Genomic DNA, 57,671 nt, shown 5'->3' on the forward strand with positions numbered 1-57,671 from the left:
CCGGGAAGCCGCAGTCCGCGGCCAGGTCGGCGGGGCCCACCAGGACCGCGTCCACCCCGTCGGTGCCGGCGATCGCGTCGGCGTCGTCGCAGGCGCGCCGCGTCTCGATCATCGTCACGACCAGGATCTCTCGGGACGCGGCCACATGCTCGGCCGCCGTCACCGTGCCGAACCGGCCGGCTCTGCTGTACGTGGCGAAACCGCGGTTCCCCCACGGCGGGTAGTGGCTGGCGGCCACCGCCCGCCCGGCGTCCTCACGGCTGTCCACGTGCGGGTGGATCAGCCCGGCGGCGCCCAGGTCGAGGCAGCGCAGCGCGAGCGCCGGCTCGTCCGAACCCACGCGGACCAGGACGTCGATCCCGTGCGCCGCCGCGGCCGCGAGGTGCTGCTGGAGCAGCGCCGTGTCGGCCGGCCCGTGCTCGCAGTCGATGACGACGAAGTCCAGTCCCGCGACCCCCGCCATCTCCACCAGCGTCTCCGAGGGAAGCCGCAGCAGGACGCCCCGCAGGTGCTCGCCGTTCGCCAGACGCCGTTTGAGGCTGCGGTGCGCTGCGCTCCACGCGGTCACCGTGCCACCATCCCCGCGGACAGGTCGATGTCGGCCCCGCACAGTCCCCGCATGCGCAGCATCGCGCTGACGGCCTCGCCCACCTCGTCCTCGGTGACCATCCGTCCCAGGGCGGAGCGCGCCACGAACGCCTGCTCGGCCTGCTCGTAGGTGCTGCCCGTGCGTTCCGCCTCCAGACGGAAGTTGCGCTCCATGCGCGGGCCCTCGACCGGTCCGGGGGAGAGGGAGTTGACCGTGACGCCCAGCGGCCCGACCTCACCGGCCAGGGTGGCGGTGAGACCGATGACCGCCATCTTCGACGCGCAGTACGGGGTACGGCGCGGCAGCGGACGCTTGCCCGACACCGAGGCGATGTTGACGACGTCGCCCGCGCCGCGCGCGGTCATGGCGGGCAGGAAGGCCCGGCACATCAGGAACACCCCGCGCACGTTCACGTCGAAGACCTCGTCCCAGTCCCGCGGTGCGATCTCGGTCAGCGGCGCCACCGGGCCGGCGATGCCGGCGTTGTTGACCAGGATCGATATCTCCTCGCCGGTCAGGCTCCGGGCGAGTTCCCCGACGTCGTCGGGGCTGGAGACGTCGCAGACGCGGTACGAGGCCCGCGGGCCGAGCCGCGACGCGGTCTCCTCGAGCCTGCTCTCGTCGCGGCCCGTGATCACCACCCGGGCGCCGTCGGCGAGCAGGGAGCGTGCGATGGCCCGGCCGAGTCCGCTGCCTCCCCCGGTGACGAGTGCGGTGCGGCCGGCCAGGGGTGCGGTGCGGCCGCTCATGCGACGCCCTCCTCGTTCCAGGGCAGGGTGCCCTCGCCGTACTTGGCGGCGCGGACGTCACCGGAGCGGGCGTGGCCCTCGAAGAGTTCGACGCGCGCGGCCCGCCCGCACACCTCGCCGAGCAGCGCGGAGGACGCCGTGTCGGTGACCTCCTGGTACGTCACCGTCTTGAGGTACTTGCCGACCCACAGGCCCCCGGTGTAGCGGGCCGCGCCGCGGGTCGGCAGGACGTGGTTGGTGCCGATGACCTTGTCGCCGTAGGAGACGCAGGTGCCCTCGCCGAGGAAGAGCGCGCCGTAGTCCCGCATCTTCGTGAGCGCCTGGCGCGGGTCCTCGGTCAGCACCTCCACGTGCTCGCTGGCGTAGGAGTCGGCGATGGCGAAGGCCTCGTCGAGGGTGTCGGCCACCACGATCTCGCCGTGGTCGCGCCAGGCCGGCGCGGCGAAGTCCCGGGTGGGCATGCCGGGCAGCAGGCGCTCGATGTGCCGCTCGACCTCGCGGCCCAGTTCCTCGGAGGTGGTGACCAGCACGGCCGGGGAGTCCGGGCCGTGCTCCGCCTGCGACAGCAGGTCGACGGCCGCCACGAAGGGGTCCGCGTGCTCGTCGGCGATCACCAGGATCTCGGTCGGCCCGGCGAACAGGTCGATGCCGACCTCGCCGAACAACTGCCGCTTGGCCTCCGCCACGTACGCGTTGCCCGGGCCCGCGATCATCGGGACGCGCCCGATGGTCTCGGTCCCCAGGGCCAGCGCCGCGACGGCCTGGACGCCGCCCAGCAGGTAGATCTCGTCGGCGCCCGCGAGGTGCATCGCCGCGACCGTCGCCGCGGGGACCTCGCCGCGGATGGGCGGGGTGCAGGCGGCGACGCGGGGGACGTCCGCCACCTTGGCGGTCACGATCGTCATGTGGGCCGACGCGGTCAGCGGGTACCGGCCGCCGGGCACGTACGCGCCGGCGCCGGACACGGGGACGTGCCGGTGACCGAGGCGGACGCCCGGCAGCGTCTCGATCTCGACATCGCCCAGCGCGTCACGCTGGGCCCGGGCGAACGTGCGGACCTGCTGCTGGACGAAGCGGATGTCGTCCAGGACCGTGTCGGGCACGCCCGAGACGATCCGCCGGATCTCGTCCGGGGCCAGGCGGAACGATTCGGGGCTCCAGTGGTCGAACTTCTCGGAGTACCGGCGGACCGCCTCGTCGCCGTCGCGGCGGACGTCGTCGAGGATGTCGCGGACGCGCTCGGCGACGTCCGCCCGGGCCGCGGTCACGTGCGCGGCGGGCACGGGGGACTTCAGGTGTCGGGGCATGACGGCTCTCTTCCGCTACGGGTGAAGGGGGTGGGGCGTGTTCAGGGGGTGGTGGCCGCGGCGCTCGCGGGTGCCGTGCCGGCGGTGGCCGCGAGCAGGTCGCGCAGCGCGGCCGTCACCGCGTCGGGCCGCTGCCACGGCAGCAGGTGTCCCGCGTCGGGCAGCAGCGTCAGGACGGCCCCGGGGACCGAGTCCGCGATCGCCCGGTGGAAGGCGGGCGGACACAGGACGTCCCGCGCTCCGGCCAGGACGACGGCGGGGCAGCGGGCCGCCCGCAGGGCGTCGGCCGCGTCCGTGCGGGTCGCCTGCGCGGCGAGCTGGGCGCGGGCGGCGGTGGCGCCCACGGCGTGGGCCATGGCGCGGTAGCGCCGTCCGTCCCCGGGCGCCGGGCATCGGTCGGGGAACATGTCCGGCAGCGTCCGCTCGACGACGTCCGCGAACCGGCCGGCCGCGATCAGCCCGTCCATCGCCCGCCAGGCCGCGTACTGCTCGGGACGCGGCGCTCCCGCATTGGTCGCCATCACGCACAGGCCCGCGATGCGCTCGGGTGCCCGGCGCAGCGCCTCGAAACCGACGATGGCTCCCAGGCTGAGCCCGACCAGCAGGAACGGGCCCGCGACCGCGGCCAGCACGTCCTCGGCGAGCGCCCCGACGTCCGCCCGCCGCAGCGGCACGTGGTGGACGTCGTGGCCCTCGGGGAACCGGACGTCGCGCCACAGGCTCGCGTCGCAGAGCATCCCGGGCACGACGACGAACGGCAGCGGACCGGCCGTGTCCCCGTACGGGGCGCCGGTCAGGGGAGCCGTGTCCTCGTTCGGCATGCCGGTCACCGGGAGCGTGCCGAGCGGGGCAGCAGCGCGTACGGGGCGACGTAGCCGTTGTGGTCGATGCCCAGGCCCGCGTCCGCCGCGCTCTTGAGGACCTGCTCGTCCCACTCCAGACGGACCCGTCCGTCACCGGAGTTGACCACGAGGAGGTCGCCCTGCTCGTCGCCGACGTTGCGCACGGTGCGCCAGGCGTCCTGCGGGACGGAGAGCATGTCGCGGGGGCCGAGGCGCACCGAGACGGGGTCCGTGCGGTTGAGGGTGATCTCCCACAGGCCGTCCTTCACGATCAGGGTCTGGGTCTCGTGCTGGCGGTGCGTGGAGATGCCCTGCCCGGGGTCGGCGCGGAGCCAGGCGACGTTGTGCCCGTGCGGATTGAAGACGCGGGGTTCCTGGTGCGGGTCCTCGGTCATGCCGTAGCCGATGACGCAGCTCAGCCGGGCGCCGCCGCCGGGCAGGGGGCTGTCGAGGAAGGGGCGCTCGGAGAACACCAGTTCGTCCGCGGCGGCGACGCGGCGCCTCATCTCCTCGGGGGTGTAGCGCCGCAGGCGGTCGATGTGCTCCTGGGCCAGCGGGCTGACGAGCTCGGCCTCCGGCGGCAGGGTGTCGCCGGCGACGGTGTCGACGAGCCGGTTGTCGGCGGTGAGGTACAGGCCGTGCTTCTGCGCCTCCCGCAGGACGGAGGGGCCCCAGATGATGCCGCCGGTGTCGTCCATGCCCAGCACGGTGAACAGCCAGCCGTCGTCCGGGCCGGTGTTGGTGAACCCGCGGAAGATCCAGGTCGGGACGGAGACGATGTCGCCGGCCCTGAGGGTGAGTTCGCCCTCGGTGCCGTCGGCGCCCCAGCGCAGCAGGTACTCGCCCGCGGTGCAGATGAACACCTCGGCCGTGTAGTGCAGGTGCAGGCTGTTGGTGATGCCGTGCGGCATGGCGGCGGCGCCGATGTTGTAGCCGTGCGGCACGCGCAGGTTGACGTGCTGGCCGGCGGACTGCGAGACGCCCGGGCCGATCATCGCGTAGTTCTCCTTGCGGTCCGAACCGGGCGTACGGCAGTCGATGAAGGCCTGGTTGCAGGAGACGAAGTCGCTGCGGCGCACCGTGCGGCGGGCCAGCTCACTGGGGGTTACGACGGCATCGGACATGACCGCTCCTCATGTGTGAATACGTATGTATTACATGACAGGCTCCGGACCGGCGGGATGTCAAGGGGTCGGTCCGGGCCGTGGTGATCGCATTGGAGAGTGCGGAAGTTGCACGGCTGAACTCCGTGCGGTTCGGCAGCCCGGATATCGGCATACGTATACTGAGAGGGGTGCGCCGCCGGGTCGCGCCGGGGTGTGACGAGGAGGGAAAGCCGATGGGGATCACCAGTCACGACGTGGCCAGACTGGCCGGTGTCTCGCAGCCCACCGTCTCCCGCGCGCTGCGCGACGACCCCCGCGTGTCGAGCGCCACCCGCGAGAAGGTCAAGCGCGCCGCCCAAGCGCTGAACTACGTGCCCAGCGAAGCCGGGCGCACCCTCTCGACGCGTGCCACACGGCGGGTCGGCGTCATCGTCACCGACCTGACGAACCCGTTCTACCCGCACGTCATCGCCCCGCTCCACGACGAGCTGAGCAGCCTCGGCTACCGCATGATGCTGATCACCGAGCGGTCCGACGAGGCGGTCGCGGAGGAGAAGCTGCTGGACCAGTCGATGGACGGTGTCGTCCTCGCGACCGCCACCACCGACTCCCGCCTGCCCGCCCAGCTCGAGCGGCGCGGCATGCCCTACGTCTTCCTCAACCGCGACACCGGCCGGGCCGGCGACTTCGCCTCCGTCGTCGACAACGAGGGCGGCGGGCGGCTCGTCGCCCGGGAGCTCGTGGCCCTCGGGCACCGGCGCGTCGCCGGTGTCTTCGGCGCGGCCAACACCACCACGGGACGCGAACGCGAGATGGGCTTCCGGCTGGCTCTCGCCGAGGCGGGTGTGGGACTGCCGGAGGACCGGGTGGTGCGCGGGCCGTTCGAGTACGAGACCGGCTACCGGGCCCTGCCCGTCCTGCTCGATGCCGCCGAGGCGCCCACGGCGGTGTTCTGCGGCAACGACGTCGTCGCCATCGGCGTCCTGAACGCGGCCCTCGCGGCCGGCGTCAAGGTCCCCGACGACCTCACCGTCATCGGCTTCGACGACCTTCCGATGGCCGCCTGGGAGGTGTTCCGGCTCACCACCGTCCGCCACGACCTCCAGGAGCTGTCACGCCAGGCGGCGCGCCTGCTGGTCCGGCGGATCGCCAAGGAGGTCGACCCGGCCGGGGAACGCCTGGTCCTGCCCACCGAGTTCGTTCCCCGCGCCACCCACGCCCGGGCCCGCTGACCCGCCGGGGCCGGCGTCCCGGCATCCGGCCGGCCGTGTGCCGCCGCGCGCGGCGCGACGGCAACGCCGGGGCCGGACGGCGCCGCCGGGGATCAGAGCTGGTCGCGCAGGGCGGCCGGGATGCCGTCGAACGCGCCGGAGGCCCGCCCGATCCGGTCGATGCGCAGGGTCGCCGTGGCGCCGTGGGCGGCCAGCCCCTCGAACGCCGAGACGCGTTCGACGGCGGGCGCCAAGGCGGCGGTCCCCTCCTGCGCGGCACGCTGGTACGTGAGCGGCTTCAGGAACCGGGAGACGGAGAGCCCGGCGTTGTAGCGGGCCGTCTTGCCCGTGGGCAGCACGTGGTTGGTGCCGGCGATGCCCTTGTCGGAGTAGGCGACCGTGGACCACGGCCCGATGAACAGCGAACCGTAGTTGGACAGGTTCGCCAGGTAGTAGTCGTCGTCCTCGGTCTGGATCTCCAGGTGTTCCGGAGCGATCACGTCGGCCACGGCGACGGCGCCGGCCCGGTCGCCCACCACGACGACGGAACCGAAGTCACGCCACGCCGGGCCCGCGATGTCCCGGGTGGTCAGGGAGGCGAGCTGCCGCTCGATCTCCGCGATCACGGCGTGCCCCAGCCGCTCGGACGTGGTGATCAGGGCGGCGGGGGAGTTGGGGCCGTGCTCGGCCTGACCGAGCAGGTCGGCCGCGACCCACACCGGGTCGGCGCTGTCGTCGGCGATGACGGCGACCTCGGACGGGCCGGCCAGCAGGTCGATGCCGACCCGGCCGAACAACTGCCGCTTCGCCTCCGTGACGAACGCGTTGCCCGCGCCGACCAGCATGTCGACCGGGGCCTCACCGAGCAGACCGAACGCCATCGCGCCGAGCGCCTGGACACCACCGAGCGCGAACACCCGGTCGGCCTGCGAGAGATGGGCGCCGTACAGCACGGCGGGGTGCGCGCCGTGCTCGCCCGACGGGGGAGTGCAGGCCAGTACGGTCGGGACGCCGGCCGTCTTCGCCACGTTCACCGTCATGAAGGCGCTGGCGAGCAGCGGGAACCGGCCGGCGGGCAGGTAGGCGCCGACGCGGGAGACGGGGACGTAGCGCTGGCCCGCGGCGACACCGGGAGCGACCTCGATCTCGAAGTCCGTCAGGTGCTCGCGCTGCGCGGCGGCGAAGCGGTGGGTGCGCTCGCGGCCCATCTCCAGCGCGGTGCGGACGTCCGGCGGGAGGGCGTCGCCCGACTTCCTCAGTTCGGCGGCGTCGATCTCCAGCGGGCCGGACCAGCCGTCCAGCTCCCGGGCGTAGGCGCGCACCGCGTCCATGCCCTTGCGTTCGATCTCCTTCAGCATCTGCGAGACCCGCTCGACCACGGCCGGGTCGCGCTGGGCGGGGGGGCCGTCCACGGACGGCTTCTTGAGCCACTGGAACGGGGGCAGGGCCTGTGCTTCGGCGTGCGTGATCTGCATGGCGAGGACGCTAGACGTCGTACAGCCACAGGACTAGAGGGGCACTTCCTGTCCGAACCGCAGGGTTTCCCTGTGGTTGGCCGCGTGGCTGCGAGCCGCCCGCACTCCTGCCGCCGTGGAGCCGCCCGCCGTGCTGCCGTGCGAGCCGAGCCCCCGTACCCGTGCGCCGTGCGGGTCGCCCGCGCCCCTGCCGCCCGGGCACGGTCAGACGCCGGAGCCGCCCGGGCACGGTCAGACGCCGAGGTCTCCCCGGCCGAGGCCGGTACGGAGCTCCCGCAAGGTGTCCTCGGCGATCCGGGCGAGCTCCCTCGTGGCCCGCGACAGCGGATGCCCGCGCCGTTTGACCAGCGCGATCGTGTCGTAGAGCGGGTCGGCGAACGGGACGGTGCGCAGCCCTGCGGGGAAGGCCGGCCCGGCGACGACCGCCCGGCTGGCGATCGTGTCGCCCACCCCGGCGGCCACGAGGCCCAGCGCGGCCTCGACGTGTTCCAGCTCGATCAGCGGATCGATGGTGACCCCGGCGAACTGGGCCCGCTCCGCGAGCTGCCGCCGGGTGGGGTCCTGCCACCCGTAATGGGCGTCGTAGAGGACCAGGGGCGCGCGGGCGAACTGCTCCATGGTGACCGGTGCGCGGGTGCGTTCCTCGCTCGCGCTGACGTAGAGCACCTCGTCCCGCAGCAACGGGGTCACCGCCAGACCCTCGTCGTCGATCGGCAGCACGACCAGGCCGGCCTCGATCCGTCCCGCCGCCACGGCCGCCGCGGTCTCGGCCGAGTTCTGCCCCACGAGCCGGACCCGGACGGACGGGTACCGGGCGTGGAACATCTGCACGAGGTTGGACAGCAGGTAGTAGTCCGCGTTGCGGAGCACCCCGAAGGTGGCGGTCCCGCCGCCCAGCGAGCCCAGCGAGCGCACCGCCCGGGTCCCGCCGTCGGCGGCCTCCACGGCCTGCCGGGCGTACGGGAGCAGTTCCTGGCCGGCCGGGGTCAGGGTCAGCGTGCGGCTGCCGCGCGCGAACAGCTCGGCGTCCAGCTCCGACTCCAGACGGCGAACCAGTTCGGAGGCCGACGCCTGGGCGATGTCCATGGCCCGCGCCGCCGCGGTGAACGACCCGAGCCGCTCCGCCTCGACGAAGGCCCTCAGCTGATTGAGGGTCATGCGTTGTCCGTGTCCTGTCGTCGGCGCGTCCGCGTCGCGGACGCGCTGGTTCCTGGTTCTACCACGGTGGTCCGGGGCCGCACCGGGGGCCGCCGTGCGATCCGCAGGTTCTTCCTGCGGCTGCCGCTGGACGAAGGGATCTTGTCCCCGGGACGGCACGATGATTGGCTCGGCCGCACCCCCCGGCACGCCACCGAGCGCGGAAGGCCACCAGCGATGACGACCCCCTTGTCGATCGGCCTCGTCCAGACGGCCGCACGGCACCACGCCGCCGACGATCCGGACGCGTTCGCCGCGGACGTACGACGCGTCACCGCGGCGCACCCCGGTGTCCGGCTGCTCGCGTACCCGGAACTGCACCTGTGCGGCCACCGGCCCGAGGAGGACCCCGTGACGGTGATGACCGCGGCGGCCCAGCCGCTGGACGGACCGCGCGGCACCCGGCTGGCCGCCCTCGCCCGCGAACTCGGCATCTGGCTCGTCCCCGGCAGCGTCTACGAGCGGGGCGCGGACGGCCGGATCTACAACACCGCCCCCGTCTACTCGCCCGCCGGCGAGCGGGTCGCGGAGTACCGCAAGATCTTCCCGTGGCGGCCCCACGAGACCACCGCGTCCGGGGACAGCTTCGTGGTCTTCGACATGGCGGGCCACGGCCGCGTGGGGCTCACGATCTGCTACGACGCCTGGTTCCCCGAGACCACCCGCCACCTGGCGTGGCAGGGCGCCGACCTGGTGCTGAACCTGGTGCGCACGCCGACCGTCGACCGTGCCCAGGAAGTCGTGCTGGCGCAGGCCAACGCGATCGTGAACCAGGTGTTCATGGCCAGCGTCAACGCCGCGGCGCCGGACGGCGTCGGGCGCAGCGTCGTCGTGGACCCCGAGGGCCACGTGCGCGCCGAGGCCGGGCCGGGCCCGCGGGAGGTCCTCACGGACGTGATCGACCTCGCCGGGGCCCGCCGGGTGCGCACGCGCGGAACCGCGGGCCTCACCCGGGTGTGGGACCCCTTCGAGGACGGTCAGCGGCCGCTCGAACTCCCCTTGTACGCGGGCCGGATCGACCCCGAGCGCTGGCGCCGCGGAGCCCGGCCGTGAACCGGCGGGCCGCACGGTGACGGCCTGAGCGGCGACCGCCGCCCGGCCGTTCGTCCCGTGGACGCGCGGGGCCGGGCGGCGGCGTCGCTCAGCGGTCGGACGCGGTCCGCAGCCAGGCGGTGGTCCACGGGGGCAGCTCGTCACCGTTCAGCGGCCCCGACGCGAGCAGCACCTCACCCCGCGGCAGCGCAACGGGCTTGTCGGAGAGGTTGCTGACGGTGTGCCAGCCGCCGGCGCGGGTGAAGTGCAGCAGCCCGTGACGCGTCCGCTCCGGCGGGCCGGCCCACTCGAGCTCCTCGTCCGCGACCAGCGTGCGGCGCAGCCGCAGGGCCTGGCGGTACAGCTCCAGGAAGGACCCCTTGTCACCGCTCTGCATCTCGGCCGCGTACCGGCCCCAGCCGGCCGGCTGCGGCAGCCACGACCCACCCGGGCCGAACCCGAAACTGCTCCCCTCCCGGGTCCACGGCAGCGGCACCCGGCAGCCGTCGCGGCCCTTGACGCGTCCGCCGCTGCGCACCCACATCGGGTCCCGCAGGTCCGCACGGTCCAGGTCGGCGACCTCGGGCAGGCCCAGCTCCTCGCCCTGGTAGAGGTAGGCGGACCCGGGCAGCGCCAGCATCAGCAGCGCCGCGGCGCGCGCCTTGCGCGCACCCGCCGCCAGGTCCGGGACCGGTTCCCGGCCGTCGGTGAGCAGCCACGCCTCGATGTCCTGCTTGGTGCAGTCGGCGGGCAGGGCGTAGCGCGAGACGTGACGCACCACGTCGTGGTTGGAGAGCACCCAGGTGCTGGTCGCGCCCGCGCGGCGGGCGTCGGCGAGCGAGCCGTCGATGACGGTGTGCAGCTCGGCGGCGTCGAGCCGCGCGCCGAGGAAGTCGAAGTTGAACGCCTGCCCCAGTCCGGTCGCGCAGGCGTAGGCCGTGCGCCGCGAGGGACGTACCCAGGCTTCGGCGACGGCGAAGCGCGGCGGGTCGTAGGAGTCGAAGACCTGCCGCCAGCCGCGGTAGATCTCGTGCACCGCGTCGCGGTCCCACAGCGGGTGGCTGCCGTCGTCCGGCAGGGCGTCGGGCTGGTAGCTCCGCTGCTCGCCGAGGTCGCGCAGCGGTGCGCGCAGGTCCTTGGCGAGGCCGTGGGCGACGTCGACGCGGAAACCGGCGACGCCCCGGTCGGACCAGAAGCGCAGGGTGGTGTGGAAGTCCTCGCGGACCTCGGGGTTGTCCCAGTTGAAGTCGGGCTGCTGCGGGGCGTACAGGTGCAGGTACCACTGGCCGTCCGGCACCCGGGTCCAGGCGGGGCCGCCGAAACTGGACGGCCAGTCGGTGGGCGGCAGTTCACCGTCCCTGCCCCGGCCGTCGCGGAAGACGTAGCGGTCGCGGGCGACCGAGCCGGGCCCGGCCGCGAGCGCCTCCTGGAACCAGACGTGCTGGTCGGAGGAGTGGTTGGGGACGATGTCGACCATGATCTTCAAGCCGAGGCGGTGGGCCGTGGCGACCATCTCGTCGAAGTCGTCGAGGGTGCCGAGCCGGGGGTCGACATCGCGGTAGTCGGCGACGTCGTAGCCGCCGTCGGCGAGTTGCGAGGGGTAGAACGGGCTCAGCCAGACGGCGTCCACGCCGAGTTCGGCGAGGTAGGGCAGACGGGAGGTGACGCCGGGGATGTCACCGATGCCGTCGCCGTCAGAGTCGGCGAAACTGCGGGGGTAGACCTGGTAGACGACGGCCTGCCGCCACCAGTCCGCGTCGTGGGCGGAGGGGGTGGGGGAGTCGTGGTGGGGCATCTGTGAACCTCTCGGGCGCGTGCCCAGGCTGGAGTGCGGGTGTGCGGACGGGCGGAAGGGACGGCCGCGGGGCGGCCGTCACCCGGGAACAGGGCTGCGAGCGGAGCCGCTCAGCCCTTCACGGCGCCGGTGGTCATGCCGGAGACGACCGACCGGCGGAAGATCAGCACCAGGACCGCGATCGGCACGGTGGCCACCATCGCACCGGCGAAGATCACTCCGTACGGGACCTGGTACTGGCTGGTGAACAGCGCGATGCCGACGGAGACGGTGCGGCGGTCGTCGGAGCCGTTGAAGGTGAGCGCGAGCAGGAACTCCGACCAGGTCGCGGTGAAGGAGAACACGCCGGCCGTGAACAGACCGGGCCTGGCCAGCGGCAGGATCACCGTCAGGGCGGTGCGCAGGGGGCCGGCGCCGTCGACGACGGCGGCCTCCTCCAACTCGCCCGGAATGCCGCTGAGGTAGTTCCGCATGATCCAGATCGCGAACGGCAGGTTCAGCGCCACGTACGGGACGACCAGGCCCGGATAGCTGTTGAGCAGGCCCGCCTGACGCTCCATCAGGAACAGCGGTACGAGCAGGGCGATCGGCGGGAACACCGACAGCACCAGCAGCGCCGTCATGACCGGTCCGCGCCCGCGCAGCGGCATCCGGGCCAGGGCGTATCCGGCGAAGAACGCCAGCGACAGGATCAGCGCGGTGGACAGACAGGCCACGACGACGCTGTTGAGGAAGTAGTGGCCGATCCCGTTGCGGGTGAACGCGGTCTCGTAGTTGCCGAGCGTGATGTCCTTCGGCAGCAGGGTCGGCGGCGTCGCGCTGATCTCGCCGGGCCCCTTCAGGGAGGCGGACGCCATCCAGACCAGGGGCAGTGCGGCGCACCCGGCGATCAGCAGTCCGCCGAGGTTGACGACATTGACGTAACGGCGCACGCCCGTGCGCGGGACGCTGCGGCTCATGCCCGGCCCCCTTCGTCGGCTTGGGCGCGGAAGACGCGCAGGAACGACAGACAGCAGCCCAGGACGATGGCGGCGGTGGTGACCGCGACCGCGGCGCCGCCCCCGAAGTCGAGGTTCTGGAAGAGGATCCGGTACCCGAGGATCGCCACCGACTGGGTGGCCGTGCCCGGGCCGCCCTGGGTCAGCACGAACGGCAGGTCGAAGATCCCGAAGGCCTGGAGGATGCGGAAGAGGACCGCGATGGCGATGATGGGCCGCAACTGCGGCAGCGTGACCTTCCAGAACGTGGTCCACGCCGAGGCGCCGTCGATCTCGGCAGCCTCGTAGACGTCACCCGGGATCAGCATCAGACCGGCGAGGACGACGATGGCGACGAACGGCGTCGTCTTCCACACGTCGACCGCGACCATCGCCGCCATCGCGGGCAGCGGCTCACCGAGGATGTCGGGCCGGGTGCCGAGCACCTGCTCGCACAGCCAGCCCACCGCGCCGTACGTCCCGTTGAACAGGTACGACCACAACTGGGCGGCGATCACGTTGATCAGGGCCCACGGCAGCAGGAGCAGGGCGAGGATCCAGCCGCGGGCGGCGCCGAGCCGTTCCAGGACGAGCGCGACGAGCGTGCCGAGGACCAGCTCGACGAAGACCGAGACGACGGTGAAGCCCAGGGTGAACGCGAGGGCCCGGTACCACTCGGAGTGCGTCAGCAGCGCCTCGTAGTGGGCGAGGGTGGGCGAGCCGAGCCGCAGGCCGCCGTATTCGAGCCGGACCTCGCTGAACGACAGCACCAGCGAGAAGAGGACGGGGAAGACCGTCACCGCGGCGACGATCAGGAGAGCGGGCGAGGCGAACAGCCAGCCGGCGCGGGCGCGACGGCGGGCCACGGAGTCCGGCGGCGTGCTCCGCCCGGCGGTCGCGGGGCCGCCGCCTTCGCCTGTCGACGGCGTCCTCGCCGTTTCTCTGTGCGGTACGGAACTCACAGCGCTTTTCCTTCCAGGGCCGTGCGCAGCCCCTCGCGCGCGGCGCGCACGCCGGCCGCGGGGGAGAGGCTGCCGCGCACGACCGCGTTCGCCGGCGTGTACAGCGCCTTGCTGACCTGGGGGTAGTACGGGGTCTGCACGGGCCGGGAGACCAGCCTCAGGTCGGCGGCGCGCAGGACGGTCGGGTCACCGGCGGCGCGTGCCTCCGGGCCGTCGAGCACGGAGGTCATCGCGGGGACGACACCGGCTTCCCGGGCCAGCAGGCGCTGCACCTCGCCCGAGGCGCAGAACCGGGCGAACTCCATGGCGGCGCCCAGCTCCCGGGAACTGGGGTTGACGAAGTTGCTCCAGCCCCCGGCGCAGGAGACGCCGGAGCGGCCGGTGCCCTCGAAGCCCGGACGCGGCACCGCCCCGATCCTGCCCGCCACCCGGGAGACCTGAGGAGTGCCGGCGTTGACCCAGGCGTACGACCAGTTGCGCAGGAACAGCCCGCGCCCGTTGACGAAGGCGTCCTGCGAGTCCGACTCCTGGTACGTGGCGACGGTGCGGGGCGTGACGCCGCGGGAGGTCAACTCGGCCATCAGCGAGAACGCCCGCTCCGCCTCCGCTCCGCCCAGCGCCGGCCCGCCCCGCTCGTCCAGGACGGCGGCGCCCGCGTCGGCGAGGAACTCGGTGACGTTGGCCGTCAGCGACTCGGTCACCGCCGCCTGCCACAGGAACCCGGCCTCCGTGTCACCGGCCCGCTGCACCGTGCGGGCGGTGTGCAGCAGCTCCTCCCAGCTGCGGGGGACGCGCAGCCCGTGCTTGGCGAGGAGGTCCTTGCGGTAGAAGAGGTAGGTGCTGTCGGTGAAGAACGGCACCGCGTAGACGCTGCCCCGGTACGTCGAACCGCTGCGCAGGGCCTGCGGGTAGGAGTCCCAGAAGCCGTCCGGCAGCAGCTTCTCCACCGGCAGCGCGAGCGCGGAGTGGCCGAACTGCGCGGGCCACGTGGTGTCGCCCAGGTACACGTCGGGCTGGGGGGAGCCGCCGGCGAGCTGGGTGGCGATGGCGCTGCGGTTGCCGTCCGAGGTGGACAGCGCGTTGATCTTCGAGACGCGGATGCGGGGATACCGCCGCTCGAAGGCGCGGATGACCAGGTCCGCGACGACGGCGCCCCGCCGTGAGGGGATCTCGGAGACCCACCAGGTCAGCCGGGCCGGTTTGCGGGGGACGGTCGAGGCCTGCGCGAGCAGGTCGTCGAGGTCCTTCCCTCCGCAGCCGGACAGCAGACCTGCCGCGGCGGCGCCCAGGGCGCCCGTCAGCAGGGCTCTGCGGTGCAGGGACACGGCGTACTCCTCCCCTCTCGGACTGCCTGATGACAGCGCTGTCACCGTAGGGAGGCTCCTGATGATGTGTCAACGGTCACGACAGGTTTGTTGCTGAGGGAGATTGGTATGACAGCGCTGTCACCATGTTGATCTGGTGCGGTGGCCGCTGTGTTAGCGTCCCGCACATGGCCGGTGAACCCGTTGAGAAGGGGGCCACGCTGGCGGATGTCGCCCAGCGGGCCGGAGTGTCTCCCTCGACCGTCTCGCGCACCCTGCGCGGCCTGTCGACGGTGTCACCCGAGACCAGGGCGCGCGTGGAGAAGGCGGCGCGCGAGCTGTCGTTCGCGATCTCACGCAGCGCGTCGAGCCTGGTCACCGGGCGCACGGGCCGGGTCGCCGTGCTCGTGCCCAACCTCGACTCGTGGTTCCTGGGCGCGGCGCTCGCCGGACTGGGCCCCGCGCTCAACGCGGCCGGCCTGGACATGCTGGTCTACAGCGTTACCACCGCCGAGCAGCGCGCCCGGTTCTTCGACCGGCTGCCGGCCCGCCGCAACGCCGACGCGCTGCTGGTCGTCAGCTTCGCGCTCTCCCCCGGGGAACGCGCCCGCCTGGACGACCTGGGCATGCCGCTGGTCTTCGTCAGCCAGCACGAACAGGGCAGGGCCGGCGTCTACGTGGACGACGCGGAGGCCGCCGAGCGCGGCACCCGCTACCTGCTCAACCTCGGCCACCGGCGCATCGCCTACCTGGAGCCCGCGGACGCCTCGGGCTTCGCCTGGAGCAGCAGGGCCCGCCTCGACGGGTACCGCACGGCCCTGGCCAAGGCGGGCATCGACCGGGACGACGACCTCGTCTGCCAGGTCGCGCACTGGCAGGGGCCGAGCCTGGAGGCGGCGATGGGGCGGCTGCTGAGCCTCGCCGAGCCGCCCACGGCGATCTTCGCCGAGACGGACGACATCGCCTTCAGGCTCCTCACGGTGCTGCGCGGCGGCAACATCCCGGTGCCGCAACGGATGTCGATCCTCGGTTTCGACGGCCACGCGATGGCCGGACCGTGGGACCTGTCCACGATGGCCCAGCCGGCCCGCCGGCTGGGCGAGGTGGCGGCGGAGCTGGCCCACGGCGTGATCAACGACCCCGAGGCGTACCGGGAACGGCACGTGGTCCTGCCGGTGGAACTCGTCCCGCGGGGCAGCACCGGCCCGGCACCGTCCCCGGCCCCCCGGGAGCGGTGACCGGGAGCACCGCACGGCTGGTCCTCAAGGCCGGTCCGCTGCTCCGGGCGGCTGCCGCGGGGCACGGGGACGGACATGTGTCGCTCGGGCGGGGAATCCCGCCACGACGTCGGGGTGCCGCGGGGCCTGGCCCGCCCGTCCCACGGAGGCAAGGGCATCGTCGCTTTCCTCGGCCCGCGCCGCCCCGCCCGCGGACTCGTTCCGCTGCCGCTTCGAGCCGTGGCGGTCCGCGTCGCTCAGGGGGCCGTACGGCGGCCGGACGGGCTGAAGGCGTACAGGTCGAGGATCTCCGGCCGGGGTGCGACGCCGGGGCCGCCCGCCCTGGCCCAGGCGGCGATGTCCTCCGTCGCGTCCGGGTCGTTCACCAGGCCGAACCACACCGGTCGCGCTCCTGCCGCGCGCCCGGCGGACGAGGGCTGCACGACGACCACGTTGGCCTGCTCGCACACGTCCAGGCAGGCGGAGACGCGTACGGGCACCTCGGCGCGCAGGCGTGCGGTCTGGGCCGCGTGGTCCACGCCGGTCACCTTCGAGGTGCCGCAGCAGCAGTCCCGGCACACGACGACCCGGCACGGCACACCACCGGCCGGCCGCGCGGTCACCTCGGCGCCGAACGCCCCGCCGTCCGTTGTCTCGGGCACGCCGAAACACCCCTCTCCCCGGGGAGATCCGCCCCGGTGTCCTTCGAGGAGGCGACGACGTGAGTCTCCTGGCTCCCGGGTCACAGCTCGTCCCGGCCTTCCCGCCCCCCGCGGGGCAGTGGCCTGTTCGGGATCCGCTCACCGATCACAGTGGCGGGACCGCACCGGTCTCGTACCGGCTTCCTCGGACCGTCGTCGCCCTGTCGCCGGTCATCATCCCACCAGCCGGCGGCCGGGGATCACTCGGGCTCGTGCGCGTGCGGACTCGTCGCGGGCGGTTCGGCCGGACGTTCCCGGCCACCGTCATGGCCGGACGCCACCACGACGACGAGGCCCACCACGGCGGCCCCGGCGGCCACCCGGCCGGCGGCCCGCGTCACCCAGCCCGCCATCGCCCGGCCCGGCAGCGGCACACCCTCGCGCCGCGTCGGTGCGCCCAGCCGCTCGGCCCGCCGGGCAGGCCGCAGCAGCCGGGCCAGCAGCAGCGCCGCGACCGGGAGTTGCAGCAGCCACAGGACGGTGCGCGGCCACTCGCCGTACCAGACGTTGGTGCCGTACAGCAGGGTGTGCCACACGCTCAGCACGTACACGACGATGACGAAGCGGTGCAGCCGGCGCCAGGTGTTGGCGCCGATGCGGTGGCGGACGTAGAACAACAAGCTCAGGGGGATGGCCAGATACAGAGCGCCCTGCCCCAGCGGAATGGCGATCCGGCCGGTGCCCGAGTCGTACCAGCCGGGCACGAACGTGTCGGCGAACCCCGCCCACAACCGCTCGATCCACGCCAACCGCGCCTCGTAGCGCACGAGTTCCGCCGCGAACATCAGCGCGTGCGCGAACATCAGGGCCATCGTGGTCAGGCTCGTGGTGCGGTGCCAGCGTTCCAGCGCCTGCCGGGGCACCGGCAGGCGGGCGGGGCGCGGCCCCGACAGCAGCAGACCGAGCATGACCGTGCCCCAGGCCCACAGCAGGCCCGACCAGCCGAACGCCTGGCTGAGCAGATACATCCAGTACGTGCCGGCGTCATCCATGAACGGCATGACAGCGACCGTCGCCGAGTCACCCGACTCCATGCGGGCGTACAGGAACGCGAAGACGCCCGCCGTGACCAGGACGGCGGCACTCGCGTCGGGGAGCGCGGCGCGCAGGTCGGCGCGCAGGACGACGCGCTCGGGCGGACGCTTGTCACGGGCGGGCGGCGGATCCGTCGTGCCGCCGTCCTCCGGCGTCGTCTCTGGCAGCATCCTGAGCCTTCCGGACGCGGTCCTCCGAGGGGAGGCGCGGGTGATGTGGACGCACCAGTGTGACGGGCACGGCCGAGATTGCGGAGGGCACATCCGGCCAGAGTCGTTGTCCGGGCCGGCCGAGCCGTCCCGGGGCCCCGGCGCCCGACCGACCGCATCCGGAACCCGCCGGCCCGCCGACCCTCCGTCCGTGTCGCGGGAGCCCTGAGGCGAGACGGGACAGGGCCGGGTTCGGGCAGGGGACGGGCGCCGGCGCGTTGGGACAGCGCCCGGTGACGGTGCGGGTGTCAGCCCCTGCCGGTGCGGGACCGTGGATGTACCGCGCCGGAGGACGGATCGTCCCGCGCGGCACCCGGGCCGGTGGCCTGGGCGAGAAGGGCGAGAGCGGCCTGCGACGGCGAGCCCGCCTCCGCGGTGGCGACCACGACGACGGGGCCCCGCCCGCTGCTCATGGCCTGCTGGATGACGGTCAGGGGTCCGACCAGCGGATGGCGCATCTCGTAGTCGGCGGCGGTGCAGGCCTTCACCCGGTGGTCGGCCCACATCGAGGCGAACTCGGGGCTCTTCGCCGATAGTTCACCCAGAAGCGCGTGCAGTGCCGCGTCCTCCGGGTGCTGGGCCGCCACCAGACGCAGATTGCCGACCATGGCCCTGGCCTTGCTCGGCCAGTCCGCGTACAGGTCACGGGCATGGTCGTCGAGGAACACCAGCCGGGCCATGTTGGGACGCCGCGCCGGCAGGTCGGGGGCGCCGAAGTCCAGATGCCCGGCGAACAGCGCATGGCCCAGCCGGTTCCAGGCCAGTACGTCGCTGCGCCGGCCGAGCACGATCGCGGGAATGGTGCCGAGCGCGTCCAGGAACTGGCGTGTCGCCTCCGGCACCCGTTCCGGCGCCGGACGCCGACCCCGGGTGCGCTGCCTGCCCGCCCGGGCCAGGTCGTGCAGGTACCGCCGCTCGGACTCGTCCAGCCGCAGCGCCCCGGCGATCGCGTCCAGCACCTCAGGCGATGCCCGCAGCGACTGTCCCTGCTCCAGCCGCGTGTAGTAGGAGGTGCTCACCCCCGCCAGCAGCGCCAGTTCCTCGCGCCGAAGCCCCGGCACACGCCGGCGTTCCCCGTAGGTGGGCATTCCGATGTCCTGCGGTCGCAGCTGGGAGCGCCGCGTCTGCAGGAAGTCCCCGAGTTGCGTCCTGCCGTCCATGGCTTCGAGTATGGGCCGCCTCACGGCACCGAGCCTGACCCGGCTGTGGATAGGAAAGGGCGGGTCTGGTCCCGCGCCCGCGTCCCGGGTGAAGTCGAAGGCGCCCCACCGATTTCCCCGCACTCGCTCAGGAGGCCGCCTTGCCCACCGCCACCGCCGGAGACGGCGTCAGGACACTGTCCCTACGGGCGGGTGAGCGCCGCGTGCTCCGCGGCCGGCCGTCGCCGAGCGACGCCCGCTGCCGCACATCGATCGTCTCGACACGACCCTGACCGCGCCCGTACGGCCCCGGCCCCGCCCACCTCGGGCCGCCGCCCCACCGCTTCGGTCCTCCCCGGGAGCGTGGGCGTCCCGGCGCCGCGCCTTTTGGGTCCGGCCACCGCGGTGCGCCGCACCGGTCCGGCCGACCGGTGCGGACGCGCCCAGGCCGGTCGGCACGGCCGTGATGTGAAAACCGGGACGGCCCTCGCCTGCCGCACGACCGACGAGCGGCCGATACGCGTTCGGCTCCGGCCCGTCGACCGCGGCCGGGCCGTCATGTGTTCGCCGACGAGGCATCCAGGAACGGAACTCGGACAGGAACGGAACTCGGAACGGCAGCGGCCTCGCCCTCTCACCGGCCGCAGGAGAAAACACCCCGTGCTCAAAGCCGCGCACACAGGTCGAGCCACCCGGCGGACACCGGGCCCGCCAGGGCCGCTCGCACGGCTGAGCAGATCCTCCGGACTCCAAGGACACCCCCATGGAACAGATCATCCTCGGCAACGTCTCCATCACCCGGGTGCGGGAGTACTTCGGTCCTGTCGGCATGACACCCGACACCTTCCTCCCGGAGAGCTCGAAGGAGGTCTGGGAGAGCGGCGCCGACTGGCTGGCCCCGCATTTCCTGGATCCCGGGACCGGCATCGTGAATGCGGCGGTCCAGACCTGGCTGCTGCGCAGCGAGGGCAGGACGATCCTGGTCGACACCGGTGTCGGCAACCACAAGGAGCGTCCCTACGCCCCGGTCTGGAGCCACCTCGACACGGATTTCCTGGCCGACCTCGCCCGGGCCGGTGTCCGGCCGGAGGACGTGGACATCGTGGTCAACACGCATCTCCACATCGATCACGTCGGCTGGAACACCTACCTGGACGGCCGGCACTGGGTGCCCACCTTCCCCAACGCCACCTACCTGATGCCGAAGGAAGACTTCGACTTCTGGAACCCAGGGAACGGCCACCAGTCGCTGCTCGGTCGCGGCAACCAGAACGTCTTCGAGGACAGTGTCGCCCCCGTGCACCGGGCCGGCCTGACCCTGTTGTGGGAGAACAGCCACCGGATCGATGCGAACCTGCGCCTGGAGACCGCCCCCGGGCACACGCCGGGCAACTCCGTGCTGACCCTCGCCTCCGGCACGGACCGCGCGGTGTTCGTCGGCGACATGCTGCACAGCCCGGTGCAGATCCTGGAGCCGGACGTCAACAGCTGCTTCTGCGAGGACCCGGCCGAAGCCCGCGCCACCCGCCGCAGGGTGCTGGGCTGGGCGGCCGACAACAACGCCCTGCTGATCCCGGCCCACCTGGGCGGCCACGGCGCCGCCGAAGTCGTACGCGAGGGGGGCGCCTTCGCCGTCAAGGGCTGGGCGCCCTTCACCCCGTACACCGAGCAGGGCTGAAGCCCGCGGAAAGGCACCGGAGATGAGCCACCACCCCGGCCCCGTCGTGACCACCGCGCAGGGAGCCGTCCGCGGCCTGCGCCGGGACGACGGCACCGCCGCCTTCCTGGACATCCCCTACGCCGCCCCTCCCCTGGGCGCCGGCCGGTTCGCGCCGCCGCGGCCGCCGAGGACGTGGACGACACGGCGGCCCGCGCGCACGGCACCTGGATCCGGTTCGCCGCCACCGGCGACCCCGGCTGGGACCCGTACGACACCGAACGCAGGGCCACGATGCACATCGACGCCGAGTGGTCCCAGGTCGACGACCCCCGCAGCGAGGAACGGCGGGTCTGGAGCTGACGCCCGCACGAGTTCTGTCCGCTCACCCCCTCCAGGTGCGTGTCCGTGCTGTTCGGCGGGTTCGTCCGGGAGGCGGGCGCGTCCGTCTTCGGCGACCCCGCTTCGGTGAGCGCCTTGCCGAATGCTTCGATGCCTTCGGCCAGGTGCTCACCGGCGGCGTTCGCGCCGGAAGGCCGGAGGGGCAGGGCCGGGGCGGCCCGCTCGCGGCCGAACGCGAGCGGGCACGTCGACGACGAGAAGCGGCGGGGCACCGTGTCCGCCCGCCGGCCGGCCGGGAGGGCCTGTCGCCACGCGCGTTCGTGTTCGGGCAGACCACGGCCGCGAGAGCCGCCGACGCGGTCGTCGTGCCGGGAGACGGCAGCCGGCGGCCCGCTTCGCGACGGCCACCGTGCCGGGGCCCGAGGGAACCGGGCGGGACCCGCCGCCATCTTCACCTACGAGTCCACGGGAGGGTCGAGCGAGTGAGCGCAGACGCGGACGTCATCAGGCCGCTGCCCAGGACGCTTCGGGCGCACGCCCGGTCGCTCGGGGAGAAGGTCGCCTTCGAGGACCGCCGTACGCGGCTGACCTACCGGGACCTGGAGCGCGGGACCGGGCGGTTGGCCGGCCACTTGGCCAGGGCCGGTCTGGCGCGGGGCGAGCGGGTGGCCGTCCTGCTCGGCAACCGCGTCGAGGCGGTCGAGAGCCTGCTCGCCGTCACCCGGGCGAGCGGGGTGGGCGTACCGCTGGATCCCGGGAGCCCGGAGGCGGAACTGGCCCGCCTGCTGGACGACTGCGGCGCGCGCGTGCTCATCACCGACGAGGCGCGGCTGGCGCGCCGGCCGGGACTGCTGTCCCGCCCCGGGCTGATCGTGGTGGTGGCCGAGGGCGGTGAGGAGGACGACGGCGCCCCGCCGTCCGGGGACTTCGGAACGCCGGCGGGCGGGGCCGGCGCGGCGGGCGGCGTCCTGCGGTACGAGGAACTGGTGTCCACGGAGCCGGGGACGCCCGCCCGGGACGATCTCGGGCTGGACGAGACGGCGTGGCTGCTCTACACCTCCGGGTCCTCCGGCACGCCCAAGGGAGTGCTGTCCACCCAGCGCAACCGCCTCGCGCCGGTCGCGGCGGGCCTCGTCGGCGTCCTCGGTCTGTCGGCCCGGGACCGGGTGCTGTGGCCGCTGCCCCTCCACCACGCCATGAGCCAGGTGGTCTGCGTCCTCGGGGTGACCGCGACCGGGGCGAGCGCCGTGCTCCGGCCCCGGTTCTCGGTGGCGGAGGTGCTCGGCGAACTGCGCCGCAGGGACGCCCCTTACACCCTCCTCGGCGGGGTGCCGACGACGTACTCGGCCCTGCTCGACGCGGTCCGGGGCGAGGAGGTCGACGGGAACGGCGGCGGACTCGGGGCGCCCGCGCTGCGGGGATGCGTCAGCGGGGGCGCCCCGGCGGGGCCCGGGTTCCGCGACTCCTTCGAGGCGACCTGCCGGGTCCCCTACCTGGAGCACTACGGCAGTACCGAGGCGGGCCCGGTCACCATGGCGGCACCGGGCGGCACATCGGCGGCCGGTTCGTGCGGCCGGGTGCTGCCCGGCACCCGGGTCCGGGTCGGCGGCGGCGCGGACGGACAGGACACCGGCGAGGGCGAGTTGTGGGTGAGCGGGCCCGGAGTCATGGTCGGCTACCACGGCAGGCCGGAGGCCACCGCCGAGGTGCTGCGCGACGGCTGGTTCCGCACCGGCGACCTGGCCAGGATCGAGGCGTCCGGCGAACTCGCGATCACCGGCCGGGCGAGTGAGCTGATCATCCGGGGCGGGGAGAACATCCACCCCTCGGAGGTGGAGGCGGTGCTGCGGCGGCTGCCCGGGGTGGCGGACGCCGCCGTGGCCGGACGCCCGCACCCCGTCCTCGGGGAGGTGCCGGTCGGCTATCTGGTCCCCGCGCCGGGCAGCGGCGCACCGGACAGGGGAGCGGTCCTCGCCGCCTGCCGCGCGGAACTGTCCCCTTCCAAGGTGCCCGCCGAACTGTACGAGGTGGCGGACATCCCCCGTACCGCCTCCGGGAAGGTCCGGCGCCACGCCCTCGCCGGCCGGCCCGCGCGCACGCTGGGCGCGAGGGCGGCCGGGGAGCCGGCGGTGGACCTGCTGGCCCTGGTGCGCGGCGAGGCGGCGGCCGTGCTCGGCCGTACGGCGGAGGCGGTGGAGCCCGAAACGGCGCTCCGGGACCTGGGCATGGACTCGCTGACGGCGACGGTGCTGCGGGAGCGGCTGGCGGCGGCGACCGGCCTGCCGCTCTCCGCGGCCGTCGCCTTCGACTTCCCCACGGCCGCCGCGCTCGCCGCCCACCTCCGTTCGCGCGGCGCCGCCGCACCGCCGGGCGCCGGGACCGCGCATCGGGGCGAGGTCCGGCCGGACGGCGATCCCGTGGTGATCGTGGGGATGGCCTGCCGCTATCCAGGGGGCGTGACCTCCCCCGAGGAGCTGTGGCGGCTGGTGGCCGACGGGAGGGACGCCATCGGTCCGTTCCCCACCGACCGGGGCTGGGACACGCAGACGCTGTACGACCCGGACCCCGGCCGGCCCGGCCGGACGTATGTGCGTGAGGGCGGCTTCCTGGCCGGCGTGGACCGCTTCGACCCCGGCTTCTTCGGCATCTCCCCCCGCGAGGCCCTGGCCATGGACCCGCAGCACCGGCTGCTGCTCGAAGTGGCGTGGGAGGCCTTCGAGCGCGCCGGTCTCGTCCCCCGCACCCTGCGCGGCTCGTCGACCGGGGTGTACGTCGGGCTGATGTACAGCGACTACGCCGGCCGCGTCACGGAGGTGCCCGAGCACGTCGAGGGCTACCTCGGCCTCGGCAGCGCCGGAAGCGTCGCCTCGGGCCGCATCGCCTACACCTTCGGCCTTCAGGGCCCGGCCCTCACGGTGGACACGGCGTGCTCGTCGTCCCTGGTGGCCCTGCACCTGGCGGCCCAGGCGCTGCGCCGGGGCGAGTGTTCCTTCGCGCTGGCCGGCGGGGTGACGGTGATGTCGGGGCCCTCGTCGTTCGTGGAGTTCAGCCGGCAGCGGGCGCTGGCCCCGGACGGCCGCTGCAAGGCGTTCGGCGCGTCCGCCGACGGCGCGGGATGGGCCGAGGGCGCCGGCATGCTGCTGCTGAGCCGGTTGTCCCAGGCGCGCCGCGCCGGGCTCCCGGTGCTGGCCGTGGTGCGCGGCTCGGCGGTGAACCAGGACGGGGCCAGCAACGGGCTGACGGCACCGCACGGCCCGGCGCAGCAGCGGGTGATCCGGCAGGCCCTCGCGGACGCGGGGCTGGCCCCCGGGGACATCGACGCGGTGGAGGCGCACGGCACCGGCACCCGGCTGGGCGACGTCATCGAGGCGGAGGCGTTCTCGGCGACGTACGGGCGACAGCCGCGGGAGCGTCCGCTGTGGCTGGGCTCGGTGAAGTCGAACATCGGTCACACCCAGGCCGCCGCCGGGGTGGCGGGCGTGATCAAGACGGTGCAGGCGATGGCCCACGGCGTGCTGCCGCGCACGCTGCACGCCGACGAACCGAACCCCCGCATCGACTGGTCGTCGGGGCGGCTGGCGCTGCTGACCCGGGAGGCGGAGTGGCCGAGGACGGGCCGCCCGCGCCGGGCGGGGGTGTCCTCCTTCGGCATCAGCGGCACCAACGCCCACGTGGTGCTGGAGGAGGCCCCGGTGCATCGGGACGCCCCGCCGCCGGTTCCCGCGGCCGGTGACGGGGCCGGGAGCGGCCGCGCCGAGGGCGGGGCGGCGCCGGCACCCGCGGCCGCTCCGGTGCCGGCGCCCGTGGCGGTCGCGGTGTCGGCGCGGAGCGGGCCGGGGCTGCGGGCCCAGGCGCGGCGGCTGTACGACCGGGTGGCCGCCGACCCGGACGCGGCCCCGGTGGACATCGGGTACTCGCTCGCCACCACCCGCACGGCCTTCGAACACCGGGCCGTGGTGGTGGCCCGGGACCGTGCGGAACTGCTCGCCGCCCTGCGGGCGGTGGCGGAGGGCGGAAGCCGGCCCGGGGTGCGGACGGGCACGACCCGCCGCCGGGGCCCGCTGGCCCTGCTCTTCACCGGCCAGGGCAGCCAGCGCGCGGGCATGGGCCGTGAGCTGTACGAGTCCCGGGAACTGCATCCGGGCTTCGCCCGGTCGTTCGACGAGAGCTGTTCCCTGCTCGACCCGCTGCTGCCGGTGCCCCTGCGGGACGTCGTGTTCGCCGGCTCCGGCACGGAGGCGGGCGCGCTCCTGCACACGACCCGGTTCGCGCAGCCGGCGCTCTTCGCCCTGGAGACGGCCCTGTTCCGGCTGCTCGAAACCTGGGGCGTGCGCCCGGACCTGGTGGCCGGGCACTCGGTGGGCGAGGTGACCGCGGCGCATGTCGCCGGGGTGCTGTCCCTCGCGGACGCCTGCACCCTGGTGGCGGCCCGGGGCCGCCTGATGGACGCGCTGCCGGCGGGCGGTGCGATGGCCGCCGTGGCCGCCGGCCCGGACGAGGTGGCCGAAGCGGCCGCCCGGCTCGCCGGGGTGGGGCGTGCGGTGGAGATCGCCGCCGTCAACGGGCCCGCCTCGGTGGTCGTCTCCGGGGACGAGGCCGCGGTCGGGGAGACCGTCGCGTACTTCCGGGAGCGGGGCCGGTCCGCCACGCCGCTGCGGGTGAGTCACGCCTTCCACTCCGCGCGGATGGAACCCGTGCTGGCCGGCTTCGCGGACGTGGTGCGGCGCCTCTCCTTCGCCGCGCCGCGGACTCCCCTGATCAGCGCTGTGTCCGGCCGGGCGGCCACCGAGGAGGAGCTGAGCTCGCCCACGTTCTGGGTGGACCACGTGCGCCGCCCGGTCCGCTTCGCTGATTCGGTGGCGCACCTCCGGGACCGGGGCGCGGCGCACTACGTCGAGCTGGGGCCGGACGGCGTGCTCACCGGCCTGGTCCACAGCTGCCTCGACGCGACCGGAGCGGCTCCGGCGGGCACGGGCACGGACGGGGAACTTGCCGGCGAGCGGACCTCGACGCCGCTGGTCCTGCCGACCCTGCGCGGGGCGCGGCCGGAGGCGGACGCCCTGCTGGACACCGTGGCCGCGCTGCACACCCATGGCGTGCCCGTCGACTGGCGGGCCGTCCTCGCCGGACGCGGCGGGCGGCGCGTCACCCTGCCCACCTACGCCTTCCAGCGCCGCCGGTACTGGCTCGACGCCACCCCCCGGCACCCGGCCGCCCCCCGGTCGGGCACCCGCGCCCCGGCCCATCCGCTGCTGTCGTCCCGCACCGTGACGGCCGACGACGACGGGCTGCTGCTGAGCGGGTTGCTCCCGGCGCACGACCAGCCCTGGCTGGCCGACCACGTGGTGGCGGGGACGGTACTGCTGCCGGCGGCCGCGTTCGTGGAGATGGCCCTGCACGCCGGTGAATCGGCCGGCACGCCCGTCCTGGACGAACTCGCCCTGACCGCGCCGCTGTCGCTGCCCGCGGACGGCACGGTCGAGCTGCAGGTGAAGGTGTCCGGGCCGGACGGCGCGGGACGGCGGGCCGTGGTCTTCCACGCCCGGCCGCACACGCCGGCCGGTGACCGGCCCTGGCAGCGGCACGCCTCCGGGACGCTCAAGCCGGAGCCGGAGCCGGAGCCGGAGCCGGAGCCGGCGGACCGCGGTGGACCCTGGCCACCGCCGGGCGCGATACCGCTGCACGCCGGCCGGCCGGACGCCGATCCGTACGAGCGGCTGGCCGAAAGCGGGCTGAGCTACGGCCCCGCCTTCCGCGGTCTGCGCGCGGCCTGGAGGCTCGGGGCCGATCTGTACGCCGAGGTCGCGCTGCCCGAAGCCGCGGCGGCCACGCTCCCGCAGGCCGACGGCCCCGAGTTCGCGCTCCATCCCGCCCTGCTGGACGCGGCGCTGCACGCCCTGGCGCTCGACGGCCGCGCCCTCGAGCCCGGCGGGACGGACGGCGGTGGGGTGTCCCTGCCGTTCGCCTTCGGCGGGGTGCGGCTGCACACCGCCGGCGCGCGGCGGCTGCGGGTGAGGATCACGCCCGGGCCGGACGGGCGGGCCGGGCTGGAGCTGACCGACGCGTCCGGCACGCCGGTGGCGACGGTGCGTTCGCTGACGCTCCGGTCCCTTCCGCGTACCGGACCGGGAACGGCTGCCGCGGTCACCGGGATGCTCCACCGGATCGCCTGGGTACCGCTGCCCGAGCCGCCCGCACCCGCGGCGGTGCCCCCGTGGGGCGTTCTGTCGGCGGCCGGCACACCACTGGTGGACGTGCTCGCGCCCCCGGGCTCCGGCGTTCCGGTGTACGCCGGCCCCGAGGCGGACGGCGCGGCCCCGGCCGTCCTCGTCGCGCCCTGCCCGCCACCACCGCAGGCGACCGGTGACACACGGGACTCGGCGGCGCAGGCCCGGTGGGCGGCGGGCTGGGCACTGAAGCTGGTACAGGAGTGGCTCGCCCACCCGCGTCCGGCGGGCTCCCGCCTCGTCCTCGTCACCTCCGGCGCCGTCACCCCGGACGGCGGCGGCACCGGTGCCGCGGACCGGGCCGCCTCCGGCGGACGCGCTTCCGTACCGGCCCACGCGCCGGTGTGGGGGCTGGTCCGCTCGGCCCTGCGGGAGAACCCGGGCCGCTTCGCCCTGATCGACACGGACGCTCACCCCGGCTCCTGGCGCTCCCTGCCCGCCCTGCTGGCCGCTGCGGCGCCGGAGATCGCCGTACGACGGGGAACGGCGTACGTACCGAAACCGGTACCGGTGACCGGGACGACGGAGGAACGACGGCCCGCAAGGCGGCTCGGCCCGAAGGGCACCGTCCTGGTCACCGGCGGCACCGGTGCCCTGGGCATGCTCGTGGCACGGCACCTGGTCGCCGCCCATGGCGTCCGGCACCTGCTGCTCGCCGGCCGGCGCGGACGGGACGCGCCGGGAGTGAGGGAACTCGTGGCGGAATTGGACGAGTCGGGCGCCGAGGTGACCGTCCGGGCGTGCGACGTCGCGGACCGGACGGCACTCGCCGCCCTGCTCGGCTCGGTGCCGGCGGCCCATCCGCTGACCGGCGTGGTGCACGCCGCGGGAGTGCTGGACGACGGCATCGTCCCGGCGCTCACCGCCGACCGCCTGGAGCGGGTGCTGCGGCCCAAGGCGGACGCCGCCCTCGCCCTGCACGAGCTGACCCGGGGGTGCGACCTGGCCGTGTTCGCGCTGTTCTCCTCGGTGGCGGGCACCTTCGGCTCCGCCGGTCAGGCCGGCTACGCGGCCGCCAACTGCGTGCTGGACGCACTGGCACAGCACCGCAGGCGGCTCGGTCTGCCCGGTACGTCGATCGTCTGGGGCCCCTGGCGGCAGGACGCGGGCATGACGGCGCACCTCACCGACGCGGACCTGCGGCGGATGGCCCGCTCGGGGTTCGGCCCGCTGGAGGAGGACGAGGGCCTGGCCCTCTTCGACTCCGCCGTGGCGGGCGACGACCCGGTGGTGGTGGCGGCCCGCCTCGGTCCGGGCATCCCCGGCGGTGGCGGTCCGGCGGGGGACCGGTCCCGGCCGCCCGCCCCCGCCGCAGCGGGCGGCGGGGCTCCGCTCGGCCGACGGCTGGCGGACGCTTCCCCGGACGAGCGGGGCGGGTTGCTGCTCACGGAGGTACGGGCCCTGGCGGCCTCGGTCCTGGGACACCCGGAGGGGGCCGGCGCGATCGACGGCGACGACCTGCTGGCGGACCTGGGGCTCGACTCCCTGGCCGCGGTCGAACTGCGCAACCTGCTCGTGACGTCGACGGGGCTGACGCTGCCGGCCACGCTGCTGCTGGACTTCCCGACCCCGCGAGCGGTCGCCGCCGAGCTGGCGCAGCGGTACGCCCGGGAGGCGACTCCTCCCGCCGCCCCCGCAGGGCCGGCCGCCGCCGGCCGACCGGACGGCTCCGGTCCTCCGGCGCACGACAGCGCCCCCGGCGGCCCCGGGGCGGCCGGCCGGCCGAAAATCCCGGCGCGGGTGGCGGGCCGCCCGGACGCCGCAGCTGCTCCGGACGCCTCCCTGGGCGCGCTCTTCCGTACCGCCTGCGAACGCGGGCGGACGTGGGACGGCATGGCGCTGCTCACCATCGCCGCACGCCTGCGCCCGCTCTTCGACAGCGCCGGGGCTCCCGGCGCGGCACTCGACCCCGTCACACTCGCACCGGGCGGCACGGGGCCCCGGCTGGTCTGCTTCCCCGCCCTCAGCGTGCTCTCGGGACCCCAGGAGTACGCGCGTTTCGGCGCCGGGCTGCGGGGCCTGCGGCCGGTGTCGGCGGTGCGGCACCCGGGCTTCGGGGCCGGGGAGGCGCTGCCGGCCACCCTGGACGCCCTCGTCACCGCCCAGGCCGCCACCGTCCGCGCGATCGCGGGTGACGGACCGGTGGCCCTGCTGGGCCGCTCGGCCGGCGGCTGGGTGGCCCACGCCGTGGCCGAGCGACTGGCGGCCGAAGGCGCCGCCCCGCTCGCCGTCGTCCTGCTGGACACCTACCCGAGCAGCGACGACCGTGGGCAGCCGCTCTCCGCGATGACCTCGGACATGCTGCACCGGGCCGCGGAGTTGTCTTCGGCCGGCCCGGACCGGCTCACCGCCATGGCCGGGTACTTCGAGCTGTTCGCCGGCTGGCACCCCTCGCCGCTCGGCTCTCCCACCCTCTTCGTACGGGCCCGGGATCCGCTGCCCGGCACCGAGCCCGCCCCGGCCTGGAGCCTGCCGCACACCGAGGTCACCGTGCCCGGGGACCACTTCACCGTGCTGGAGGAACACGCCCGCACCACCGCCCTCGCAGTCCACCACTGGCTGGCCGATCCCGACCGGCACCACCCCGCCGCCCGGCACCGCCCGGAGGCCCCCGGCCCCCATCCGGCCCCCGGCGAGCCACGGTGACCCCGGCCCCCGGATCACCCGACCGCGGCACACGCCGACCTGACGGACTCCCGGGCGACGCCGCCGGCGGCTCGTCCGGGAAGAGGCGAGGGCGGACGGACCTCACCCGCGTACTCGGCGTGTACGCGCCCCGGGTGGCCCTTCCAGGCCGGGGCCGGGCTGACGACCGGTAGCTTGCAAGCGGTGACGACACCGTAGGTTTTCCAGGTGAGGACCACCTCGTCCGCGCCGGCCGCCGCGACGTTCGCGAGTTCCACGATCCCGGTGAGCGCGTCTTGCCCCACCGTGAGCGGACGCACCCGGATCAGCCCGACCAGCCCGACCAGCTCGCCGCGCGCCAGCGGCATCATGACCGGACGCGTCACGGCCCCTCGCCCAACCCCGCGGTGTACGCCTCCTCGTCACGCCGACCAGCGCGCGCCGTATCCGCGCGTCCGCGGAAGCCCCCTCGCTGATGCCGTCTCGACCACTGCCGACCCCGCCACGCGGGCTGTCACCGTGTCAGCGGGGTGATCAGCCGGCCGCGGAGCGCGCTGACGGAAGGCACCGTGCACGTCCACGACTGATCCAGCGCGCTATTCGGTCAGGCCCGATGGCTTTGTGCCATTCGTCGGCAACCCGCCTCCGACATCACCAAGACGCCGCTACACAGGAAAGCCGGCGGCGGCATTCAGCCGTCCGCGGGGTGAAGGCCGATCGGCGGGGAGGTCGGGGCGGTTGGTGACCATCAACGTGGCGGTGCTGCTCGCAGTCATCGTCGTCTGGCGGCTGCGGCGGCGTACGGAGGCCCGCAGCCGCTTCGACGAGAGGCTGACCGTCGCCATCGTTCTGGCGCTGGGAGTCCTGATCGCTCCCACTCCGGTCGGTGAGGGGATCGCGAACATCCTGGGGCAGCTCGCGAGCGGCGTCACCCAGGCCAGTCGATGAGCCCCCGCAGCCGCACGGTCCGGACGGTGCTCGCTGGCGCACCCTGCGCATCACGGGATGGGGGAACGGGGAAGTGATGGCGACACGCCGACGGCGCCGGCGCTTGAGGAAGCGGACCCGCAGGCGACTGCGGGCCTGGGGCGCGGTGGCGGCGTCGGCAGCAGTGGTGTGGGCCGCCGGGAACTGGTCGAGGGTGTGGCCCGTCCTGGTGGCCGTACTCGCCGTGGCCGCGGTGGGCGGGGCGACCTGGGTGCTGCTGCGGGCGCACCGTCGCGCGGTCGGCCAGGACCGGGCGTGGCGGGCGCAGGAGGAGGCCCGGGCGTGCGAGTTGTCCATGGCCGAGGTCGACGCCTTGTCGTGGCAGGAGTTCGAGACGTACATCGCGCAGCTGTGCCGACGGGACGGCTGCACCAAGGTCGTGGTCAGCGGCAGGAGCGGCGACCTGGGCGCGGACGTGGTCGGCTACCTGGCCGACGGCCGCAAGCTCGTCGTCCAGTGCAAGAAGTACGCGCCGCAACGGAGCGTGTCCTCGCAGGACATGCAGAAATTCGTCGGCACCGCCCGCCTCGAGCACGGCGCGGACGTCGCCTTGTTCGTCACCACCTGCCGCACGTTCACGAAAGCCGCGCTGGGCCTGGCGCTGCGCCAGGACATCGTGGCCCTGAACCGCGACCTGCTGGGCTCCTGGGTCAAAGGTGCCCACCTGGAGACGCTGATCCCGCTGAACGGCCGCGGCGGCGGCACCAGGAAACGCCCCTCCGCCTGACCGCGGCATGGTCCGACGGCGCCGATGGGCCTGCGGTCAGGTCCAGGCCTCCAGCCATTCGCGCCGAGCGGTGTGAGGCCAGGCGGATTGGACCGTGTCCTACCTGTGAGGTGGATGAGTCGCTTGTGGCAGCAGAGGGCGGCGGCAGGACCGAGGAACCCCAGGTGGTTGCGGGGATCGCGTTCGTAGCGAGGGTTGAGGCGGTGGTAGCCGGACAGCCAGGACATCGTCCGCTCGACGACCCATCGGCGGCGCCCCCATCCCTCGCCGGACTCGATGCCTTTGCGGGCGATCCGTACGCCGATCCGCTTGCCTCGCAGCCATCTGCGCAGATCGGCCCGGTCGTAGGCTTTGTCGGCGTGGAGGCGCTGGGGTTTGAAGCGGCGACCGCGGTGGGGGTCGTGTCTCGTTTGGTGCCCCTCCACCATCGGCTTCAGTCCTTCGCTGTCGTGGACATTGCCGGCGGAGACGCCTCCAAGGAGGGGCAGGCCGTTCGCGTCCGGCAGGATGTGCATCCTGGAACCCGGCTTGCCCCGGTCCACGGGGTTCGGACCTGTGTGTTCGCCCCCTTTTTTTGGCCCTGACGTGGGCGGTGTCGAGGGTGACGCGGGAGACGTCCAGGAGCCCGACATCGTCCAGGCGGTGCAGCACGGCTTCGTGGAGCCGGCCCCATACGCCCGCCCTCGACCAGATCAGGAACCGGCGGTGGACGGTCGACTTCGATACCCCGAAGCAGGGCGGCAGCGACCGCCGGGCGCACCCGCTGACCAGCACATGGACGAACACCGTCTCATCAGGCGCGTTCTGCGTTCCCCGCCCCATACCGAGCCAACGTCTCCCTCACCACGTAGGACATGGCCGAATAGAGGAGTTGGGACTCCGGCAGAGCTGCGGGCGGACTGGGTCATGTTTCGACAATGCCGCCGCGGAGAGCTTCTGGGCCCTCCTGAAGGAGGGGATCGGTACCCGGACCCGGCCCGACCGGGCGCCCGCCCGCGCCGAGGTCTTCCAACCGGGCGCCACGGAGGACTTCGAGCGGGCGCGGCGGCCCGCGACCCAGCCGGAAGGGATGCGCCGCGCCTTCGCTGCTGGTCCGGAGACGGAGAGGAGGCCAACCGGGGGTGTCGTCCTGGGGTTCCAAGGAGGCGTACGACCTCTGGTGGGCGTCCGAGCCCGAGGGCCAGCGGCGTGTTGTCGTGGCTCTGCACGTGGAGGAGCGAAAGGACCTCTGTCGAGGCCGCGGACTCGGAATCCCCAGCGGTATACCGGACTGAAGGGGCCGCGGCGAGCCTGCCGGTCCGCTCCATGGAGTCGGCCGGAACGGTGAAGGCGCCCGCCGGGGCAACGGGAGCGGGGGGCCGCAACGAGGGCGTACCGGTTTCAGCCCAGCAGCTCGTGGACCAGCGCTGCCACCTGCCCGGTCTCGATGAGGAACCCGTCGTGCCCGTACGGCGACTCCATCACCCTGAGTCCGTCGGCGCCCGGGATCAGCGCGGCCAGTTCCGCCTGCTGGGCGGGCGGGTAGAGGCGGTCGGAGTCCACCCCGGCGACCAGGGTGGGCACGGTCACCCGCCGCAGGGCGGCCCGCACACCGCCGCGGCCCCGGCCCACGTCGTGGGCGTTCATCGCCTCGGTCAGGACGACGTAACTCGCCGCGTCGAAACGCCGTACCAGCTTGGCCGCGTGGTGGTCGAGATAGGACTGCACCTGGTAGCGGCCGCCCCGCCACGGGTCCTCCGCCTCCTGCGGCAGACGGCCGAAGCGGACCTGGAGTTCCGGCTCGCTGCGGTAGGTGACGTGGGCCAGCCGGCGGGCGAGCCCCAGCCCGGTGTGCGGCCCGCGGCCGGTGTCGTGGTAGTCGCCGCCCTGCCAGTTCGGGTCCGCGCGGATGGCCCGCACCTGGATGTGGGCCCACGCGATCTGCTCCGCGCTCGCCGCCGCCGCCGTCGCCAGGAGCAGCAGCGCGCCCGTTCGTGCCGGGTACGACACCGCCCACTCCACGGCCCGCATCCCGCCCATCGAGCCTCCGACGACCAACGCCCACCGGTCGATGCCCAGCGCGTCCGCGAGACCGGCTTCCGCGGCCACCTGGTCGCGCGGGGTCAGGAACGGGAACGCCCCGCCCCACGACCGCTCGCCGCCGGGACGCGGGGAGGCCGGCCCCGTGCTGCCCTGGCAGCCGCCGAGCACGTTCGGCGCGACGACGAACCAGCGGCCGGGGTCCAGCGCCCGGCCCGGACCGATCAGGGGATCCCACCAGCCGGGCGTCGGATGCCCGGGCCCGGCCGGGCCCGCGGCGTGGCTGTCCCCGGTGAGCGCGTGCAGCACCAGTACGGCGTTGGAGCGGTCCGGCGCGAGCGTCCCCCAGGTCTCGAACGCGATCCGCACACCCGGTAGTTCGCCGCCCGCCTCCAACGGCAGTGGTTTCTCCGCTTCGTGCCACCGGCGCCGGCCTGGCGGGTCCCCCTCCCGCCAGGCCCCGGTGGGCGGCGGCAGGGGCGCCTCGACAGCGGTGACGGCGCGCATCTACGCGCCCTTGGCCGCACGGAAACCGGCCTCCAGGTCCGCCTTCAGGTCGGCCAGGGACTCGATGCCCACCGACAGGCGCACCAGCCCCGGCGCGGTACCGGTGGCCGCCAACTGGTCCTCGTCCAACTGGCTGTGCGTGGTGGACGCGGGATGGATGATCAGACTGCGTACGTCACCGATGTTGGCGAGGTGACTGAACAGCTCCACGCCGTCCACGAACCGCCGGCCCGCGTCGACACCGCCGCGCAGCTCGAAGGAGACGACCGCACCGGCACCGCGCGGCAGGTACCGTTGCCCGGCCTCGTACCACCTGCTGGACGGCAGGCCCGGATAGTGCACGGCGGCGACCTCGTCCCGCTGCTCCAGCCACTGCGCGAGCGCCTGGGCGTTGGCCGTGTGCCGCTCCATCCGCAGGCTCAGCGTCTCCACGCCTTGGAGCAGCAGGAACGCGGAGTGCGGGGAGAGCGCCGGGCCGAGATCGCGCAGCAACTGCACCCGGAGCTTGACCGCGTAGGCACCGGGGCCGAGCGCGGGCCAGTACCGCAGGCCGTGGTAGCTCGGGTCCGGCTCGGTGAAGTCCGGGAACCTGTCGGCGTGCGCGCCGAAGTCGAAGGTACCGCCGTCCACGACCACGCCCGCGATGGCGGTGCCGTGGCCGCCGAGGAACTTCGTGGCCGAGTGCACGACGATGTCCGCGCCGTGCTCGAGGGGGCGGAGCAGATACGGGGTCGGCACCGTGTTGTCCACGATCAGCGGAACGCCCGCCGCGTGCGCCACGTCGGCCACCGCCCGCACGTCGAGCACGTTGCCGCGAGGATTGCCCAGCGACTCCGCGAACAGCGCCTTGGTGTTCGGCCGGATCGCCGCCCGCCACGCCTCCGCGTCGTCCGGGTCGACGAAGGACACCTCGATGCCGAGCCGGGGCAGCGTGTGGCGGAACAGGTTGTAGGTGCCGCCGTAGAGGGAGGCGCTGGAGACGATGTGGTCGCCGGCGCCCGCCAGGGTGAGGACGGCCAAGGTCTCCGCCGCCTGCCCGGAGGACAGCGCCACGGCCGCCACGCCGCCCTCCAGGGCGGTGATCCGCTGCTCGAAGACGTCCTGGGTGGGGTTGTGGATCCGGGTGTAGATGTTGCCGGGCTCGGCGAGCGCGAACAGGTCGGCGGCGTGCCGGGTGTCCCGGAACACGAACGACGCGGTCTGGTAGATCGGTGTGGCGCGGGCACCGGTGACCGGGTCGGGCACGGCACCGGCATGGACCTGCCTGGTCTCGAAGGACCACGCCGGTGTGCCGGGACCGGCGGACGGTTCCTCGGGGGTGGGGCGGGCGGTGGCGGAGTCGGCGGGCCGGCTGCTCATGGTGCTCCTCGTGCGGGAGAGCTGCGCTGGGTTGCGATGAGGTAAGCACGGCCCGCCACCCGGGCACAGGGTGATACGCGAGCGTGCAACGAGGACTTCACAAACGACATTCGCGTGCAACGACCCTCCGCGCCGGGACCGGGGCGACGGACCTCGTGCGGGAGTCCGGGGCCGGTTCTCCCGTACACACCGTCAGCGGCGCACCGGCCGCCGGTCCGGCCGGTGGGCCACCGCACGGAGCGATGGGCACATGGCATGGCGCCGCTCGCCGTAAGCCGGTCGGTACAGGGGGCCGTATCGCGATTGCCCCGCAGGGCGACGGCACCCCGCTGCCGGCGGTGCCGTGCGACGTGCTCGGGCTTGGCGGGGCGAGCAGGGGGACCGGGGACGATCACGGCGTGATCATCGTCGACTGCCCGCCCGGTCCCGGCCTCGGCATGGACGCCGCCGTCTACTACGGACGGCGTCGCGACGGTGAGGGCCCCGGACCATCCGGCGCTCCGATCGTCCTTCGGGCCGAGGACAGCTTTGCGGACGCCGAGGGGGACCCACATCCCGCGACGCACGGATCACGCAAGCCGCGGCCACAGGACCCCACCAAGCGGGAACGCCGGGACCGGCCGAAGGCTGACCGGCCACCTTGACGTGCCTTTCCGCTTCGCGTCCTCAGACGTCCCCCGTGACGACATCCCGCGCTGAGGACGATCCAGCGGTTGACGCACTCCTTCCGGTCGAGGAAGCCGGGCCATGGGCCACCCGGGACGTTTACGTCGCGGGCTCGATGCCGGGTTTTCCCTCAATCCCCCGGAGCGAAGGGGATGTCCCAGGACAGCAAGACCCGATGGGAGGAATCGACGCGTAGCAGATCGGCGTGTTTGCGTCGCGTCGCGGCGGCCGACGCCGCACGAGCCCGTGTCCCCCGCAGGAAACACGCGCTACCGGGCGGTGATGCCCCGGAAGCCGGGCCCGAGCCCGCGCCGCCTGCCGCGTGACGCGGTGGCCAGCCGAGCGGTGAGAGTCGCGATCACCGCTTGGGCGGCCTGCGGAGTGAGACCGGCGCTCACCTGCCCCGAAGACAGGACCCGTGCGTACGCGCCGGTGCTGTGGGAGCGGAGAGCCCCGGCGAGAGCGGCAGCCGCGGTTTCGGCCGGTCCTTCACCCCATCCGGCATCGGCCTGCTGCGCCTGGTGGGGGAGGGCGCTCGAGGGCCGGTCGAGGAGGACGGCGAGGGCCTGCGCCTCGGGTGCGTTCAGCGTCACGGTGACCAGCGCGGCCCCGAGCTGGTGGACATGGTGCGGGACCAGGCCGTGAGCGGTGAGCGCCTGACGCAGCGCCGTACTCGTCCCGGACGTGGTCCTGCCTCCGGCGTCCTCGCCCGGGCGGGCACCGGCGCGGGCCTGTTCGGCGCGCTCGACGACGGCGGCCGCCGCGACCGGTACGACGGCGAGGATCTCCGCGCACTCCGGGTCGAGCTGGGACAGGGCACCGGCCAAGACCTCGAGGGCGGCGGCCACGTCCTCCACCGCGCTTGCGCTCCACTGCGTCGGGCCGGCGGCGTCGGCCAGCTCGCACGCGGCGACGACGGCCTCCTCCGCCAGCTTTTCCACCCTGCCCGGCTCACCAGTCAGCCTCATGTCCCGCCCACCTGTGATCAGCGCAAGGTCATGCGCTGATCACATGATGCCGTCCGTGCCTGCGGCACCGAGTTCGCGGGCCGCGCAGCCACCGGCCGGGACCGCCCCGGAAACCGCTGGCCGTGTCAGGTCGCGGGGCACCGGCGAGCCCGTGGACGGAGGTACGGTGCTTCGGCCACCGGTGGAACCGATGCCGGCGCAGGCCCGGGACACGGCGCCCGCGCCCGGCGCGCTCCCTGGTGAGCTGCGATGTCAGCCGAAGTTCGACGGCTGCCGGGCGATCGTCCTCACGCCGTGGCCGGCGCCCGGTCCGCTGCTGGTGCGGTCCCGCCGCGGCAGCCTCGTGCAGAGCCGCTTCCCGGATCTCACGGAAGCGGCCGCGCACCTGCCCGATGACCTGGTCCCCGAGGGCAAGCCGGCCGTGCGGGCCGAGGAAGAGATGCCGTTCGAGGCACCCCGGCGGCGAGCAGTCCCCGACGGCCGGTTGTGGATGCCGCCTTCCCGGAGCCAACGGTGCGCGGGCACGTCACGGCCCGTGCCCCGGTGCGCGGGCACGGGCCGTCCTCCCGGGCGGTCGGCCGACCGGGGTGGTCAGTCGAACGGGGTGAGGGTCAGTCGCGCCTGCGCGGGGTTGCCGTCGTGCACCAGCGACTCGTGGTTGCCCACGTCGTCGAAGGCGAAGGCGTATGCCTTCCCGTCCGTGGTCCGCTGGTGAATGACCCGCGCGTAGTGATTGGTCACCGGGTCCTGGTAGAAGCCGGACGCCGAGGTGTCCGGCTGGTTGGGGTTGCTCAGCAGCGTCGAGCGGTTGAACCCGGCGCACAGCGTCCGCGAGATCGGCCCGCGCACCGCGTCGTTGGGAGCGTCCAGGAGCCGGTGGCACCCGAAGACGCTGGACGCGTCGGGCTTCTGGAAACTCGTCACGACCGCACCGGCGCTGTTCGTGAAGTTCATGACGCCGCCGGAGACGCGCCCGAAGTACTTGGTGCCCGGCTGGTCGGCGAACGGGGTGACCGTCAGGGTGTCCGTCGTGTACTTCCGCCAGACGCGGTCGATGTAGTCGTTCAGGACGGAGGCGGGCAGCGCCCCGGTCTCCAGGCCGTACAGCGGGGACAGCGCCCGCAGGACGGTACCGTCGGACCGCGTCTGGATCAGGCCCGACCAACCGGGCTGCGCGCGCAGCGCGTCGAACACCCCGCGGTAGCCGCCCGGCTTGAGCTTGCCGGTGGTGAGCACGCTGCCGTCGGCGCGCTGCACACCGACGGAGTACGGCGCCGAGAACATGTCGACCTGTGTGCTGTTGAGCCACAGACCGGAGTCGTTGAGTGTGTACTCCGACCAGTTGAACAGGATGTCGCGGTTCGGGTCGCTCGGGTTCTGCACGGCAGGCTGCACCAGACCGCCCGTGGCCAGCCGGAAGTCGAGCTTGCGGCCGTAGGAGAAGTAGATGCGTCCCGACAGTTTGGGGATGCGGATGGTCTTGGTCTGCCCGGCGGCGGGTCCGGGGATGGACGCGTCCGGCGCGGGTGTCGGTGGATTGCCGCCGGTCGGCCAGGCGTGGAAGGTGCCGGCGGCGTCCGCCCAACCCTGCTGACCCGTCGTCAGGGACGTGCCGAGGGTGTAGACGTAGACGGCGTCACCGCGGCCGGAGTCGTTGGTGATCGTCAGGGGGATGGTGTCGGGCACCGCGGCGCTCGCGGACGGCGCGGGGCCGGCCGTGAGCAGGGCGCCGGTCAGGGCGACGGCACCGGTGAGGGCGAGTAGTCCGTGCTTGAGGGATGACAGCACTCTTCACCTCCGTGCGGGTGGGGGGATGGTCCGTACCAGCGCGTGAGAGCGCTCTCAGCGTGTCGTCATGCTGCGTTCATGTCAACGCCTTGGATCAAGCTCGCGGTGGGGCGGGCCCACGGGCACTGCCGCGTTGATCGACCGGACGGAATGATCTCCTGATTTGTCGCGGTGGGAGGGGGATCGTCCGTGGGGAGCGCGTTGGCGTCGTACGTCGCGGCGGCCGTCGTCCCGGCGGGGCCGGCAGGTCCGCCTCGAGCGGTGGCCGGGTTTGCAGCGGGTCGACGCCGCAACGGGCACCCGTCGGCGGGAACGGCCCCGTACCCGCACCACCGGGGTCCGGCCCCGCCGGGACCGGGTCATCGCCTGCGGCGGCGTCATGGAGGGACCGGCTTCGTCCTCGAGGACGAGCCGGGCTCCACGGCCACCGCGAGTCTTCCGCGGGGTGATGCGTGTTGTCGCAGGGGAGAAGTGATGAAGCGAAGATCGGCGGACGGGATGTCCCGTCAATCACCTACGGCGACACCACCGGCCAGGCCCCGTCCGTCATCGACTCCGTGACCGGGGCGTCCACGGCCGCCGCCTACGACGCCGACGGCGCTCCCACGGGCGAGTCACTCCCCGACGGCCGCACCCTGGCCAGGACCTGCGACACGACAGGCGACCAGGCCTCGGCGACCTACGCGGACTCCGCGGGCACCACCGTGCTCTCCGGCTTCGCGACCTACACCGTCCACGGCAAGCAGGCCGACCGCACCCGGACCGACGGCGGAACCCTGTCCACGGCCTACCGCCACGACACCTCCGGACGCCTGGCCCTGGCCACCGACGACGGCACGACGACCTCGCGCGCCTGCGCCTTCGACGCCGACGACAACCGCACTTCGCCGGCCCCCACGCTCACGCCCCGCGACCGTCAACGACCGGTCCGGCGCCAGGGCGCCCACCAGCACATCGGCGGGTTCCGGCTCCGGCGCCCCGCGCCGTATCGCCTGCCGTCGTGCCTCCCCGCCCACCTCCGCCACATCCGCTGCTCGCCCGGTCAGTCGCCCGGATACGGTCTGCGTCCACTCACCCGGAGAAGGGCCGGCCCGTTCGCCCCGCCGCCGAAACCGGGCGGCCCGTGCCCCCGTTCCCAGCGCGTCGGAAGCGGGCGGGCAACCCTGCCGGGTGTCGGGACGCCTCAGAAGACGAGCGTGATCGGATCTCTCCCCGACACACAGGAGCGGAACAGCGACACCCGGCAGTCAGGGACCGAACGTCCGGGAGGAACACCGGATATACGGGCGAATGGGGAATGGGTCGACGCACGCGAGAGGCTGCTCCGACCCGGGGAGCCTGTCGCGGCGGCGACGTTCGGCATCTGGCCGGACGACTTCCATGACCGTTCCGTCGCAGGTGACCCCTATTGGCTGGTGAGGCCCATGGTTTTTCATGATCTGTACATTCCCAACATTCCCATGACCTTTCAGCACCGGTCCGAGGACGACGGCCACTGCCACGACTGTTTCGTGGACTCCGACGGCATCGTCCGCTACCCCCCGGGCGGACCGGGTCCGGATGAGGACCACGTCACCCACTGGGCGGCGCTGCCGTACCTGCCGGGGTTGTCGGCGCACGCGGCAGACGGCCCGGAAGCAGGCGCAGCCCTCCGGGGCGCCCGCGAAGCCGCCGGCCATCGACAACCCGCCGTACGGCACTGTCACGTTGACGGGTGCGTGACCGCCTGACGGCGCGTCGGGGCGTGATGGGCCCTGGGGGCCGGGCGGGTCCTCAAGGCCCTGGTGGGCGAGCCGGCGGCGCCGGTGATCTGGTCCCAGATGGCGAAGCGGACGGTCATCTCGGCCCGGTAGCCGGATGCTGTCATCAGGTGGCGGCGAGGCCGGGAGCGGGGCGAGATGCCGCTGAACGTGGACGGGAACCGCTGCGCCCCGCCCACGTCGCGGAAGCCCTCCATCGAGCGTTCGCGCTGCCTCGTGGGCTGATGACCGTTCTCGGTCCGGTTGTTCACCCCCTCGTGGGAGTGGTGCTCGATCAAGGGCATGACCTCGCGATGATGGGAATCCTTCAACTGATCGTTTCAGGATGAGGTTCGCTGGCGGCGGAGGCATATGAGGCTGCAGGCCAGGTCGAGCAGGCCCTGGCGGAGATCGGCGCATCGGCCGCGAAACCCTACGCTGCCTGCTCCGCCGCCGTGGTATCACCTTTCAGCGCACCAAGACGTGGAAGGAGTCCCCGGCCCCCGAACACGACGCCAAACTCGACCGGATCGAGCACGTCCTCGAGTGCTTCCCGGACCCGGCCCTCGCCTCCGGCGAGTTCGGACCGCCGGGCATCCGGCCCACCGCGGGGTCCTGCCGGGCGAAGCAGGGCAAGCCCGACCGCCCGCCGGCGACCTGCCACCGCACCCACGGCGTCACCCACTTCCACGACTGCTCCTCCGTAGGCGACGACCGGCTGTGGGGCGTCAACCGGCACCGCGAAGGCACCGTCGACCGCTGGCGCGGCCTGACAGCACTTCGTGCACAATCGCCTCCGACCCGTCGAGGGATCCAAAGGACACTCGTGAGCATCCGTACGACGCATCGCGCTCTGCTGAGCCGTCTGCTGCCCGACGACAACCCGGACGACCTTGCCGTGCGGCAGGGGCAATTCCACATCGTGGTCATTGGCTCGGACCGGGTCGTGTGCCTGCCTCGCACCCGGGCAGCGGCCGCCCGGTTGCCCCAGCGGGCGGCCGCGCTCCACGCGCTCGCCGGACTCGATCTCGGCTTCCGCACACCTGAGCCGCTGCTCCGGGGCGGCGCCCACGGCACCGACGAGGAGCCGTTCCTGGTACTCAGCCGCATTCCCGGGGAACCGCTGGAGGCCGACGCGCTCAACGACGCCCCAGTGACCGACACCGTGGCGGCGCAGTACGCCACGCTGCTGTCCGCTCTGGCCCGTGCCGGTACTGACGAGACGGTACGAGCAACTCTCCCTCGGGCATCAGAGGACCGGTGGCGGAGGTTCGCGGAGAACGTGCGCGCGGAGCTGTTCCCGCTCATGTCCGACGACGGGCGCCTACGGGCCGAGCGGGAACTCGCAGCACTCGACGGCCTTCCCCGCGTCACCCGAGCAGTGGTGCATGGCGACCTCGGTGCCGAGAACGTTCTATGGGAGTGGTCGCACGGCCTGCCGCACCTCTCCGGGGTACTCGACTGGGACGACGTCACACTCGGCGACCCGGCCGAGGACCTCGCAGCCATCGGTGCCGGCTACGGCCGTGAGCTCCTGGAGCGGGTGCTCGCCCTGGGCGGCTGGTCAAACCGCGGACTCCTTGCCCGCGTCGCCGCGATCCGCGGCACATTCGCCCTGCAGCAAGCCCTCTGCGCTATCCGCGACGGCGACGAAGGAGAACTCGCGGACGGCCTGGCCGGCTACCGCTGAGGCACACCGGCACATCCGCTTCATCGGACATTCCATATCGACAGCCGGCGAACCCGTGCGGTCACAGCACCAGGTTCTGTCCCCTTGGTCGGCGTCGGATCCAGGGAGGACGCCGGCGAGGTGGAGTGCGGCCCGGCGGGCGGTCGCGAGCCTGCCGGTTCGTGTGGTCAGGCCGCGCCACCGCTTGAGGCGGTTGACGCACCGCCCGACTCGTTCCCGGCCCCGACGCGGGCGACCCGTCCGGGAAGGGAAGTCCGACCTCAGCAGTCACTCCAGTCACTCCAGTCACTTCCGTAACTCTGACGCCTTCTCCCCGTCATGTGCCGCTCACCTTGCACAGGTGGACTGTCGGTACAACGGCATCAGCTGACGAGACGATGAGAGCGTGGAGAAACGACATGGCCGAACCGGCTGAGGCGGCGACGTTATCCGCGCCGATCGACACACTCCTCGCCGCCGCCGTCGCCAGGCGCTTCTACCTGGAGAGCCGCTCGAAGGTGGAGATCGCCAAGGAGTTCGGCATCAGCCGGTTCAAGGTGGCTCGCCTCCTCGACGCGGCCGTGGCCCACGACATCGTGCGGATCGACATCACCGTCCCCGCCGAGATCGACCTCCCGCTCGCGAGGGCGCTGGCCGAGCGGTTCGGACTCCGTCACGGCATCGTCGTCAACCTGTCCCGGGGCGAGGGTGGTGCGGCGTCCTCGGCGGACCAGCGTCAGACCGGCCGCTGGCTCGGCACGGCGGCGGCCCAGCTGATCTCGGAGATCGCCGAGGAGGGCGACGTCCTCGGGCTGGACGGCAGCCAGGCGGTGGACGCGCTCAGCGAGGCGGTGACCCGGCTGCCGCTCTGCGATGTGGTCCAGTTGACCGGAGTGCACGGGCGGGACCTCGCCCACGACGCCGCGATCGCCGCGGTCCGCCGCACGGCTGCGGCGGGCGGCGGCAGGGTGTTCCCCCTCCACACCCCTTTCCTCCTTCCCGACGCGGCGACGGCCGCCGCCCTGCGCAGCCAGCCCGCCACCGCCGAGACGCTGGACCGGTTCGGCCTGGTCACCAAGGCCGTCGTCGGCATCGGCGCGTGGGACGCCCCGCACTCCACGGTGTACGACGCCCTGTCCGAGCGGGAGCGGGAGCGGCTCCGGGAGGCGGGAGCGTGCGCCGAGGTGGCCGGCCACGTCCTGGACGCCGACGGCCGGGTGATCCCCACGGAGCTGAACGCGCGCATGATCTCCGTCAGCGCCGCCGAACTCCGAGGCGTCACCGAGCTGATCGGCGTCACGGCCGGTGGACGCGGCACCGACGCGATCCGCGCCGCACTGAGGTCCGGTCTGCTCACCGGGGTCGTCACGGACGCCACGACCGCGCGCCGCCTGCTGTGGCGCGACGGCCCGGGCGACACGGCGCGGACGGACCCGTCACCCCGATCCACCGAACGAGGACAGCGATGAGCCGGCAGGACGAGGCGCTTCCACCCGTTCCGGACGACATCCGTGAGGCCGGCCGCCTCGCACCGGACCACTGGCTGGGGGTGGTCGACCCGATGTGGTCCGGACCCGGAAAGCCCCCGGAGTGGGCGATGCCCGGCCGGTGGCGGTCCGGGCCCGACGGCGAGATCGTCGAGTGGCGGGAGAACCCCGACTACCGGCCGTCCCCGCGTGCGCTCGGCTGGCCCGAACCGGAGGACGAGGTGGACCGCGCCGTCCAGCTCGCCTCGACCGGCTACGGGCCGGGGGAGGCGGTGACGGCCGCGCTGGCGGGCCGCGAGGTGGCCGTGCTGACGGCGCCGGGCGGCGGCCCGCTGAGCGCCGTGGCGCCGGACGGCACCCCGGTCGTGCCGCTGTTCACCTCGTCGGTGTTCCTGCACACCGCTGGGCGTTTCGCCTTCGAACTGGTCGGCGTGGACGACCTCGTGCCGAGGGTCCCCGAAGGGCACGTGCTCTACCTGAACCCCTCGGCCGCGGTGAGCATGCTGCTGGAACCAGACGCCGTGCGCGACGCGATCACCGAAGGGCGGGCCGGTGAGCCGGAGCGTCCCGCGGCCGCCGGCGTCCGGGTGCTGACCGAGGCCGTCCACCCGGTACGGGGAGCGGACGCGTGAGCCGCTGGTCGTCCGTCCTGCCGGGCCGGGGCCGCAGGTCCGCTACGGGACGGGGAACGGCGGGACCGGCCGCCGGCCCGGGCGGCGCCGACCGCCGGGGGACCGGTGGTCCGCCGGTCGAGGACGTCGGCGGCGTGCTGCTGGTGCGCTCGGTCGAGGACGACTCGTTCTCGCTGGACGTCCTGGCCGAGGTGGCGAGCACCGTCGGCGTGGAGGAGGACGTCGCCACGGTGATCGTCGGCTCCGCTGTCGGGGGCAGGACGCCCGGCGCCGACCACTGGGCGCGGCTGGGCACTCTGCTGGACTCCCTCCGCTCGAAGGGCACCGGCCGGGTCCGGCTCGTCATGTCCGGAGCCGGTGACGACCGGCCGGACCGGCCCTGCGTCGCCCGCAGGATCGCCGATGCCTGGGAACTGGAAGTGACCGCTCCGGACGGGGTCGTCCTGTTCACGCCCGGGGGAGCGCTCTTCGTCCACGGCGACTCCGGCCCCGGACGCGCGTGGTGGCGGTTCACGCCCGGCGGGAAACCCCGGAAGCTGGGTCCGCGCGCCCCGGTACCCGCGTGGGAGGAGGCGCTGGGCCGGGTGCCCGCGCACACGACCGGTGGTTGCGTCGTGGACCGGATACCGGCGGGCGTGCTGATACGCCCGGCCGAGGCCCCCGGCCCGGCCCCCGACGACCTGTGCTTCGCGGTGCCGGTCGACTTCGAGCGCATTACGGTACTGGTCGGCGCTCCGCAGGCGGAGGACGTCGCTGCCGACGAGGTGGCCGCCGTGCTCATGGCGCTGCCCGAGGCGCACCGCTCCCGCGTCCGGCTCGCACCGGGCGGCCGGCGCGACCTGCTGCGGCTCGGCCAGTCGGTCGCCGACCTGCTGGGGGCCGAGGTGGAGGTGCTCACCGGCCTGCCGCTGCTCGCCGACCACGCACCGCCCGGGACGGTCCCCCGGCCGACGCTGGTGGGGCGGGACGGGAGGCCGAGCTGGCAGCCGTTCGTCCCGTCGGTGGTCTGCGGGCCCGCCGACCCGCAGGGGAGGCCCCCCGTGCCCAGGCCGGTGGGGAGCCGCCCGCCCGACTGGATCCTCGGCGGCACCGAACCGGGGACCGTACGACTGACGGACCGCTGGCAGGCCACGGTGACCCGGGCCGGACTCGCCCTGTGGGCACCGACCGGCCCCCGTCCCGGGCCGGTCGGCCCGGCCGTGGACCCGGACGTGTGCGCCATCGAACTCGGCATGCCGGGGCAGCCGCTGGACGGCTCCCTGCTGCCCGCGCTGTCCCGGCTCCTGCGTGGGCTCGGAGCCGACGTCCGGGCGCGCACCACCCTGCTGGTGCGCGGCAGGCTCATCGGCGGCGACGGCGAACTGCGCCGGCTGGCCGCCGAGCACGGCGTACCGGGCATCCGCTATGTCGCTGCCGGACGCCCCTCGCCGCCCGGCGCCGTGGCACGCCGGCCCGCCGCCGGTTCGCCGGGTGCGGGTTCCGCGGTGCCGGCGCGCGGGGTGCGGAGGTCCGCCGTATCGCCGGATCCCGTCCAGGGAGGCGGGTCCGCCGAAGTGAGCGGGGTCGCGGGGCCCGGGGGGCGTGCACCGGTTCCGGCAGCGGCGACACCTCGCCCGCCGCTCACCTCCTCGTCCGGGCCGTCGGCCCGGGCCGGCGGTGAGGCGTCCCACGGAGGGGCCGGCGAACGGGATCCGGCCGGGGCGTCGCCCGGTCGTAGCGCCTCCGGTGACGCGGGCACGGGTCCCGCGGCCGGTGGCGCGGGGGCGGACGGGGCGCAGGCGAACCCCTCGGCCGGCGGTGTGCGTGCGGTGGGCGAAGCCGGTGCCGCCGCCGGGACGGCGCGCGCGTTCGATGGTTCACCGTCCGGTGAGGGCGCGGACCGCACCGGCGGCGCCCCCGGACCCGAAGGCGGTGCGCCCACGCGTGCGGAGCCGCGGAGCAGGACCGGCGGCGGGACCGGCACCGGGATGCGGAGGCACGACTCCAAAGGCACGGACCCGAGCACCGACGAGGTGCCCGACGGTGCCGGGACCGGTCGTCCGGACGGTCGTCCGGCGCGCGCCGACGCGCGGCCGGCACCGCGCGGCCGGACCGCCGGACCGCCGGCCGCGGAGGCCGGTGCCCCGAGCGCCCCGGCCCGCCAGGCGCGGGCCGTGTCCCTTCCGTTCGCTCCGGGGCACGTCAGCGGGGCCGCCGAGCGTGCCGCGTTCCGTGACCTCGCGGCGGGCGTCTGGGAGGGGCACGCCGCGGCCGTCTCCCGGGTGCTCACGCGGATGCCCGCCCTGCGCGGTCATGAACTGGAGGCGGCGCGGACCGATCTCGTCGCCGCGCACGCCTACCTCACCGCCGAGGAGGGGCCGCTGCACCACCGTGCGTTGGTCGGGGACCTGCGCACCGGCGAGGGCGGCCTGCTGCCCTACGCCGGCTGCCTGGCGTCCGCCCTGCGGCGGCTGCCCTCCTACCGGGGCGTGGCGCTGCGCGGCGGGGACACCGCCGGCCCCGGCCCCGGGACCGGCACGCTGGTGCACGACCCCGCTCCGGTCAGTGCCCTGGCCGGGTCCTCGGAGCTCCCCGCCGGGGCCGCCGTGCGCTACGCGATCTGGTCCGTCACCGGACGCAAGGTGCGGCAACTGCTCGACCGGCCCGCCGGCTCCCCGGAGGCCGGCGAAGAGATCGTCTTCGTGCCGGGGACCGGCTTCCGGGTGCTGGGGGTGCGGACCGTGCCCGGCGGCCCGCCCGTGGTGCTGCTGCGCGAGCTCCCCGGGAACGCGCCCGCCTACATGGACGGGACGGAGGAACTGAGCGGGCTGGACCTCAAGGCACTCGCGCACCTCGAGGACGCGCTCTCCAAGGGGTTCCGCGTCGGGGAGGGCCGGGGCTGGCCGGAACGCTGCTTCGGGCCCGTGGGCCACGGCGGGTAGCGGGCGGGGACCGCACCGTCCCTCACGCACGGGGACAGACACCACCGCACACATGCGCATTCCAAGGAGAACGATGGCAAACCCGAGACAGTCCTCCTCCGCCGGGCCGGACGGCGCGGGCGGTCCGTCCGTCCGCAGGGCGGTTTCCCTGGGATCGGCGGCGGCCGACCCGGGCCCGCTGCTGACACCGGCCGCCCGACGGCCGGACACGCCCGGACGGAACGGGGGCGGGGGAGCGGCACGGCCGGCTCCGGAGAACACCGAGACCCCGGACGTCCCGGAGAGCGGGACGGCCCCCGCGCGGCCCGGCACGGCGGGCGGGGCGGCCGGGGAGCCGACCGCACCGGCCGCTGCCGCCGCCCCGGTCCCCCGGCGGCGGCAGGGGCCCGAAGGCGCCACCGAGTCCGCGAGCGGGCAGGCGCGGACAGGAAGCCAGGCGGAGTCGGCCGCCGTCGGCCGGGGCGCCCCGGACGCCGGGACCGCCGTCTCCGGGGCCGCGGCGGGCATCGGTGCGGACGGGCCGCCGCCCGGGAACCCGAAGAAGCCCCTGCTCGCCGCCGCCGGCATCGCGGGCGTCGTTCTCCTCGCCGTGCCGCTGCTGATCTGGGCCACGGACGACTCGCGGCAGAAGAAGGACGACGTGGCGGTGGCCGCCGGGTCCGACACGCTGCTCGAGGAGGACTCCTCGGAGGTGCCGAAGGGCGACTACGCCCCGGCGAAGCCCACGCCGGAGCCCTCGACGAAGAAGCCCTCCGCCAAGTCGAGCCCCGTCGTGGAGAAGGCGCCTCCAGTGGTGGGTCCGACGTCCCCGGCCAGCGAGTCGCCCAAGGCGGCGGAGAAGACGGAGAAGACGGAGGAGACGGGGAAGACGGAGGAGACGGGGAAGACGAAGAGGGAGGAGACCCGGACCGAGGAGCACGAGGCTCCCAGGCTCCCGGAGAACACCGCCGCCTACGCCGCCCAGCGGCTGGCCGCCTCGAATCCCGGCCGGCACATCTGCTACCGGGTCCACATGAAGGGTGCCGGCTGGACGGCCCCGGCATGCGACGGGGCCGCGGCGGGCCAGGGGCGGCCCATCACGGCCATCAACATCGCGGTGGTCGGCGCCACGAGGGTGTCCGCCAACGAGTACGTCCAGAAGGACGGATGGACGACCGCCTGGTCGAGTGCGGCCGACGGGACGGACCTGCTGCTGGGCAGCGCCTCCTCGAACGCGCCGAACCTCGGTGGCTACGCCATCGGCGTCGCGGACGGCAACGTCTGCCACCACCACAAGCTCGGCGGGCGCGACTGGGGCGCCTATCTGTGCGAGTCGTCCCAGGGCTGGAGGTTCGGCGGGTCGCTGGAGCCGAACCTGTGGCTGGAGAGCGTCAAGTTCAACGTCTGAGGGACGCGACGGCGCAGCGGACGCCCGCCGGCACCGGCCGGCGGGCGTCCGTCCTCACAGGGAGGGCCGCTGCCCCAGGGCCTGCCGGACGGGCAGGTCCTCCGGCAACAGGGTCGTGAGGTCGGCGAGGCTGGGCGAACTCAGTGCGCCCAGCCGGCGGGCCTGGCTCGTCATCATCGCCTCCAGCAGCTGCCGGGCGAGCCGCGCGTTGCCGAAGGACCGGTCGCGCGGGATGGCGTCCACATGGGCGCGCAGCGCCTCGACGGTGGCGTCGGAGCACTCGTACCCGGAAGCGGCGGCGTGCCGGGACACGATGGTGACCAGTTCGTCAGTGCTGTAGTCCTCGAACGTCACGAACTTGGAGAACCGGGACGTCAGGCCGGGGTTGGAGGCGAGGAAGCGCCGCATCTCCTCGGTGTATCCGGCGACGACGACCACGATCTCGTCGCGGTGGTCCTCCATCAGCTTCAGCAGGGTGTCGACGGCCTCGCGGCCGAAGTCGTTGGACGATTCCTCGGGGGTGAGGGTGTAGGCCTCGTCGATGAACAGCACCCCGCCCAGCGCGCTGGTGAAGACGTCCTTGGTGCGCTGGGCGGTGTGGCCGACGTACTGGCCGACCAGGTCCGCCCGCGCCACCTCCACCAGGGAGTCGCGGGGCAGCACCCCCAGCGAGTGCAGGAGCCGGGCGTACAGCCGGGCGACGGTGGTCTTTCCGGTACCGGGCGGTCCGCTGAAGACGAGGTGGTTGCTGATCCGGGGGGCGGGCAGCCCTGCGGCGATCCGCTGCCGGGCGTTGGTCAGCAGGCTGACCAGATCGGCGACCTCCCGCTTCACGGCGGCGAGCCCCACCATGGCGGTGAGTTCGGCCATCGGGTCGGACGCGTCGTCGGCGTCCTGCGCCGTGCCGCCGCCGACGGCCGCCGCCTCCGCGTCGCCGACGTCCTGCGGCAGCAGCAGCGTCAGGTCGTTCTCCGCCGGATCGGTCATGGCGGCGAGACGGAACGCCTGCCGGTCCACCATGTCCTCGAACACGCTGCGGGCCGCACGGCCGTTGCCGAAGGTCGCGTCACGCGTCATCTGCTCGAAGCGCACGGCGAGGGCCTCCCGGGTCAGCGGCCCGAGCTCGAACTGGTGCCGGTGGCAGAGGCTCTCGGTGATCGTCACCAGTTCCTCCACCGCGTAGTTGCCGAACTCGATGGTGCGGGTGAACCGGGAGGCGAGACCCGGGTTGGCGGTGAGGAACGACTTCATCTGCTCGGAGTAGCCGGCCGCCACCACGACCACGTCCTCGCGGTGGTCCTCCATCAGCTTCAGCAGGGTGTCGACGGCCTCGCGGCCGAAGTCGTTGGACGTTCCCTCGACGGTGAGGGTGTAGGCCTCGTCGATGAACAGCACCCCGCCCAGCGCGCTGTTGAACGCCTCGGTGGTCTTGATGGCCGTACCGCCGATGACCTGCGCGACGAGATCGGCGCGGGCGACCTCGACGAGGTGCCCGCTCCTGAGCACGCCCAGGTCCGCGAGGATGCTGCCGTAGAGGCGGGCGACGGTGGTCTTGCCGGTGCCGGGCGGCCCCGCGAAGATCAGATGCCGGCTCATGGACGGGACCGGCATGCCGAGCCGGCGCCGGCGCTCCGCGAGCTGGTTCAGGTTGACCAGCGTGCGCACCTGGTGCTTGACGTTCTCCAGGCCGGTGAGCGCCTCCAGTTCGGCCAGCGGGCCCTCGGGCTCCTGCTCCTTGCCGGCCCCGCCCGGGGCGCCGTCCTCGCCGGCCGTACCGGCGGACTCGCCCCAGCTGTCCGGCAGGCCGTTGTCCGCGCTGGTCAGCAGCTCGACCGTGAGCCGTTCGCTCGCACGGCTCTGGCGCAGTCCCGCGCCCCGGTTGTCGCGCACGACGCACCGGGTGACGTCGACCGGTTCGGTGCTGTCGACCCGTACGCCGTCGCCCGTGCTCCCGGTGATCTCACAGGCGTCGAGGACGGCCCGGCCGCCGCGCGACACCTGGACGCCGTGGGCCCTCGAGCCGTGCACCCGGACCCGCTCCAGGGTGATCTCGGCGCCGTCCCGCACCCCGACCCCGGCGTCGGCGCTGTCGCCGATCTCGCAGTCCCGCAGGGTGCCCCGGCCGCGTTCGCCGACGAGCAGGCCCGAGCGGGCGGCGGAGCTCAGCACGGTGTCGCTGATCTCGGGGTCGGAGTCGTCGTCGATGTGCAGCGCGCAGCCGCCGGCGGACTCGATCTCGCAGTGCTCGAGCCGGCCGCGGCCGTCGTCGGTGAACTCGACGCCGTGGCCGCCCGCACCGGTGATCCGGGCGTGGCGCAGCAGGGGGTTGGCGGCGGAGCGCACGGAGACGCCGACCCCCGCCGCGTCCAGGACCTCCAGGCGTTCGAACTCGGCCGTGGAGTCGTCCCAGAGCTGCACCGCCCCGGCGGTGTCGGCGCAGTCGCTCACCACGGTGTCCCGCAGCAGCGGGGCGCTGCCCTCGACGACCCGCACGGCGCCCTCGGCGGAGCCGTGGAACGAGCAGCCCTCCAGGGTTCCGCGCGAGCGGTCCAGGACGAGCAGCCCGCTGGTCCCGGTGCGCCGGGTGACGCACCCGCGCAGCATCGGGTCGGCCCCGCCGGAGATGACGACGCCGCTCTGCGCGATGGACTCGAAGGAGGTCTCCTCGATCTCCGGGCGGGACATGCTGGTCACCAGCAGCCCCACCGAGGTGTGGTGCACGACGCACCGCAGCACCCGGGTCGAGCTGTGGCCCTCCAGGGCGATGGCCGGCTTGTCGGTGCCGGAGATGTCGCAGCCCTCCACGGTGCCCCGCGCTTCGCCGCTCGCCAGGACGCCGTTGGCCCGCGCGCCGCGGATGCGGCAGTTGCGGACCAGGGGTCCGGCGGTCTCGCCGATGACCACCGCGGAGGTGCCGAAGTTCTCGAACACGCAGTCCTCGACGACGCTCCCGGACTGCGAGGAGTCGACGAGCCCGGCACCGCCGGGGTTGCCGATCCGGCAGCCGCGGGCGGCCAGCGAACCCTTGCCGCGGACCAGCAGCGCCGTCCATCCGGCGCCGGTCACGGTGCATCCGTCGAGGGCGGCCTGACCGGCCGGTACGTCCACGACCGCGGCCTCCTTGTCGCGGCCCCGGAGGGTGAGGGCGCTGAGCATCACGGCGTCGGCCATGAGGGTGACGGCGGTGCCGTCCCGCGGGCAGAGCTCGACGGTGCCCGGCTCGCCCTCGCCGACGATCGTCACCCGGTGCCGGATGACGAGGTTCTCGGCGTAGCGGCCGGGACGGACCCGGATCACCGCCCCGGTACGGGCCTGGGCCAGTGCCTCACCGATCGTCCGGAATCCGTCCGACCGTTCCGGGCCGACCGTGAGTATTTGCCGTGCCACGCCTCGAACCTCCTTGTGCTGCTGCGGTAGTTGGCGTTGTGTGCCGTACATCTTGTGTGCCTATCATGCGACTCATGCGAAATGTCATGAAAAGCCGGGGTGCGGGCTGTGTGCTGGCGATCGCCGTGGTCCTGCCGGCCGCCGGCGGGCCGGCCTTCGCCCTCCCCGCCGCCCCGGCCGCCCCCGCCGCCCCGCCGGGGAGTTCCGGTGCCGGCGGTCCGGGGGCCACGCTGCTGCCCCCGCTGCCCGTCCGGCTCGGCGAGGGCAGCCCGTGCACCGGGGCCTCGGGGCAGACGGCCACCGGAGCGGCGTGGTCGCAGACGGCGCTCGGACTGTCCCGGGCCCAGCGGATCTCGCGCGGCGGCGGCGTGACCGTCGCGGTGGTCGACACCGGTGTCTCCGCCGGCGTCCCCGGCCTGTCCGGCAGGGTGGAGGCCGTCGACGCGGCGGCCGACGACTGCGTGGGCCACGGCACGTTCGCAGCCGGCCTGATCGCCGCCGCACCGGAGAAGGGCAGCGGCATCACCGGGATCGCCCCGCAGGCGGAGATCCTCGCCCTGCCGGGCACCGACGACCGCGGGGTGCCCTCCGCGGAGCGCGTGGCCGCCGGCATCCGGACGGCGGCGGACCGCGGCGCGCAGGTCGTCTACGTCGGCCAGGCCCTGCGCACCGGCGGGGCCGAACTCACCGCGGCCGTCGCCCACGCCACCCGGCGTGACGCGCTGGTCGTCGCCCCCGCCGCCCCGGACGCCGTGCCCCGCGAGGAGCGGGGACCCGACGGCGAGATGCCCCCGGGCCCGTACTGGCCGGCCGCCGCGCCCGGCGCGCTCGCCGTCGTGGACTTCGGCCCCGGCGGCGTACGGCAGAAGAACGCGCCGCCCGCCCACGAGCCCGACCTGTCCGCGCCCGGCGACGAGATGGTCAGCGTCGGCCCCGGGGGCACCGGCCACTACATCGGCTCCGGCGCCTCGCTGGCCGCGGCGGGCGTCGCGGGCACCGCCGCGCTCGTCCGCGCCTACCACCCCGACCTGACTGCGGCCGAGGTCACCCGCCGCCTCCTCGACACCGCCTACCCCTCGGACACCCCCCGTCTGGACCCGTACGCGGCCCTGTCCCTGGTCCAGGACCGGGCGAAGCCCTCCGTGCGGTCCCCCGCTCCCGCCCACATGCCGGCCCCCGCCGACCCCACCCCCCACACCCGCTCCCTGGCGATCGCGGCCGTGGGCCTGGCAACGGTCCTCCTCCTGGCAGCCCTGGCCGCGGTGATCCCCCGGGGCCGCACCAGGAACTGGCGCCCCCCGACCGCTTCCTGAGGAGGTCGCCGCCGCGCCCACCACCGCCGCGATCCGCGCCCGCCCGTGCCGCAGGACGGCACGGGCGGGCGATGGGGGTCCTCCCGCTCGAGCGGAGCCGGGAGCGGGGGAGGCATCCCACCGGCGCCGGGCTGCGCCACCACCTCCCGGCCGACCCCGCGAGCGCCGGGCCGCGCACCGTCCTCCGACCGCCGTCCGACGGGGGCACATCAGGACGCGTCCCCCACGAGCCCCGTCTGCACCTGCAAGGTCTTGCGCCGGGCGATCCGAACCGCCCGCCCCGGGATCAGCTCCCGCCCCTTCACGCTCCCGAAGAGATACCCCTCGCTCGGCGGACACGACATCAGCAGCCCGGGCGTGTTGACCTCCTGCAACCTCCGCAGCAGCGCCTCGTTGAGCCCGCGCCCGGCGCCCGCCGACGACCGTGCCACCACCAGGTGCAACCCCACCTCGTGCCCCAGCGCCAGGTGGTCGAGGAGCGGAGCGAACGGCTGCGTCATCGGCCCGCCGCCCACCATGTCGTAGTCGTCGACCAGGATGAACAGCCGAGGCCCCTGCCACCAGTCGCACAACCGCATCCGTGACGGAGCGATGTCCTCCCCGGGCACCCGCTGCTTGACCGCCCGCGCCGCCCCGTCCACCAGATCCCTCAGCATGTCCAAGGACACGGCGTGCCCGAGCCGGTACGCCTCGGGAACGCTCTCCACCAGCTCCCGCCGGTAGTCCACCGTCATGATCCGCGCCTCGGCCGGCGTGTACCGCTCGGTGATGCCGCGGGCGACCAGTTTCAGCAGGTTCGTCTTGCCGCTCTCCGTGTCGCCCACCACGATCATGTGCGGGTTCTCGGCGAAGTCGTGCCACACCGGCGCCAGTTCGTTCTCGTCCAGGCCGATGGCGATCCGCAGGCCGTTCTCGCCCTCCGCCTCGGGCAGCTCCTCGACCGGCAGCTTCGCCGGCAGCATCCGCACCCGGGGCGCGGTCGGCCCCGTCCAGTTCTCGGCGATCGCGGCGACCAGCCCCGCGACCCCGTCCGCGAGGTCGTCGGCCTCCTCGACCCCGTCGACGCGCGGCAGTGCCGCCAGATAGTGCAGCTTGTCCGAGGTCAGGCCCCGTCCCGCGCTGCGCGGGATCGCGGCCGCCTTCCGGGAGTCGATCTGGGAGTCCATGGGATCACCCATCCGCAGCTCCAGCCGGGTCCCGGTCTGGTCGCGCACCGAGGACGACAGCTCCACCCAGCGGGCGGTGGTGACCATCAGGTGGACGCCGTAGTTGAGCCCGCGGGCGGCCAGCGCGTTGAACGTGGCGATGTGCCGGTCGAAGTCCTGGCGCACGGTGGCCCAGCCGTCGATGACCAGGAAGACGTCCCCGTGCGGCTCGTCGGGGAACTCGCCCGCCGCGCGCCGCTTGCGGTACGTCGCCATGGAGTCGATGCCGTGCTCCAGGAAGAACCGCTCCCGCCGGGCGAGCAGCGTGGTGACCTCCGCGATCGTACGGCCCACCCGCTCGGTGTCCACCCGCGCCGCGACCCCGCCCATATGGGGCAGCTCGTCCAGGGAGGCCAGCGTGCCGCCACCGAAGTCCAGGCAGTAGAACTGGACTTCGCGCGGAGAGTGGGTCAGCGCGAGCGCGGTGATGAGGGTCCGCAGGAGCGTGCTCTTGCCGCTCTGCGGGCCCCCGGCGATGGCCACGTGGCCGCCGGCCGCCGACAGGTCCACGGTCAGCAGGTCGCGCAGCTGGTCGAAGGGCCGGTCCACGACACCCACCGGCACGGTGAGCCGCCCCCGCAGCGGCCAGTCGGCCGTGGTCAGGCCGTAGCGCGGATCGGGTGCCAGCGGCGGCAGGATCTGGTCCAGGGTGGCCGGTCGGCCCAGCGGCGGCAGCCACACCTGGTGCGCGGGCGGCCCCGCCCCGCGCAGCCGGTCGAGCGCCACCGACAGCAGCGTCTCCCCGCCGCCGTCCCCCTCGCCCTCCGGCTCGTCGGGCTCGCCCGCCGGGCCCGGGTCCGCGGGCGCGCGCGGCACCACCCATTCCGCCGTCCACGGCACCACCTGACGCGCCACCTGCGCCCGCACGACGGCCCGGCGCCGCTGGTACGGCCCCGAGACGTACGCGGCCCGGAACCGGGTCAGCGCGTCGACACCGCTCTTGAGGAAACCGGCGCCCGGCTGCGCGGGCAGCTTGTAGGCGTCCGGCACACCCAGCACGCCCCGGCTCTCCATCGCGGAGAACGTCCGCAGACCGATCCGGTACGACAGATGGCTCTCCAGCTGGTGCATGCGGCCCTCGTCCAACCGCTGCGAGGCGAGCAGCAGATGGACCCCGAGACTGCGCCCGAGCCGGCCGATCATCACGAACAGCTCCATGAAGTCGCGGTGCGAGGCGAGCAACTCGCTGAACTCGTCGACCACCACGAACAGGCTGGGCAGCGGCTGCAGCGGCGTCCCGGACTGCCGCGCCTTCTCGTACTCCAGCGCGGAGGTGTAGTTCCCGGCGGCGCGCAGCAGCTCCTGCCGCCGGATCAGCTCCCCGTGCAGGGCGTCCTGCATCCGCGCGACCAGCGCCACCTCGTCGGCGAGGTTGGTGATGACCGCCGAGGTGTGCGGCAGTTCGTCGAGGCCGAGGAAGGTCGCGCCGCCCTTGAAGTCGACGAGGACGAAGTTCAGCGTCTCGGAGGAGTTGGTCAGCGCCAGCCCCAGCACCAGCGTGCGCAGCAGTTCGCTCTTGCCGGAGCCGGTGGCGCCGATCAGCATGCCGTGCGGTCCCGTGCCGCCCTGCGCGGACTCCTTGATGTCCAGCTCCACGGGCCGGCCCTCACCGCTCACCGCGATCGGCACCCGCAGCCGGGCGCTGCCGGTCGCCTTCTCCCACAGCGCGGCCGGGTCGTGCCGGCGCAGATCGGGGATGTTCAGCAGCGAGGTCAGTTCGACGTCGTCGGCGAGCGGCTTGGAGTCGTCGCCGCCCACGCTCATCCGGTACGGCGCCAGCAGCCGGGCGAGCGCGAGCGCGCCCACCGTGCCCAGCCGGTCGGGCCGGCCGAGCACCGTCGACTGCTCCTTGCGGTCGCGGTCGGTGCGCACCAGCGCGACACCGTCCTCGTCCACCTCCAGGCGCAGCGTGGTCCGGCCGGGCTTCCACGCGAGCGCCCCGGTGAGGTCGAGCACCACCGCGTTGCGGAACCCGTGCCCGTCGAAGCGGTGCCCGGCCGGCACCGTGCAGCCGTCGATCACGACGACCGTGTACGGCTCCTCGCGTCCCGGGACCGCGTCGGGGTCGGCGCCCGGCCGCTCCAGGAACTCGGCGCCGAGCAGGTTCTCCAGCTCGGTGAAGGCCGAGGCGATCAGGCGGGCCGGTCCGGCGCCGTCCTCCTCGTGCCGGTGCAGGCTGTGCGGCAGCCACTTCACCCACTCCCACTCCGCACGCCGCTCGTCCGAGACGCACAGAGCGATCCACAGGTCGTCGGGGGAGTGGAACACCGCCAACTGCGCGAGCAGGGCCCGGACCTGGGCGCGTATCCGCTCCTCGTCCCCGCGGAACAGCACCTTCGACCAGGCCCGCAGGTAGATCGCGATGGGCTGGTCCCTGACGGTGGAGTAGGCCCGGGTGAAGCTGCGCAGCGCGTGCGCCGACAGCGGCTCCAGGTCCTCGACGGGCTTGGTCGACAGCGGTGTCAGCTTCATCGCCAGTCGCTGGTCGCCCACCCCCATCCGCACCTCGGCGAAGTCCTCGTCCGACGACCGCCGCTCCCACAGCCGGGTGCTGCGCACCAGCGACGACAGCGCGTCGGGTTCCGGATGGCGCCAGGCGAGGGCGCGCTGCTGCTCGACGACGGAGGCCCGCACCATGCGCCGGGCCTGCCGCAGGTACCGCAGGTAGTCGCGGCGCTCGCCCTTCATCCGCTGCTTGCGTTCCCCGTTGCGGCGCATGACCTGGCCGAGCATCATGCCCGCCGACGCGATCACCATCACACCGAGCGCGATGTAGACGAACCCGCCACTGCTCTGGCTCATTCCCGGCCGCATGAACATCAGCATCATGGAGACCGACATCAGCGCCATCGGCAGGTACGTCCACACCGCGGAACTGTCCGGCACGACTTCCGGAAGTGTGGGCGGCTCCTGAAGACTCAGTTCCCCCGACGGCATTTCCGGCCCTTTGCGACGGGCCGGTCGGCGGAACAGGATCACGCTCAACGAACGTCCTCCTCAGCGATTTCGGAAGGAATTCCGGAGAAACCTCGCGGGAACGTCGCGGGTTTTCCGTAAAAGGTCAGAGTTCCGCGCGGCGGCGTCGGGAAAGTAGCCGGCAGGTGCCTTGACGCCAAATTCCCGAGCGGTGTTGCGAAAATCCCGGCGTACGGTCAAACTCGTCGGCGCATGCCCCGTCCGACTTTTCCGTCGCGTTCGGCGACCGGCCGGTG

Annotated in this window: 36 protein-coding genes, 6 pseudogenes and 1 riboswitch (1 of these 43 only partly in view); of the genes and pseudogenes, 18 read left to right on the forward strand and 24 right to left on the reverse strand. The window is 74.0% G+C overall.

Annotated features, from left to right (window positions below; all coding sequences use genetic code 11):
• The 5 genes in view from ACSU6Z_RS28425 to ACSU6Z_RS28445 are tightly spaced (at most 41 nt apart) and all read right to left on the reverse strand, a layout consistent with a single transcriptional unit that may run on beyond the window.
• Positions 1–568 carry the 5' portion of an HpcH/HpaI aldolase family protein gene (locus tag ACSU6Z_RS28425; RefSeq protein WP_437049951.1) on the reverse strand. The gene continues 254 nt to the left of window position 1, outside the view, so 568 of the gene's 822 nt are visible here — the first part of the coding sequence; its start codon is at positions 566–568; its stop codon lies beyond the left edge, outside the window.
• A complete protein-coding gene (locus ACSU6Z_RS28430) occupies positions 565–1,338 on the reverse strand; it encodes an SDR family NAD(P)-dependent oxidoreductase (RefSeq protein ID WP_437049953.1) in 774 nt (257 codons plus the stop codon). Before ACSU6Z_RS28430 ends, ACSU6Z_RS28425 begins: the two co-directional genes overlap by 4 nt.
• On the reverse strand, positions 1,335–2,645 hold the full coding sequence (hisD, locus tag ACSU6Z_RS28435; protein ID WP_437049954.1) for a histidinol dehydrogenase: 1,311 nt from the start codon (positions 2,643–2,645) through the stop codon (positions 1,335–1,337). Before hisD (ACSU6Z_RS28435) ends, ACSU6Z_RS28430 begins: the two co-directional genes overlap by 4 nt.
• A 41-nt stretch (positions 2,646–2,686) precedes the next feature.
• The gene (locus tag ACSU6Z_RS28440) at positions 2,687–3,466 is read right to left on the reverse strand and encodes an alpha/beta fold hydrolase (RefSeq protein ID WP_437049956.1); all 780 of its coding nucleotides are present in this window, start codon (positions 3,464–3,466) and stop codon (positions 2,687–2,689) included.
• Between the two features lie 5 nt (positions 3,467–3,471).
• Positions 3,472–4,611: a cupin domain-containing protein gene (locus tag ACSU6Z_RS28445; RefSeq protein ID WP_437049958.1), complete on the reverse strand. Its 1,140-nt coding sequence runs from the start codon at positions 4,609–4,611 to the stop codon at positions 3,472–3,474.
• A 215-nt stretch (positions 4,612–4,826) separates the two neighbouring features.
• On the opposite strand from ACSU6Z_RS28445, the gene ACSU6Z_RS28450 reads away from it, so the two are divergent.
• Positions 4,827–5,825, forward strand: a complete 999-nt coding sequence (locus tag ACSU6Z_RS28450; RefSeq protein WP_437049959.1) for a LacI family DNA-binding transcriptional regulator — start codon at positions 4,827–4,829, stop codon at positions 5,823–5,825.
• 92 nt (positions 5,826–5,917) lie between these two features.
• On the opposite strand, the gene hisD (ACSU6Z_RS28455) is transcribed toward ACSU6Z_RS28450, so the two are convergent.
• Together hisD (ACSU6Z_RS28455) and ACSU6Z_RS28460 are read right to left on the reverse strand one after the other, a co-directional pair.
• Positions 5,918–7,279, reverse strand: coding sequence for a histidinol dehydrogenase (hisD, locus tag ACSU6Z_RS28455; protein WP_437049961.1), 1,362 nt, complete (start codon positions 7,277–7,279; stop codon positions 5,918–5,920).
• A 231-nt stretch (positions 7,280–7,510) separates the two neighbouring features.
• A complete protein-coding gene (locus ACSU6Z_RS28460; protein WP_437049963.1) occupies positions 7,511–8,437 on the reverse strand; it encodes a LysR family transcriptional regulator in 927 nt (308 codons plus the stop codon).
• A gap of 216 nt (positions 8,438–8,653) precedes the next feature.
• Between ACSU6Z_RS28460 and ACSU6Z_RS28465 the strand changes: the two genes are divergently transcribed.
• Positions 8,654–9,529: a carbon-nitrogen hydrolase family protein gene (locus tag ACSU6Z_RS28465; protein ID WP_437049965.1), complete on the forward strand. Its 876-nt coding sequence runs from the start codon at positions 8,654–8,656 to the stop codon at positions 9,527–9,529.
• Positions 9,530–9,617: 88 nt separating this feature from the next.
• Here the strand turns inward: ACSU6Z_RS28465 and ACSU6Z_RS28470 are convergent, their stop codons facing one another.
• From ACSU6Z_RS28470 to ACSU6Z_RS28485, 4 genes are all read right to left on the reverse strand, one after another.
• Positions 9,618–11,303, reverse strand: a complete 1,686-nt coding sequence (locus ACSU6Z_RS28470) for a glycoside hydrolase family 13 protein (RefSeq protein ID WP_437049966.1) — start codon at positions 11,301–11,303, stop codon at positions 9,618–9,620.
• A gap of 110 nt (positions 11,304–11,413) precedes the next feature.
• Positions 11,414–12,262, reverse strand: a complete 849-nt coding sequence (locus ACSU6Z_RS28475; RefSeq protein ID WP_437049968.1) for a carbohydrate ABC transporter permease — start codon at positions 12,260–12,262, stop codon at positions 11,414–11,416.
• A complete protein-coding gene (locus ACSU6Z_RS28480) occupies positions 12,259–13,146 on the reverse strand; it encodes a carbohydrate ABC transporter permease (protein WP_437049970.1) in 888 nt (295 codons plus the stop codon). Before ACSU6Z_RS28480 ends, ACSU6Z_RS28475 begins: the two co-directional genes overlap by 4 nt.
• 92 nt (positions 13,147–13,238) lie before the next feature.
• Complete coding sequence (locus ACSU6Z_RS28485) at positions 13,239–14,567, reverse strand: extracellular solute-binding protein (protein ID WP_437049972.1); 1,329 nt, start codon at positions 14,565–14,567, stop codon at positions 13,239–13,241.
• 167 nt (positions 14,568–14,734) lie between these two features.
• Between ACSU6Z_RS28485 and ACSU6Z_RS28490 the strand changes: the two genes are divergently transcribed.
• On the forward strand, positions 14,735–15,784 hold the full coding sequence (locus ACSU6Z_RS28490) for a LacI family DNA-binding transcriptional regulator (protein ID WP_437049974.1): 1,050 nt from the start codon (positions 14,735–14,737) through the stop codon (positions 15,782–15,784).
• A 236-nt stretch (positions 15,785–16,020) separates the two neighbouring features.
• Here ACSU6Z_RS28490 and ACSU6Z_RS28495 read toward each other — a convergent pair whose 3' ends face one another.
• The 3 genes from ACSU6Z_RS28495 to ACSU6Z_RS28505 all read right to left on the reverse strand — a co-directional run bounded on the left by ACSU6Z_RS28495 (position 16,021) and on the right by ACSU6Z_RS28505 (position 18,868).
• A complete protein-coding gene (locus ACSU6Z_RS28495) occupies positions 16,021–16,425 on the reverse strand; it encodes a (2Fe-2S) ferredoxin domain-containing protein (protein ID WP_437049975.1) in 405 nt (134 codons plus the stop codon).
• Positions 16,426–16,486: 61 nt separating this feature from the next.
• Positions 16,487–16,611, reverse strand: a riboswitch (cobalamin riboswitch).
• Between the two features lie 53 nt (positions 16,612–16,664).
• A complete protein-coding gene (locus tag ACSU6Z_RS28500; protein WP_437049976.1) occupies positions 16,665–17,669 on the reverse strand; it encodes a ferric reductase-like transmembrane domain-containing protein in 1,005 nt (334 codons plus the stop codon).
• Positions 17,670–17,956: 287 nt separating this feature from the next.
• Complete coding sequence (locus ACSU6Z_RS28505) at positions 17,957–18,868, reverse strand: helix-turn-helix domain-containing protein (RefSeq protein WP_437049978.1); 912 nt, start codon at positions 18,866–18,868, stop codon at positions 17,957–17,959.
• Between the two features lie 742 nt (positions 18,869–19,610).
• On the opposite strand from ACSU6Z_RS28505, the gene ACSU6Z_RS28510 reads away from it, so the two are divergent.
• The 4 genes and pseudogenes from ACSU6Z_RS28510 to ACSU6Z_RS28525 all read left to right on the forward strand — a co-directional run bounded on the left by ACSU6Z_RS28510 (position 19,611) and on the right by ACSU6Z_RS28525 (position 29,719).
• Positions 19,611–20,525 (forward strand): MBL fold metallo-hydrolase, encoded by a 915-nt coding sequence (locus tag ACSU6Z_RS28510; RefSeq protein WP_437049980.1) that lies wholly within the window; start codon positions 19,611–19,613, stop codon positions 20,523–20,525.
• A 22-nt stretch (positions 20,526–20,547) separates the two neighbouring features.
• Positions 20,548–20,673, forward strand: a pseudogene (locus ACSU6Z_RS28515) (carboxylesterase family protein); the annotation flags it as partial.
• A 26-nt stretch (positions 20,674–20,699) separates the two neighbouring features.
• Positions 20,700–20,867, forward strand: a complete 168-nt coding sequence (locus ACSU6Z_RS28520) for a hypothetical protein (protein ID WP_437050540.1) — start codon at positions 20,700–20,702, stop codon at positions 20,865–20,867.
• A 461-nt stretch (positions 20,868–21,328) separates the two neighbouring features.
• Positions 21,329–29,719 (forward strand): type I polyketide synthase, encoded by an 8,391-nt coding sequence (locus ACSU6Z_RS28525; RefSeq protein ID WP_437049982.1) that lies wholly within the window; start codon positions 21,329–21,331, stop codon positions 29,717–29,719.
• Between the two features lie 14 nt (positions 29,720–29,733).
• Here the strand turns inward: ACSU6Z_RS28525 and ACSU6Z_RS28530 are convergent, their stop codons facing one another.
• Positions 29,734–30,084 (reverse strand): hypothetical protein, encoded by a 351-nt coding sequence (locus ACSU6Z_RS28530; protein ID WP_437049983.1) that lies wholly within the window; start codon positions 30,082–30,084, stop codon positions 29,734–29,736.
• A 352-nt stretch (positions 30,085–30,436) separates the two neighbouring features.
• On the opposite strand from ACSU6Z_RS28530, the gene ACSU6Z_RS28535 reads away from it, so the two are divergent.
• Positions 30,437–30,646, forward strand: coding sequence for a hypothetical protein (locus ACSU6Z_RS28535; protein WP_437049985.1), 210 nt, complete (start codon positions 30,437–30,439; stop codon positions 30,644–30,646).
• Between the two features lie 76 nt (positions 30,647–30,722).
• Complete coding sequence (locus tag ACSU6Z_RS28540; RefSeq protein WP_437049987.1) at positions 30,723–31,412, forward strand: restriction endonuclease; 690 nt, start codon at positions 30,723–30,725, stop codon at positions 31,410–31,412.
• Positions 31,413–31,516: 104 nt separating this feature from the next.
• Here the strand turns inward: ACSU6Z_RS28540 and ACSU6Z_RS28545 are convergent.
• From ACSU6Z_RS28545 to ACSU6Z_RS28555, 3 genes and pseudogenes are all read right to left on the reverse strand, one after another.
• Positions 31,517–32,231 (reverse strand): annotated as a pseudogene (locus ACSU6Z_RS28545) (IS5 family transposase); the annotation flags it as partial.
• Between the two features lie 561 nt (positions 32,232–32,792).
• Positions 32,793–33,938 (reverse strand): homoserine O-acetyltransferase MetX, encoded by a 1,146-nt coding sequence (metX, locus tag ACSU6Z_RS28550; RefSeq protein WP_437049988.1) that lies wholly within the window; start codon positions 33,936–33,938, stop codon positions 32,793–32,795.
• Complete coding sequence (locus ACSU6Z_RS28555; RefSeq protein WP_437049990.1) at positions 33,939–35,297, reverse strand: bifunctional o-acetylhomoserine/o-acetylserine sulfhydrylase; 1,359 nt, start codon at positions 35,295–35,297, stop codon at positions 33,939–33,941.
• A gap of 389 nt (positions 35,298–35,686) precedes the next feature.
• On the opposite strand from ACSU6Z_RS28555, the pseudogene ACSU6Z_RS28560 reads away from it, so the two are divergent.
• A pseudogene (locus ACSU6Z_RS28560) lies at positions 35,687–35,836 on the forward strand (ParA family protein); the annotation flags it as partial.
• Positions 35,837–36,232: 396 nt separating this feature from the next.
• Here the strand turns inward: ACSU6Z_RS28560 and ACSU6Z_RS28565 are convergent.
• From ACSU6Z_RS28565 to ACSU6Z_RS28575, 3 genes and pseudogenes are all read right to left on the reverse strand, one after another.
• Positions 36,233–36,931 carry a hypothetical protein gene (locus ACSU6Z_RS28565; RefSeq protein WP_437049992.1) on the reverse strand — a complete coding sequence of 233 codons (699 nt, stop codon included), beginning with the start codon at positions 36,929–36,931 and terminating at the stop codon, positions 36,233–36,235.
• A gap of 591 nt (positions 36,932–37,522) precedes the next feature.
• Complete coding sequence (locus tag ACSU6Z_RS28570) at positions 37,523–38,719, reverse strand: glycoside hydrolase family 64 protein (protein ID WP_437049993.1); 1,197 nt, start codon at positions 38,717–38,719, stop codon at positions 37,523–37,525.
• Between the two features lie 204 nt (positions 38,720–38,923).
• Positions 38,924–39,162: pseudogene (locus ACSU6Z_RS28575) on the reverse strand (IS630 family transposase); the annotation flags it as partial.
• 9 nt (positions 39,163–39,171) lie between these two features.
• On the opposite strand from ACSU6Z_RS28575, the gene ACSU6Z_RS28580 reads away from it, so the two are divergent.
• Positions 39,172–40,449, forward strand: a complete 1,278-nt coding sequence (locus ACSU6Z_RS28580; protein WP_437049994.1) for an AQJ64_40280 family protein — start codon at positions 39,172–39,174, stop codon at positions 40,447–40,449.
• Between the two features lie 47 nt (positions 40,450–40,496).
• Here the strand turns inward: ACSU6Z_RS28580 and ACSU6Z_RS28585 are convergent.
• A pseudogene (locus ACSU6Z_RS28585) lies at positions 40,497–40,775 on the reverse strand (IS6 family transposase); the annotation flags it as partial.
• A 98-nt stretch (positions 40,776–40,873) separates the two neighbouring features.
• Between ACSU6Z_RS28585 and ACSU6Z_RS28590 the strand changes: the two are divergent.
• The 6 genes and pseudogenes from ACSU6Z_RS28590 to ACSU6Z_RS28615 form a co-directional block, all read left to right on the forward strand.
• Positions 40,874–41,254 (forward strand): annotated as a pseudogene (locus ACSU6Z_RS28590) (IS630 family transposase); the annotation flags it as partial.
• 30 nt (positions 41,255–41,284) lie between these two features.
• Positions 41,285–42,148 carry a viomycin phosphotransferase gene (gene vph / locus ACSU6Z_RS28595; RefSeq protein WP_437049995.1) on the forward strand — a complete coding sequence of 288 codons (864 nt, stop codon included), beginning with the start codon at positions 41,285–41,287 and terminating at the stop codon, positions 42,146–42,148.
• A gap of 398 nt (positions 42,149–42,546) precedes the next feature.
• On the forward strand, positions 42,547–43,596 hold the full coding sequence (locus ACSU6Z_RS28600; RefSeq protein ID WP_437049997.1) for a sugar-binding transcriptional regulator: 1,050 nt from the start codon (positions 42,547–42,549) through the stop codon (positions 43,594–43,596).
• Positions 43,593–44,246, forward strand: coding sequence for a type VII secretion system-associated protein (locus ACSU6Z_RS28605; protein WP_437049999.1), 654 nt, complete (start codon positions 43,593–43,595; stop codon positions 44,244–44,246). Before ACSU6Z_RS28600 ends, ACSU6Z_RS28605 begins: the two co-directional genes overlap by 4 nt.
• Entirely contained in the window at positions 44,243–47,167 is a 2,925-nt protein-coding gene (locus ACSU6Z_RS28610) for a hypothetical protein (RefSeq protein ID WP_437050001.1), read from the forward strand. The genes ACSU6Z_RS28605 and ACSU6Z_RS28610 overlap by 4 nt, the downstream gene beginning before the upstream one ends.
• A gap of 73 nt (positions 47,168–47,240) precedes the next feature.
• Positions 47,241–48,554 carry a hypothetical protein gene (locus ACSU6Z_RS28615; RefSeq protein WP_437050002.1) on the forward strand — a complete coding sequence of 438 codons (1,314 nt, stop codon included), beginning with the start codon at positions 47,241–47,243 and terminating at the stop codon, positions 48,552–48,554.
• Between the two features lie 54 nt (positions 48,555–48,608).
• Here ACSU6Z_RS28615 and ACSU6Z_RS28620 read toward each other — a convergent pair whose 3' ends face one another.
• The gene (locus ACSU6Z_RS28620) at positions 48,609–51,941 is read right to left on the reverse strand and encodes a right-handed parallel beta-helix repeat-containing protein (RefSeq protein WP_437050004.1); all 3,333 of its coding nucleotides are present in this window, start codon (positions 51,939–51,941) and stop codon (positions 48,609–48,611) included.
• A 74-nt stretch (positions 51,942–52,015) separates the two neighbouring features.
• Here ACSU6Z_RS28620 and ACSU6Z_RS28625 point away from each other — a divergent pair, with 74 nt between their 5' ends.
• On the forward strand, positions 52,016–53,254 hold the full coding sequence (locus tag ACSU6Z_RS28625; RefSeq protein ID WP_437050006.1) for a S8 family serine peptidase: 1,239 nt from the start codon (positions 52,016–52,018) through the stop codon (positions 53,252–53,254).
• A 209-nt stretch (positions 53,255–53,463) separates the two neighbouring features.
• On the opposite strand, the gene eccCa is transcribed toward ACSU6Z_RS28625, so the two are convergent.
• Positions 53,464–57,396, reverse strand: coding sequence for a type VII secretion protein EccCa (gene eccCa, locus ACSU6Z_RS28630; protein ID WP_437050524.1), 3,933 nt, complete (start codon positions 57,394–57,396; stop codon positions 53,464–53,466).
• Positions 57,397–57,671 lie beyond the last annotated feature (275 nt).

The sequence above is a fragment of the Streptomyces sp. enrichment culture genome (assembly GCF_964273145.1).
Classification (GTDB): Bacteria; Actinomycetota; Actinomycetes; order Streptomycetales; family Streptomycetaceae; genus Streptomyces.

What these genes read in the sequence shown, in the direction of transcription:
- metX (WP_437049988.1), bottom strand. Translation starts at nt 33,938, where the DNA reads ATGCGCGCCGTCACCGCTGTCGAGGCGCCCCTGCCGCCGCCCACCGGG.
- ACSU6Z_RS28555 (WP_437049990.1), bottom strand. Translation starts at nt 35,297, where the DNA reads ATGAGCAGCCGGCCCGCCGACTCCGCCACCGCCCGCCCCACCCCCGAG.
- eccCa (WP_437050524.1), bottom strand. Translation starts at nt 57,396, where the DNA reads ATGCCGTCGGGGGAACTGAGTCTTCAGGAGCCGCCCACACTTCCGGAA.
- ACSU6Z_RS28510 (WP_437049980.1), top strand. Translation starts at nt 19,611, where the DNA reads ATGGAACAGATCATCCTCGGCAACGTCTCCATCACCCGGGTGCGGGAG.
- ACSU6Z_RS28465 (WP_437049965.1), top strand. Translation starts at nt 8,654, where the DNA reads ATGACGACCCCCTTGTCGATCGGCCTCGTCCAGACGGCCGCACGGCAC.
- hisD (WP_437049954.1), bottom strand. Translation starts at nt 2,645, where the DNA reads ATGCCCCGACACCTGAAGTCCCCCGTGCCCGCCGCGCACGTGACCGCG.
- hisD (WP_437049961.1), bottom strand. Translation starts at nt 7,279, where the DNA reads ATGCAGATCACGCACGCCGAAGCACAGGCCCTGCCCCCGTTCCAGTGG.
- ACSU6Z_RS28445 (WP_437049958.1), bottom strand. Translation starts at nt 4,611, where the DNA reads ATGTCCGATGCCGTCGTAACCCCCAGTGAGCTGGCCCGCCGCACGGTG.
- ACSU6Z_RS28475 (WP_437049968.1), bottom strand. Translation starts at nt 12,262, where the DNA reads ATGAGCCGCAGCGTCCCGCGCACGGGCGTGCGCCGTTACGTCAATGTC.
- ACSU6Z_RS28615 (WP_437050002.1), top strand. Translation starts at nt 47,241, where the DNA reads ATGGCAAACCCGAGACAGTCCTCCTCCGCCGGGCCGGACGGCGCGGGC.
- ACSU6Z_RS28500 (WP_437049976.1), bottom strand. Translation starts at nt 17,669, where the DNA reads ATGCTGCCAGAGACGACGCCGGAGGACGGCGGCACGACGGATCCGCCG.
- ACSU6Z_RS28505 (WP_437049978.1), bottom strand. Translation starts at nt 18,868, where the DNA reads ATGGACGGCAGGACGCAACTCGGGGACTTCCTGCAGACGCGGCGCTCC.
- ACSU6Z_RS28605 (WP_437049999.1), top strand. Translation starts at nt 43,593, where the DNA reads ATGAGCCGGCAGGACGAGGCGCTTCCACCCGTTCCGGACGACATCCGT.
- ACSU6Z_RS28490 (WP_437049974.1), top strand. Translation starts at nt 14,735, where the DNA reads ATGGCCGGTGAACCCGTTGAGAAGGGGGCCACGCTGGCGGATGTCGCC.
- ACSU6Z_RS28540 (WP_437049987.1), top strand. Translation starts at nt 30,723, where the DNA reads ATGGCGACACGCCGACGGCGCCGGCGCTTGAGGAAGCGGACCCGCAGG.
- ACSU6Z_RS28600 (WP_437049997.1), top strand. Translation starts at nt 42,547, where the DNA reads ATGGCCGAACCGGCTGAGGCGGCGACGTTATCCGCGCCGATCGACACA.
- ACSU6Z_RS28440 (WP_437049956.1), bottom strand. Translation starts at nt 3,466, where the DNA reads ATGCCGAACGAGGACACGGCTCCCCTGACCGGCGCCCCGTACGGGGAC.
- ACSU6Z_RS28450 (WP_437049959.1), top strand. Translation starts at nt 4,827, where the DNA reads ATGGGGATCACCAGTCACGACGTGGCCAGACTGGCCGGTGTCTCGCAG.
- ACSU6Z_RS28460 (WP_437049963.1), bottom strand. Translation starts at nt 8,437, where the DNA reads ATGACCCTCAATCAGCTGAGGGCCTTCGTCGAGGCGGAGCGGCTCGGG.
- ACSU6Z_RS28470 (WP_437049966.1), bottom strand. Translation starts at nt 11,303, where the DNA reads ATGCCCCACCACGACTCCCCCACCCCCTCCGCCCACGACGCGGACTGG.
- ACSU6Z_RS28430 (WP_437049953.1), bottom strand. Translation starts at nt 1,338, where the DNA reads ATGAGCGGCCGCACCGCACCCCTGGCCGGCCGCACCGCACTCGTCACC.
- ACSU6Z_RS28625 (WP_437050006.1), top strand. Translation starts at nt 52,016, where the DNA reads ATGCGAAATGTCATGAAAAGCCGGGGTGCGGGCTGTGTGCTGGCGATC.
- ACSU6Z_RS28565 (WP_437049992.1), bottom strand. Translation starts at nt 36,931, where the DNA reads ATGAGGCTGACTGGTGAGCCGGGCAGGGTGGAAAAGCTGGCGGAGGAG.